A 57,671-nucleotide genomic window follows, 5' to 3' on the forward strand; every position below is an offset into this window, starting at 1 on the left:
GGTTTTAGCCAGTACGGTGGTGATAGCAGCGGTCAGAGTGGTTTTACCATGGTCAACGTGGCCGATAGTACCAACGTTGAGATGGGGTTTTGTACGTTCAAATTTTTCTTTAGACACGGCGATATTCCTTACTCGAATGCCCCCTCCGCACGGAGAGGGCACGGGATCAATATGTTAAACCCGGATTATTTACCACGGGCTTCGATAACGGTCTGAGCAACGTTGTTCGGTGCTTCAGCGTACTTCAGGAACTCCATGGAGTAAGAAGCACGACCCTGAGTCTGCGAACGCAGGTCAGTAGCATAACCAAACATTTCTGACAACGGAACCTGGGCACGAATAGTCTTGCCGGTAGCGGTGTCTTCCATACCTTCGATGATGCCACGACGACGGTTAAGGTCACCGATTACATCACCCATGTAGTCTTCCGGCGTTTCTACTTCAACCTTCATTACCGGCTCAAGCAGAACAGGCTTCGCACGTTTAAACGCTTCTTTAAACGCGATGGAAGCAGCCAGCTTAAACGCCAGTTCAGAGGAGTCGACGTCATGGTAAGAACCGAAGTGCAGACGCACTTTGATATCCACAACAGGGTAACCCGCCATCGGACCAGCTTTCAGCTGTTCCTGGATACCTTTGTCAACGGCCGGGATGTATTCGCCAGGAATCACACCACCTTTGATTTCGTTAACAAATTCGTATCCTTCACCACCTGGCTCCAGCGGCATCATGTCGATAACGACATGACCGTACTGACCACGACCACCAGACTGTTTAGCATGTTTACCTTCAACATCCTTAACGGTGTCACGGATGGTTTCACGGTAAGCAACCTGCGGTTTACCGATGTTGGCTTCCACGTTGAATTCGCGACGCATACGGTCAACGATGATTTCAAGGTGCAGCTCACCCATACCAGCGATGATGGTCTGGTTTGACTCTTCGTCAGTCCATACGCGGAATGACGGGTCTTCTTTCGCCAGACGACCCAGAGCCAGACCCATTTTTTCCTGGTCAGCTTTGGTTTTCGGTTCTACGGCGATAGAGATAACCGGTTCCGGGAACTCCATACGTTCCAGGATGATCGCGTTATCAGGATCACACAGCGTATCACCAGTAGTTACGTCTTTCAGACCGATAGCAGCAGCGATGTCGCCTGCGCGAACTTCTTTGATCTCTTCACGCTTGTTAGCGTGCATCTGTACGATACGACCAAAACGTTCGCGAGCTGATTTCACAGAGTTCAGCACGGTATCACCGGAGTTAACCACACCGGAGTAAACGCGGAAGAACGTCAGGTTACCAACAAACGGGTCGGTAGCGATTTTGAACGCCAAGGCAGCAAACGGTTCTTTGTCATCGGAATGACGCACAGCCGGAGTGTCTTTACCATCGTCCAGAATACCGCTGATCGGCGGAACTTCTGTCGGCGCTGGCAGGTAATCAATAACCGCATCCAGCATTGCCTGAACACCTTTGTTCTTGAACGCAGAACCACAGGTAACCAGAATGATTTCGTTGTTCAGAACGCGCTGACGCAGTGCTTTCTTGATTTCTTCTTCGGTCAGTTCTTCACCGCCGAGGTATTTGTCCATCAGCTCTTCAGAAGCTTCAGCAGCAGACTCAATCAGATTCTGGTGCCATTCCTGGGCCAGTTCTTCCATGTCTGCCGGGATGTCTTCATAAGTGAAGGTGACACCCTGATCTGCTTCGTTCCAGTTGATGGCTTTCATTTTCACCAGGTCAACAACACCAGTGAAGTGCTCTTCAGCACCGATGGCCAGCTGAAGCGGAACCGGATTCGCACCCAGACGGGTTTTGATCTGGTTTACCACTTTCAGGAAGTTCGCGCCCATGCGGTCCATTTTGTTAACGAACGCGATGCGCGGAACATGATATTTGTTAGCCTGACGCCATACGGTTTCAGACTGCGGCTGAACACCACCTACCGCACAGTAAACCATTACCGCGCCATCCAGTACACGCATGGAACGTTCAACTTCGATAGTGAAGTCAACGTGCCCCGGGGTGTCGATGATGTTGATGCGATGTGGTTCATACTGCTTGGCCATACCAGACCAGAAGGCAGTCGTCGCCGCGGAGGTGATGGTAATACCACGCTCCTGCTCCTGCGCCATCCAGTCCATGGTGGCAGCGCCGTCATGAACTTCACCGATTTTATGGTTCACACCTGTGTAGAACAGAATACGTTCAGTGGTGGTGGTCTTACCGGCGTCGATGTGTGCACTGATACCGATATTACGGTAGCGTGCAATGGGTGTTGTACGAGCCATTTGTTTCCTCTATTCCTAGGGCGTTCAAAGTAGTAAAAAACCCAAACGGGTTAGCCTTTGAGGCGCCCGCTGGGTTATTAACATCTACGCCGGTATTACCAGCGGTAGTGAGCGAACGCCTTGTTGGCTTCAGCCATACGGTGAACGTCTTCACGTTTTTTAACAGCAGTGCCTTTGTTTTCTGCTGCATCGGAAAGTTCGTTCGCCAGGCGCAAAGCCATGGATTTATCACCGCGTTTACGAGCAGCTTCTACGATCCAACGCATTGCCAGGGCATTACGACGAACCGGACGTACTTCAACTGGTACCTGATAAGTAGAACCACCAACACGGCGAGACTTAACTTCGACAGTCGGACGCACGTTGTCCAGAGCTACTTCAAAGGCTTCCAGGTGGTCTTTACCAGAACGCTGAGCCAGGGTCTCCAGCGCGGTATAGACGATTGCTTCTGCAGTAGATTTTTTACCATCTACCATCAGGATATTTACAAATTTGGCCAGTAATTCAGATCCGAACTTAGGATCCGGCAGAATTTTACGCTGACCAATGACGCGACGACGTGGCATGGAAATACTCCGTTGTTAATTCAGGATTGTCCAAAACTCTACGAGTTTAGTTTGACATTAAAGTTAAAACGTTTGGCCTTACTTAACGGAGAACCATTAAGCCTTTGGCTTCTTCACGCCGTATTTGGAACGGGATTGCTTACGGTCTTTAACACCTGAGCAGTCCAGCGCGCCACGAACGGTGTGGTAACGCACACCCGGCAAGTCTTTAACACGACCGCCGCGGATCAGGATCACGGAGTGCTCCTGCAGGTTATGACCTTCACCACCAATGTAGGAGGTAACTTCAAAACCGTTAGTCAGACGAACACGGCAAACTTTACGCAGTGCGGAGTTCGGTTTTTTCGGGGTGGTGGTATATACACGAGTACATACGCCACGTTTCTGCGGGCATGCTTCCAGCGCTGGAACGTTGCTTTTAGCAACCTTCAGAGAGCGCGGTTTGCGTACCAGCTGGTTAATTGTTGCCATTCAAAAAGCTCCTGGGTTTTGCTTCGTAAACACGTAATAAATCGTCTCGTACTCGCACAAGGCAAAGTATAAGGACGCAGAATTTTAGGGCTGCCCGGATGAGGAGTCAAGAAATATACAAAAATACCACTACCAGGCCATCTGTCCGGAATGCTGGGCCGTCAGTTTAACAAAGTCATTATAGCCAATTAACACCACTCTGCTCGAAATTTGAGCAACCATTCCTCGCGCCAAGGCATCTTCCTTCAAGGCATAAACGGGAACGCCTACCGCCAACATCGGCCTGAGCATCGCAGCGTTGGCCAACGCCCCTGAGACCCCATCCTGAAACAGAAGAACGGCGTCTTCGCTACCGACATTGCGTAGCATGGCATCCAAATCGATCTGGTAGGGGGAGCGAGACAGCGTATGCAACATAGACAACTCTCTAGAAGGTGAGGACGGTATCGTAGGTTTTCAACATCTGGGCCAATAATTCTGGCGACTGTATTTCCACCGGTAGCACCCACTGAGTGTCTTTTGAAAGACCGCGCTGCTGCAAAGCCTGTTCGCAAACATAGCACTGCTCAACATCGTACAGCGGCAAGACACCGAAGGTCGCGATGTAGTCACGCATGAGAATAACGCTTGGTTGCTGGCTTGGCAGGAGCTGCAAAACACCGTCTGCAACGAAGAACACGCCGATATCTTCCGTCAACGCCGACATCGCCAAAAGCGCATCCAACCCTTCTCTACCTGAAGCGCTGCCGTGGGGGGAATGGGTAAAAACAAAAGCGACACGTTTCATAGCATGAGCCCGCGTTAAAACTGCACGACCCGGTCGCAGGTCAGTACGGATTGAGCCAGTTCACCCAGACCACTCAGGCTGAATCCCGGTTGCAGATTCGCGCCAGCCAGTTTCAGCTGAGCTGCCTGCTCGCTGTCGGTGACGCCACGACGCAACGCAGCCGCGACGCAGACGTTCAATGCGACCTGATGATCCTCGTGTAACTGTTGCCAGGCGCGCACGACGTCAAATTCATCGCTGGCCGGTGAGGTCAATTGGTTTGCGTTGAGCACGCCTTCCCGATAGAAAAAGACGCTTTTAAGCTGATAGCCTTCGGCCAACAGCGCCTGAGCAAACTGCAATGCGCTGCTGGACTGCTGGGTGCCGTATGCCGGTCCGGTAACCAGCAGACAGTAGGTCAACATTAGCGATCGTGCCCGCTGAGGTCGCCGCTCTTGAACTGGCGGATATAGAGATACACGGTGTGCTTGGAGATATTCAACCGATCGGCAACCTGATTGATGGCGTCCTTAATATCGAAAATCCCTTTCTCATAAAGGTTGAGCACAATCTGTCGGTTCTTAGCGTTATTGGAAACGTTGCGATCATTGTTCACTTCTTCAATAGTGAACTCCAGCGTTTGCGTGACCAGGTCTTCCACTGAAGAGGCGAAGTTAACGGACGACGCCACCGCTTTAATCTCAGGCGGCATAAATGTCTGCATGATTTGCGAGAACGGCACATCCAGATTCATGTTCATACACAGCAGACCAATCACACGCTGCTCACGGTTGCGGATAGCGATAATGATTGACTTCATCAGCATGCCGCTTTTGGCGCGGGTGAAATACACTTGCGACACGCTGCTATCTTCACCGGCCATATCATGCACCATCCGTAGCGCCATATCGGTGATAGGCGAACCGATCTTACGTCCGGTATGCTCGCCGTTCGCGATACGCATCGCGGAACATTTTAAATTTTCCAGCGAATGCAGCACGACTTCGCAGTGTTCACCGATTAGCATCGCTAAACCATCGACGACGGCTTCATACGACTTTAGGATTTCGTAATCCGTTTGGGAAAACGGACGTTCATCCAGCAAATCAAGGTCATTCGACTCTGCTGAAAGAAGCGAACTAGACATGGCAAACACCACCTTCAATGTCATTCAATTTATCGTATTGACAGGAGGGATAGTCTAACAAAAGTCCTCTCTCTCGTCCCTGAAATTCGCGGCGTCATATCGAAAGGCTGATGCGATGAGACCTCCATGATGCCTGCATTCATCAGCCTTTTTCGCCCAAAAAAGGCAGACTTAACAAACGGGGGGATCTGCCTGAGATCGGCTACCGCGCTGGAGCAGTATAACGTCTGCGAAGGTTTTTGCCGCCTTTATCACACGAAGGGGAAAGATCGTTGAGTCGCGCCCACACTCCCCCAATCCAATGGCGGTGGATAAAACGCAATTCTACGCATTCTACCGATGCCTGACATCAGCGTGAACATGGGCGATAGTGTGCTTCTGCTTATCGAAATTCGCTATGTGCGACAAACGCTTATCGTTATATCTACGTCACGAACTCATGAGGTGGGATTTAAAGGTATTCAATCATTAGCACCTAGAGGCGCAACATTCACGCATAAAAAAACCGCAGGATGACCTGCGGTTCTTCGTGCCAAAGCTCGGTACTACTTAGCGCTTGGCTGAGCGGCTTTCTCGTCAGCCGGTTTTTCAGCTTTAGCAGCGTCGGCCGCTTTAGCTTCCGCTTCAGATTTGATATCCAGCAGTTCTACGTCGAATACCAGCGTAGAGTTGGCCGGAATTCCCGGTACACCCGTTTCACCGTAAGCCAGTGCCGGCGGGATGACCATTTTAATCTTACCGCCTTTTTTCAGGTGCTTAAGACCTTCGGTCCAACCCGGAATGACACCATCCAGACGGAAAGAAAGCGGTTCACCGCGTTTGTAGGAGTTGTCGAACTCAGTACCGTCGACCAACGTGCCTTTGTAGTTCACCACGACGGTATCGCTATCTTTCGGAGCCGCGCCCGTTCCTTCCTTCTCTACCTGATAAAGCAGGCCGGAGTTGGTTTTCTTCACGCCTTTTTCTTTGGCAAAAGTATCGCGGTATTTAGTACCTTTATCCGCGTTCTCTTTCGCATCTTGCTTCATTTTGGTTTTAGCCGCTTCTTTCACACGGCCTTCAAATGACTGCAGCGTTTTTTCGATTTCTTCGTCAGACAGTTTGCTTTTGTCTGCAAATGCGTCCTGAACGCCTTGGATCAGCTGTTCTTTATCCAGCTTGATGCCCAGTTTTTCTTGCTCTTTCAGGGAATTATCCATGTAGCGGCCCAGAGAGGCACCCAACGCGTAAGCCGCAGCCTGTTCATCATTGTTGAATTTTGCTGTTGTCGTACTCGTCGTACTGCTATCGGACGCTTTTACTGGCTCCGCGGCCATTGCGCCGGTATTCAAAGCCAGTGTCATTGTGGTCGCTAGCAGCGTTACTTTAAACAGTGATTTCATCCATCTCTCCAGCATCCGAGACCCGATAGATCCCGGTAATCATTTAAAAAGTCGAAACTACTATAGCTGCGTGTACGGAGACATTACAACGAACACACCACTATCTTCGATAAAATTCCCTTATGCGCTTATTGCGCCCTACTCCGACCATTTTTACTACCAGAAGTTTCCGCTTTCTGACAAACTCTACCGCTGTCCGTCTGGGAGGAAGTCACATGTCGCAGCAATTACTCGAACAGCGCCTTGAACTGCTGGAAAGCCGCATCGCATTTCAGGAGATAACAATTGAGGAGCTGAACCAAACCGTGGTCCAGCATGAACTGGAAATGGCCAAGGTGCGTGAACAGCTGCACCTGTTGGTCGATAAACTGAAAGCGACGGCGCCGTCTCTGATTGCCTCGCAATCTGAAGAAACACCGCCGCCGCACTACTGAAAAGCCGGGCTAAGCCTTACGCCACTGTCGCGGACTGATGCCGAACCAACGGCGAAATGCCCGTGAAAACGCACTCACCTCCGAGTACCCCAGTAAAAAAGCCATTTCAGAAATTGAGAGCTGTCGCTGCTGCAAATAGTGCGTCGCCATTTCGCAGCGCACCTTTTCCACCAGCTGAGTGAAATTGATCCCCGCATCTTTTAACCTCCGCTGCAGCGACCAGCTCGACAAACCGATATTTTCCGCCACCTCTTCCAAAGAAGGTTCTCCCTGCGAAAGCACCTGGCGCAGCTGGGCGCGCGCCATATCCACCACGCTCTGCTGCTGCACGTCGCTGTTCAACTGCCGCAGGGAGTCTTGCACCACCAGCAACAGCAACGGATCGTGATCCGGCATGGCTTTGAGCAAATCGCGCTTGGGGATCAACAGCGAGTTGAATGGCTGATCGAAGTAGACCGGGGCATCAAACACTTTGCAGTGCTCGTGCCACTGTTCCGGACGAGGATGCTCGAAATGCACCTCTCGCGGCGCCCAATGCTTGCCAGCGGCATGGCGCACAAGGTTCAAAATCATCCCCAGCGTCAGCTCGGCGTCCTGACGGCAGTGCAGGATCGCGCCATGACGCACCTGATAGTCGAAACGCCAGCAATCGCCCTTATCAACCAGACGAATCAGCGTATCGTGCTGATGAAATGGAAAAGCATGGGCTACGTTATGCAATGCCTGCTCGAGGGTGGCACTGCATAACCCAACATAGCCTATCAACCCAAGCGCCTGGGGCTTGAACTGCCTGCCGTAATGCAGACCAAAATTGGTGCAGTCGGAGTAACGCGCGGCCTCTTCCAATACACGACAATAGTTGACTAATCCCACGCTGAGCGTCGGACAGGCCAGCAGCTCGGGATCGATACCGCTGATGCCAAGAATACGATCGGCATCGCCACCATTGTCTCCGATGAATTGCCCTAACCCCGAGGCCGCAGCTGCCAGCACACCGCGGTGACCGAGCGGAATCCCCGCAGGCGAAGGAAGCCGAAATGACGGTGTTCCCATAATTTCTCCCTCAGTGATGCAAGACGCCAAATCGAAGAGAAAAAGCAATTTCCATACCAGCGAAGGACAAAGACTGACGTCATCAGACAGACGTCAGGTAAAACAGCGGGATAACGTTGGGGATAAAAGAGTACGGCGGTGGACACTGGCGCAATGATGGAAGACAAGGCACTGCCGCAGCACAGCAGTGCCTTGAGATGGTGCAAATAGCCTCAGGAAAACGCGGATTAGGCGCCCACCGGCAGCCCACCGTCCAGATAACGCTGGCACAGCCTGACGGTGTCTGGGCACCAGCGTTCCCCCATGCTTTTAGCCTGTTCCGTCTGCTGATGCGAACCGATCCAAGCCGTCATCTGAATCCGGCGTTGTGCGATCAAAGCAGGAATGACCGCCAGGTCGGCCTCGCTGAGGGGGCAAATCTGTTGATAGCCCGTCAACCAGCCTTCAACCCATTCCGACGCGCGCGGGTGATGCTCGACAAAACTGATGGCCGCCGCGAGATCGTGCAAATACCAGCCCATACCGCAGTCGTCAAAATCGATCACCCGGGTTTCCCCGCGAAACAGCAGTAGATTGGTCAAACGCAGATCCGCGTGGATCAATCCATAGCGCTGCGACGATTTACCGTAGTCGGCCAGCGTCGCCCTGACCCGCTCAATTGCGGCTTCGATAACCGGGTGGTCGGACGGAGAAAGGGAGGGCGCATCCTGCCAGCGCCCCCAATGCGCCTCCGGGCCAACCATCGTTTCATGATCCCACACGATGCGGCGAAAACCGGAAGGCGGCTGCCAACTACGGCTGTGCTGATGCAGACGGGCGGTAATCCTGCCCAATTGCTCAAAGGCCGCCCCGTCCACATCGGTCGTCGGCATCTCGCCTTCTATCCAGTGAAAGACCACGACGTTTCGCTCCACGCCGTCATCCAACGACACGGTTTGTACCGTTTCGCCATCGTGTCCTACCAACGGTTCCGGCACGATGATGCCTTCCTGACGCAGTGCCGCCAGCCAGCTGAGTTCGCCGTTAATGTCGTCGCGATGATGATAGCCGGGCCGATGAATGCGCATGGCGTAGCGCTTACCGCCGGCATCCAGTCGATAGGTCGCATTTTCGGAACGGCACAGCAGCGTCAGCGTTCCCTGCAGATCGGCGGGGTAGTGACCCATCGCCCGCTCCGCCAACAGGCTCATCGTGATGTCGTCCAGCGTATCGTATTGTTCTGCCATCGTAAGATCTCATCAAAGGAAGTGGCTTACAGGCTTTCAGCATGTAATGACCGCCATTCCGATGCTTGACGCAAAGGCAGTAAAAGTTGACCGCAGACGACAACATGCCCTCTTTCCTCTCCTTCGTTGACTCCAGAACGCAAAAAACACCTCGTTAGTGTCAAGTATCCCCACCCATAACAGCGTCATCATCGATGCGTATGCAGCCCCATCGCAGAAACGGGCTTCAGGCTTCAGGCTCCATAACCAGCTGTTATGCCTATAAAAACGAGGTTGGTTTTTATCCATATTTTAGAGGGGAAGAACGTCATGACAATGCAGTTGAAGCCCACGCTGGGGACCCTTCATCTTTGGGGGATCGCCGTCGGTCTGGTCATTTCCGGGGAATATTTTGGCTGGAGCTATGGCTGGGGCGTCGCAGGCACGCTCGGCTTTTTGGTCACCACGCTGATGATCGCCGCCATGTACACCTGTTTTATCTTCAGCTTTACCGAGCTGACGACCGCCATACCTCACGCGGGCGGTCCTTTCGCCTACAGTCGCCGTGCCTTCGGCGAAACCGGTGGACTGATCGCCGGTATGGCGACGCTGATTGAATTCGTTTTTGCGCCCCCGGCTATCTCGATGGCGATCGGCGCCTATCTGAACGTACAGTTTCCCAATCTGGACCCGCGCTATGCCGCAACGGGCGCCTATCTGGTGTTTATGGGGCTGAACATTCTGGGGGTGAAACTCGCCGCCATGTTTGAACTCTGCGTCACCCTGCTGGCGGTATTCGAACTGCTGGTCTTTATGGGCGTCGTCGCCCCCGGCTTCAGCATCAGCCACTTTGTCGCCAACGGTTGGGCAGGCAGCGACAGCTTCGGCCTGCCTGCGCTATCCGGCATCTTCGCGGCCATCCCCTTCGCCATCTGGTTCTTCCTGGCGATAGAGGGCGCGGCGATGGCGGCGGAGGAAGCCAAAGATCCCAAACGGACCATCCCTAAAGCCTACATCACCGGCATTATGACGCTGGTGATCCTGGCGCTGGGCGTGATGTTGCTCGCGGGCGGCGTGGGCGACTGGCGGACGCTTTCCAATATTAACGACCCGTTGCCGCAGGCGATGAAAGCCGTGGTGGGCGCCAATTCCGGGTGGATGCACATGCTGGTGTGGATCGGTCTGTTCGGGCTGATTGCCAGCTTCCACGGCATCATTCTCGGCTACTCCCGGCAGTTCTTCGCCCTGGCCAGAGCGGGCTACCTGCCGACCGGATTGGCCAAACTGTCCCGCTTTAGGACGCCCCATCGCGCGATCCTCACCGGCGGCGTTATCGGGATCGCCGCGATTTTTAGCGACAGCTGGATCAACCTGCAGGGAATGAGTCTCACCGCCGCGATGATTACGATGGCCGTCTTCGGAGCTATTGTGATGTACATCATGAGCATGCTGAGCCTGTTCCGGCTGCGTCGCACCGCGCCAGAGCTAGAACGAACCTACCTGGCGCCCGGCTATCCGATCATACCGGGGTTCGCCTTGGTGCTGGCCTGTCTGTGCTTATTGGCGATGCTGTGGTTCAACCCACTGATCGGCGCCCTTTTCATCGCGCTGATGGTCGCAGCCTATCTCTACTTCCTGCTCACTAAAGCCCAGCGCTTCAATGCGCCGCAGGATGAGATGCTGATGGGAAAAGAGTAAGCCCCCAGCCTCACCGCCATCAAAAACATCAGACGTAAAAAAACCCGGCCTGCATGACGCAGCGCCGGGTTTTTTAGGGTGAAGCCGCCCTTAGTGCTGGCAGCCGCATCCACCGTGACCGCCGCAACCACCGTTACCGTGGTCATGGTCGTGATCGTGGCCGTGACCGCCGCAGCAACCGTCGTGGTCATGTTCGTGGTCGTGTTCGCCATGAACGTGACCGTGCTCCAGCTCTTCCGCTGTCGCTTCACGAATCGCGACGACTTCGACGTTGAAGCTCAGGTTCTGGCCCGCCAGCATGTGGTTACCATCAACCACGACGTGTTCGTCCTGCACTTCAGTAATTTCGACAGGAACCGGACCCTGGTCGGTTTCAGCCAGGAAACGCATGCCGACCTGCAGCTCGTCCACACCCATGAAGACATCTTTCGGTACGCGCTGTACCAGATTTTCGTCATAGTTGCCGTAAGCCTCATTCGGGCCTACTTTAATATCGAAATGTTCGCCGACCGCACGTCCGTCCAGCGCTTTTTCCAGGCCGGAAATCAGCGAGCCGCGACCGTGCAGATAGTCCAGCGGTGCACTCACCGGAGACTCATCAACCAATACACCGTCTTCTGTACGTACCTGATAGGCCAGGCTGACCACCAGGTCTTTTGCTACTTTCATGATATCTCCTACCGTTGGAAATCGCTTTGGCGCAAATTGTAGCTGAAAAACATCCCCATGTACTGCACGGAATCAAAAATCGCTACCACGCTTATTAAGGGTGAAACATGCCAATAATGTGCTCATCCTGACGCTCCGCACCCTGCTGCGTTGCCTCAGGACGGCTCTGCCGATAACCGCATTTGACGCAGACAACGACTTCCTCGACATCTTCCATCCCGACCGTCAGGGTATCCTGCGTATGACACTGAGGGCAAACCGCACCGGCAATAAACCGCTTTCGTGGTGTCGACATGATGTTTTTCCGTCCAATCCGTCTGCAATGGCGACATTCGCCAGCAGTTAGGTTTCGTCCCAATCGTCCAGACGCCGACGCTCATGCTGCATCTCACGCTGGAAGATATCTTCCAATTCACGCCGGGCCTCTTTAACACGCGAAATCTGCGCGCCCTCGCCTTCGGCCTGGCGCTCCGGCATCAGCTCGCGCAGCATACGCATATCCAGGCGGCGGAAATGCTGTTGCGAACGGTGAGCCTGATGGGGATGCATTCCCAGAGAGACCAGCGTTTTCCGCCCCAGCTCCAACGCACTGGAAAACGTTTCGCGGGAAAACTGCGTCACGCCTGACTGCAACAGCTCATGCGCTTCCACACGACCGCGGGCGCGCGCCAGTATCTCCAGATGCGGAAAATGCTGCTGGCACAGATGCACAATGGACATCGTATCTTCGGGGTCGTTGCAGGTAATCACTATCGACTGCGCCTGCTCAGCGCCCGCCGAACGGAGTAAATCCACCGACGTGGCGTCGCCGTAATACACCTTATAACCGTAGCTTCTCATCAGGCTGACCGCACTGATGTCTCGTTCAAGTACGGTAATCCGCATTTTGTTCGCCATCAGCAGTCGCCCAATCACCTGACCGAAGCGGCCAAAGCCCACGACGATCACCTGCGGCTCATCATCTTCCACATAGTGCTTCTCCGTCGACTCCTCCGGCGCGTTGTAGCGGCGCGCCAGAATACGGTCGATCAGCTGCATCAGTAGCGGCGTGACCATCATCGACAGGGTGACGGTGACCAGCAGCAGCGGCAGTTGATCGCCCTGCAGCACATGCTGAGTCGCCGCAGCGGAAAACAGCACAAAGGCGAACTCGCCGCCCTGGCTAAGCACGCCGGAGAACTGCAACCGTTCCGACGAACGTAATCCATAGATCCGCGCCAGCACGTAGAGAATCAAGCCTTTGACGGACACCAGAATGACAACGCCCAGCAAAACTTCGACGATGTTGGCGTACAGGACGCCGAGATTAAGCGCCATCCCCACTGAAATGAAAAATAGCCCCAGCAGCAGCCCTTTGAACGGCTCAATAGAGATTTCCAACTCATGACGATATTCGCTTTCCGCCAGCAACACGCCAGCGATAAAGGTACCGAGCGCCATCGACAGTCCCAGCGCTTCCATAAACAGCGCGGAGCCAAGCACCAACAGCAGCGCCGCGGCGGTAAACACTTCGCTTACGCCGGAGGCGGCTATAAACCGGAACAACGGACGCACCAGATAACGCCCGCCGATCAGCATTCCGCCAAACGCCAATACCTTCATGGCGACTTGCTGCCAGTCATCAATCTGTCCTTGAACGCCCGACAGAATAGGGATCAACGCCAACGCGGGAATGACCGCCAAATCCTGAAACAGCAAAACGGAAAAACCAAGTTGGCCGGATTCGTTGCGATTCATCCCTTTTTCGCGCATCAGCTGCAACGCCATCGCCGTGGATGACATCGCCAACCCGATCCCGCCAATCAAGGCCGACTGCCAGGAGAACTGGCTCATGAACAATACGCCGCCCAGTATCGCGGCGCTCAGCAGTACCTGAGCCGCGCCGATGCCGAAAATGGATCGCCGCAGCTTCCACAATTTGGAAGGATTCAGTTCAAGCCCGATGATAAACATCAGGAACACAACGCCCAGCTCAGAGAAATGCAGAATGGCGGAAACGTCGCGAATAAAGCCCAGTCCCCAAGGACCGATAGCGATACCGGCCAGCAAATAGCCCAGCACCGCGCCAATACCCAGACGCGCAGCGATAGGCACCGCCAGTACGGTGACGAATAAAAACAGAACACCCGCGCCCAGGGTGGAAGCGCTATCCATATTCAGAGCCCTCCCTCAGACAAAGGCGACGCCAGCCAATCCCCGTAGTGATGGGCGTGTTCGCGCAACGCGTCGCGCGACATCCGGCGCGCGTTGTAAATCACCAGCGGCTTCATCCAGCGCATATGGCACATGGTCGCCGTCATCTCGAAAGGCTCAGCACATCATCCATAAACGAATGCCGGCGTCCCTCCGAGGTATAACGCGATTCCGGCTCGCCGGTCGTCACCACGCTGCGCCAGTATTTGCCCGACAGGGCATTGCCGCCGGCGCCGTTGGCGAAGCCCCGGCTCAGTACGCGGTCCAGCCACTCTTTCAGCAATGCTGGGCAGCTATAGGTATAAAGCGGATGTTGAAACACGATGATTTGATGCTCTCGCAGTAACTGTTGTTCATGGTGAATATCGATAAAAAAATCAGGATAGTGCGCGTACAAATCATGTACCGTCACATGTTCCAAGCCCCGAGCGGATTGCAATAACAGCTTATTCGCGACCGAGTCCTGTAATTCCGGATGGGCAAACAGCAGCAAAATCTTGGGTGGCTGCGACATCATTCCCCTCCAAAGCGTCGTCATCGTAGATATTTTCCGCTACCATGCAGCGCAGCGGGGATTTCCAGGACGCTGACGCCCTGAAACTTGATCCATAATTTAACATATTCTTATTACTTGGCGCTTTATGATTGTCTTCTCCTCTTTACAAATTCGACGTGGTACGCGGGTACTGCTGGATAACGCCACAGCGACCGTCAATCCGGGTCAGAAAGTCGGTCTGGTCGGTAAAAACGGCTGCGGAAAATCGACGCTGCTGTCCCTGCTGAAAGGAGAAATCAGCGCTGACGGCGGCAATGCCACTTTCCCTCAGCACTGGTCCCTTGCTTGGGTCAATCAGGAAACGCCTGCGCTGGAGCGTCCTGCAATAGAGTATGTGATAGACGGCGACCGCGAATTTCGCCAGCTCGAAAGCGATTTGGCGCAGGCCAACGAACGCAACGACGGCAATGCCATCGCGACCGTACACGGCAAGTTGGATGCGATCCTCGCCTGGTCGATCCAGTCTCGCGCCGCCAGTCTGCTGAACGGACTGGGATTCAGTCAGGAACAGCTGCAACAGCCTGTCAGCGCCTTTTCCGGCGGCTGGCGTATGCGCCTCAACCTGGCGCAGGCCCTGCTTTGTCGCTCCGATCTTCTGCTGCTGGACGAACCGACTAACCATTTGGATCTCGACGCGGTCATCTGGCTGGAAAAATGGCTCAAGAACTATCCCGGCACGCTGGTGCTGATTTCCCATGACCGGGATTTTCTTGATCCTATTGTTAACAAGATTTTGCATATCGAGCAGGAGTCCCTGTTCGAATACACCGGCAACTACACCTCGTTCGAACAGCAGCGCGCAACACGACTTTCTCAGCAGCAGTCGCTGTATGAACATCAGCAGGAACGCGTCGCGCATTTGCAGCATTACATTGACCGTTTCCGCGCCAAGGCGACAAAAGCCAAGCAGGCGCAGAGCCGTATCAAAATGCTGGAAAAAATGGAGCTGATTGCGCCAGCGCATGTCGATAATCCGTTCCGTTTCAGTTTCCGCGCGCCGCAGGCGTTGCCCAATCCATTATTGCGGATGGAGAAAGTGAGCGCAGGTTACGGCGACAAGCTGATTCTGGAATCCATCAAGCTCAATTTGGTGCCCGGTTCCCGCATCGGCCTTCTCGGCCACAACGGTGCCGGTAAATCGACCCTGATCAAACTGCTGGCGGGGGAGCTACACCCGCAGAGCGGCGAAGTCGGGCTAGCGAAAGGCGTTCGACTGGGGTACTTCGCTCAGCATCAGCTGGAGTACCTGCGAGCCGACGAGTCGCCGTTACAGCATCTGACCCGGTTGGCCGAACAGGAAACCGAGCAGCAGCTGCGTGACTATCTGGGCGGCTTCGGGTTCGGTGCCGACAAGGTGGTAGAGCCGACCGAACGCTTCTCGGGCGGTGAGAAAGCGCGACTGGTGCTGGCGTTAATCGTCTGGCAGCGGCCTAACCTGCTGCTGCTCGATGAACCGACTAACCACCTCGATCTGGATATGCGTCAGGCGCTGACCGAAGCCTTGATCGACTTCGAAGGCGCGTTGGTCGTCGTCTCGCACGATCGCCATCTGATTCGTTCCACGACAGACGATCTGTATCTGGTTCACGATCGCCGGGTTGAGCCGTTCGACGGCGATCTGGAGGATTATCAACAGTGGTTGCTGGATGCGCAGAAACAGGACGCCAGCGAATCGACACCGGCGAAAGAGAGCGCTGGCAACAGCGCTCAGGCCAGAAAAGACCAGAAACGACGCGAAGCCGAGTTGCGCACCCAAACCCAGCCGCTGCGTAAGCAGATCACCAAGCTGGAGCAACAAATGGAGAAGCTGAATACCACGCTGGCCGAGCTGGAAAACCGACTGGCGGATACGGCGATTTATGAAGCCAGCCGCAAAGCGGAGCTGACGACCTGTCTGCAAGAGCAAATCGCGGTCAAAGGCGAACTGGAAGAAACGGAAATGAGTTGGCTGGACGCGCAGGAGCAGCTCGAGCAGATGTTGCAATCCTGATGACGCCGGGCGGGCGTGATGTCAGCCCAGGCGTTTCGCTTAATGCCAGATCATGAGTACGCAGGCGGCGGTCAGCAGCCCCATGAACAGGTTGAAGATCCGCCACGCCCGGCGGCTGCGCAGCATTTTACCGATCACCGTGCCAAACCCCAGCCAGACTATCCCAGCGACCAGATTCACGCTGAACATGGCGATGCTGATAGCGATGACGGAACCCACGTATTCCCCCCCGGAGAGGCTGAAACCGGCGACGGCGCCCAGCGCCATCAGCCAGGCCTTTGGGTTCAGAAATTGCAGCAATCCGCCCTGGTAAAGGGGCATCGGTCGCGGCGGCGCCGTTTGCGTGTCGAGCTCTTCGTAGCGAGCGCTGGCGATTTTAAACGCCAACCACAGCAGATAGACGCTACCCAAAATTTTGAGCGCGAGGTGCAGCGAAGGATAGAGTAGAATCAGGCTCCCCAAACCCAGCGCGACCAGCAGCAGTACACTTTGCATCCCGATCATGATGCCGACCATCAGCGACATGGAGCGGAGAAAACCAAAATTAGCAGCGGAAGCGGTGAGTAGCATATTATTGGGGCCTGGGGTAATCGCTGCAACCCACAGGAAGCCAAGCATGGAAAGAAACAGATTGAAGTGCGCCATGTAATTGAAAAGGCCTTCTAACAAACGAAATTTGCAGTTCTTCAACCTAGCAGCGTGATGTCGCCGGTACAAGCTTTTGACTATGAATATTCATCCCACGACTAGCCAGATGTTTCGTCCCCTGGCCGGTATGTACAACCCCCATTTGCAAACTTTGCTTCCCCGTCTGTTACGGCGACGCGCGCTGCTCAAGCCACTCTGGCAGACGCTGGAACTGCCGGACGGCGATTTTCTCGATCTGGCCTGGAGCGAAGATCCCATGCTGGCCCGCCATAAACCGCGGGTGGTGCTGTTCCACGGACTGGAAGGCAGCTTCTATAGTCCGTATGCGCACGGTCTGGTGGCGGCCTGCCACCAACGGGGCTGGCTGGCTGTCGTCATGCATTTTCGCGGCTGCGGCGGCACGCCTAATCGCACGCCCCAGATGTATCACTCCGGAGAGACCGAAGATGCCCGCTATTTCTTGCGCTGGCTGAAGTCGACTTACGGCGATGCGCCGACCGCCGCCATCGGCGTCTCGCTGGGCGGCAACATGCTGGCCTGCCTGCTGGGTCAGCAGACGGACGAGCCGTTGCTTGACGCGGCGACCGTGGTGTCCGCGCCGCTGATGCTGGAGCCTTGCTGTCGTCATATCGAAAAAGGCTTTTCACGCTTCTATCAGCACTATCTGCTGCGGCTGTTGAAACGCAACGCCATCCGCAAACTGGCGGCCTATCCGGATACGCTGCCGGTTCACCTGCATCAGTTAAGAAAGATTCGGGGACTGCGGGAGTTCGATAACATCATCACCGCGCGCATTCATGGCTTTACCGACGCCAATGACTATTATGAGCGTTGCAGCGCCCTCCCCCTGCTGCCGAACGTCCGTACGCCACTGTTGATTATCCACGCCAAGGACGATCCGTTCATGACGCAGGATGTGATCCCTGCGGCCACATCGTTGCCGCCTAGTGTGGAGTATCAACTGACGGATTACGGCGGGCACGTCGGCTTCGTGGGCGGCTCGTTATTAAAACCCAAACTGTGGCTGGAGCAGCGCATTCCCGACTGGCTCACCCCACATCTGGAGCGATAAGGTGATTATTCCCTGGAAAGAACTCGCGGCGGATACGCTGGAGAATCTGATTGAGTCCTTCGTGCTGCGCGAAGGTACTGACTATGGCGAGCACGAGCGCACGCTGGAACAAAAGGTGGCGGATGTCCGCCGCCAGCTGGAAAGCGGCGAAGTGGTGCTGGTCTGGTCCGAACTGCATGAAACGGTCAACCTCATGCCGCGCACTCAGTTCAAGGCCGGACACGATTCATAACGCCGTACCTCGCGCTGCCCATGCAAAAATGGCGTGGCGCATCGGCGCAAACAGGGTAACAATGAAGGTCAAATCCCCGGCGCTTCCTGCAGGGTTTTACCGTCAATTGCGGAGTTGCAGCACGATGTCGCATCCACACCCTATTATTGCCGTGACCGGCTCAAGCGGCGCCGGAACGACCACCACCAGTCTGGCGTTCCGAAAAATTTTTCAGCAGTTGAAAATCCGCGCGGCTGAACTCGAAGGCGACAGCTTTCACCGCTACACCCGTCCGGAAATGGACATGGCTATCCGCAAAGCCCGAGATCTGGGGCGCCACATTAGTTACTTTGGGCCGGAGGCGAACGATTTCACCCTGCTGGAACAGGTATTCGCCGACTATGGCAGCAAGGGGTCCGGGCAAACCCGCAAGTACCTGCATACCTACGACGAAGCCATTCCTTACAATCAGGTTCCCGGCACATTTACGCCCTGGGAAGCCATGCCTGATCCGACGGATGTGTTGTTCTATGAGGGCTTGCACGGCGGCGTCGTCACCGAGCAACACAACGTGCTCGCCATGTTGATTTACTGGTGGGCGTCGTACCTATCGTGAATCTTGAGTGGATACAGAAGCTGTACCGCGACGTCAACGAACGCGGACACTCGCGCGATGCGGTCATGGACTCCGTCGTGCGCTCGATGGAAGATTACATCACCTATATCACGCCGCAGTTTTCCCGCACGCACATCAATTTCCAGCGGGTGCCGACCGTCGATACGTCGAACCCCTTCGCCGCAAAAGCAATCCCATCGCTGGATGAAAGTTTGGTGGTCATTCATTTCCAGCGCCTGGAGAATATCGACTTCCCCTATCTGCTCGCCATGCTACAGGGGTCGTATATCTCTCATATCAATACGCTGGTGGTGCCCGGAGGCAAAATGGGGCTGGCGATGGAATTGATCATGATGCCGCTGGTGCAGCGGCTGCTGGAAGGCAAGACGATCACATGAGATCGCCCCCCTACGGCCTGAACGGCCGCAGGCTGTTTAATCGAGAGTAATGACTTCGTGACTGTGCGTGATCGTCACCGACGCGCCCAGCATCAGCGCCACCGAGCAGTACTTGTCTGCCGACAGGGATACCGCACGCGACACGGCCTGCTCGGTCAGCCCTTTTCCGGTCACGATGAAATGCAGGTTAATGGCAGTAAACAGTCTGGGCGCTTCCTGTCTGCGCTCGGAGGTCAGACGCACTTCGCAATCCGCCACATCGTGACGCCCTTTTTGCAGAATAGACACGACGTCAACCGAGCTGCAACCTCCCGCCGACATCAACAGCACTTCCATCGGACTCGGCGCTTTATCGCCCGCGTTGCCATCCATAATAATCTGGTGGCCCGAAGCGGATTCACCGATAAACGTTAACCCTTCTACCCATTTCATCCGCGCTTGCATAGCCTTTCACTCCCACTCAACTTTTTTTGAAATTTTATCGCGCTTATGTAGAAAATGCCTGCATATCAAGGCGTAATCATGCTGAAGCGAGACAACACAAGACAGTCCTCTCAACCTGTGTTACAAACAGAGGCAGTATCCGGTGCGTTCTGCGCAATGCTGAAAACAGCAGTTTGCAGCGTCACCTGACAGAGAGGTTTCAGTCAATTCCCTGACATATTCCGTCTAACGGAATTTGAATTATAACTAGAGTTATCATGCCTTACAGGGAACTCTGAGCCCTGTGATTTACGTAGTGAATTACAACAGAGGATAACAGCGAATGGTTCTCGGCAAACCGCAAACAGACCCGACTCTTGAATGGTTCCTTTCTCATTGTCATATTCACAAGTACCCCTCAAAGAGTACGCTGATTCACCAAGGTGAAAAAGCAGAAACGCTTTACTACATCGTAAAGGGTTCCGTTGCCGTATTGATCAAAGATGAAGAAGGGAAAGAGATGATTCTTTCCTATCTGAATCAAGGGGATTTCATCGGGGAGCTAGGCTTGTTCGAAGAGGATCAGGAGCGCAGCGCATGGGTACGAGCCAAAAGTGCCTGCGAAGTTGCCGAGATTTCCTATAAAAAATTCCGCCAGCTGATTCAGGTCAATCCCGATATTCTGATGCGTCTGTCGTCTCAGATCGCGCGTCGCCTTCAGGTCACCTCGCAGAAAGTGGGCAACCTGGCGTTTCTCGACGTGACCGGCCGCATTGCACAAACGCTGCTGAACCTCGCCAAACAGCCTGATGCCATGACGCACCCAGACGGGATGCAGATTAAAATCACCCGTCAGGAAATCGGTCAGATCGTAGGATGCTCCCGCGAAACCGTGGGTCGGATTCTGAAGATGCTGGAAGATCAGGAGCTGATTTCAGCGCACGGTAAAACCATCGTGGTCTTCGGTACGCGCTAATCTCAACTCCTCGATTCATGAACAGCGCGCAACGCGCTGTTCACTCTTCGTCTAAAAATACTATTAACCGTTGACCACCTGTGCGACCGCTTTCGCAAACAGCGCCATCCCTTCATCAATATCGTCCAGTTCAATCACCAGCGACGGCACAAAGCGAATAACATCAGGCCTGCGACCAGGATCATCACGCCCAGCTCGGCGGCGGCCGTCAGAAAATCTCGCGCCCGTCCATGCCATTGGGGTTTCAACTGGGCGCCTAACAAGAGGCCCATACCGCGAACGCCGTCGAAGATATCGAACTGCTGATTGATGGCATCAAGGGCGGAAATAAAGCGATCGTGTCTGGCGGAGACGCCTGACAACACTGCGGGGGTATTGATCACATCCAGCGCCGCTTCCGCCACCGCACAGGCCAGAGGGTTTCCGCCGTAGGTGGTGCCATGCGTCCCGACCTTCATGACAGAAGCGACGTCCTCGGTGGTCAGCATCGCGCTGATGGGGAATCCGCCGCCCAACGCTTTGGCGGTGGTCAGAATGTCAGGCGTCACACCATAGTGCATATAGGTGAACAGCTCGCCGGTTCGTCCCATGCCACACTGCACTTCATCAAACACCAACAGCGCCTGATTTTGATCGCACAGTTCACGCACGCCCTCCATAAATTCCTGCGTGGCTGGCAGCACGCCGCCTTCGCCCTGCACCGGCTCCAACACGACGGCACAGGTGTGATCGTCAATCACCGCCTTGACCGCATCCAAATCGTTGAACGGCACATGAATGATATCGGCGGGCTTTGGCCCGAATCCATCGGCGTACTTCGGCTGGCCACCTACCGACACGGTAAACAACGTGCGGCCATGAAAGGCCTGATGAAAGGCGATAATCTTGGTTTTATAGGGGCTGAAACGTTCGATGGCGTAATGACGCGCCAGTTTGAAGGCGGCTTCGTTGGCTTCCGCGCCTGAGTTGGCGAAAAACACGCGTTCGGCGAACGTCGCGGCGATCAGTTTGCTCGCCAGTCGCAACGCTGGTTCGTTGGTGAAAACGTTGCTGGTATGCCACAGCGTTTCGCCCTGAGTTTTAAGGGCATTTACCAGCGCAGGATGGCAATGACCCAACGCTGTAACGGCAATACCTCCGGAAAAATCGATGTATTCCTTACCCTGCTGATCCCATACCCGGCTGCCTTTCCCCTTCACCGGAACAAACTGTGCCGGCGCATAAACAGGAAGGATTACCTTATCGTATGTATCACGCGTCACCGCGGTTTTATCTATTGCCATCTGCTGCCCCGCTTTTACGATTTCATGTCTACAGTGAAAATATAGTCATCGAATATGCATAAAAAATCAAACTCAGGCAATCATTAATCTGTGTGGAAATCAAATAAGCGCCGAATTCATTTTCCGTGCAAAAAATTACTCAACAGCTGATGCCCCTGCTGACTCAGAATACTTTCCGGGTGGAACTGCACGCCTTCCAGAGGGAGGTTAAGATGTCGTATCCCCATGATTTCGTTCATTTTCCCTGCGCCATCTTCTGTCCAGGCGGTGATCTCAAAGCAATCAGGTAACGACGCGCTTTCGACTACCAGAGAGTGATAGCGTGTGACCGTCAGCGGCTGCGCCAAACCGGTGAAAACGCCAATGTCACGATGCCGGATAGGCGAGGTCTTCCCGTGCATGACTTCGCGCGCACGCACAACCTGAGCGCCGAAGGCCTGTCCCAACGCCTGATGCCCCAGACAGACGCCCAGAATCGGCAACTGACCGGCAAAATGTCGAATGGCCTGCAGCGAGATGCCCGCTTCGTTCGGCGTACAGGGGCCCGGCGATATCACCAAATGCTGCGGCGACAGACGCTCAATCGCGTCGAGACTCAGCTCATCATTACGCTTGACCACAACCTCTTCGCCCAGCTCGCAAAAATACTGGTACAGGTTGTAGGTAAAGGAGTCGTAGTTATCAATGATCAGTAACATTCATCACTCTGAAACTGGCTGGCGATCACTTAGAAAACAATCTGTTATCGCGAAGAAAGAGGATTGAGACGGGATAAGACAGTCAGACATTCTCCCGACGAATCCACGCCGGGAGCACGCTGTAAACAGCCAGGCAAACAGCGCCTAAACTGACTACCTGAACTATTTGATGATTTTGGCGGACTGGATGACGATCGGTTTGATGGGCACGTTCTGGTATGGCCCGACGTTCTCCGTCTGCACCTGAGAAATCTTATCCGCTACATCCATGCCCTTCACGACCTTCCCGAAGACGGCATAACCGAAATCGCGCTGGCCGTGATCCAGAAATGCATTATCCGCTACGTTGAGGAAGAACTGGCTGGTCGCACTGTCTTTCTCGCTGGTACGCGCCATCGAGATGGTGCCACGCAGATTACGCAATCCATTGTCAGCTTCGTTTTTAATCGGCGGCTGGGTCGCCTTCTGTTTCAGGTCGCTGGTAAATCCGCCCCCCTGAGCCATAAATCCCGGGATGACGCGATGGAAAATGGTGCCGTTATAGAAACCGCTATCGACATAACTCACAAAATTTTTCACTGACTCTGGCGCTTTTTGATCGTCCAGCGCCAATTCGATGTTGCCGGCCGTCGTGGTAAGCAACACATGCGTTGACGCGGTTGCAGCAAATGCAGGCAAGAACGCAGACAAAGTAAATACGGTCGCTATCGTTGCCAATATACGTTTTGACATGAAGAATTCCTTTTAGGGGCCAACTACAGAAAGCGTATCGATTGTAAATAGCCGCCTGCCTGCGCGCTACCGATTTACCTTTTTTTACGCAGGATTGAGAAACGCGCTCGCCGATGGAGCGCTTTACTCGCGGCGATATCAAGATCGCTGACCTGAAACGAAAAAGACGAGCCACTGGCTCGTCTTCACATATCGCGAATATCCGCCCTACGGGCGTTCTACAGCTTATGGACGAGAAACGAAACCAATGGCGTCATAAACCTTATTCAGCGTCTGACTGGCGCGCGCACGGGCCTTCTCGGCGCCATCGCGCATAACCTGCTGCAAATAAGCTTCATCATTACGGAAGCGATGATAACGCTCTTGCAATTCGCCCAGCATGCCGGATACCGCTTCCGCCACGGCGCCTTTCAGGTGACCATACATCTGGCCTTCAAATTCCTGCTCCAGCTGAGGGATTGTTTTCCCGGTAACACCAGAGAGGATATCGAGCAGGTTCGACACGCCCGGTTTGTTGGCGATGTCATAACGCACCACCGGCGGCTCATCCGAGTCGGTCACCGCACGTTTGATTTTTTTGGTCACAGCTTTCGGATCTTCCAGCAGACCAATCACGTTGTTGCGGTTATCGTCCGACTTGGACATTTTTTTGGTCGGTTCCAGCAGAGACATCACGCGAGCACCCGACTTCGGAATAAACGGTTCTGGCACTTTAAACGTATCGCCATACAGCGTGTTGAAGCGCTGTGCGATATCGCGGCTCAGCTCCAGGTGCTGTTTCTGGTCTTCGCCTACCGGCACCTGATTCGTCTGATACAGCAGGATATCCGCCGCCATCAGTACCGGATAACCGAACAGGCCAGCGTTAATGTTTTCCGCGTAACGAGCGGATTTGTCTTTGAACTGGGTCATACGGCTCAGTTCGCCGAAATAGGTGTAGCAGTTCAGCGCCCACGCCAGCTGGGTATGCTCCGGCACATGCGACTGAACGAAGATGGTGCTTTTCTCAGGGTCGATGCCGCAGGCCAGGTAAAGAGCCAGCGTGTCCAGCGTCGCTTTTCTCAGCTGTTCCGCATCCTGACGAACCGTGATGGCATGCAGATCCACGATGCAATAGATGCAGTCGTAATCATCTTGCATATGAACCCACTGACGTAACGCACCCATGTAGTTGCCAATGGTCAACTCGCCAGACGGCTGCGCGCCGCTAAATACAATGGGCTTACTCATGCTAATGCTTCCTGATTATCTGAAATGGACGGTCCGACAAGGGACAAGAGATCCGCAAAGCGATCCAACACCACACTCGGGTGGCTCAGGGCTATCGCTTCGCCATAGTTATAGCCATAGGTCATGCCAACGCTCGGGCAACCGGCAGCCTGTGCGGCTTGTATATCATTGCGCGAATCGCCGACGAACAGCAACTCGTTTGCACGCAGGCCCAACTTTCCCAACACCAGATAGAGCGGCGCGGGATGGGGCTTCTTGCTCGGGACGTCATCGCCGCCCAGCACTAACGTAAAGTAGGCATCGATCCCAAGTGAACGTAGCAACGGCGCTACGAAAGGGGTCGGTTTATTCGTTACCAGAGCCATAGGTACGTTGCGAGCGGCCAACGCGTGCAGCGTATCTTTAACTCCGGCATACAGCTGGCTGCCAGCATCTACCGTTTCCGCGTAGGCGATGTCGAACTGTTTACGCGCGGACTGCATCCGCTCAGGCGAAGGATCAACGTTGGCCCAGCGCAGCGCTCGTTCGATGACTTTGTCGGCGCCGTTGCCGATCCAGGTCGTCAGTAAAGCTTCGCCCGGCTCAGGTAGCCCTTGAGACTGCATCGCTCTGTCCAACGCCTGAGACAGTCCCGGCGCGCTATTAACCAGCGTGCCATCCAGGTCGAAAGCCAGCCCGCGCACAGTATTGAATTCAGCCATGGGACACCTTCGCCAACTCCTGGCGCATACTCTCGATCACCGCCTGATAGTCAGGCTGATTGAAAATCGCCGACCCCGCCACAAACATATCCGCTCCGGCGGCGGCGATCTCAGCGATATTGTCCACTTTGACGCCGCCGTCGACTTCCAAACGAATATCGTATCCGCTGTCATCGATGAGCTTGCGCACCTGACGCAGTTTGGTGAGCGTGGAGGGAATGAATGATTGGCCGCCGAAGCCAGGGTTGACCGACATCAGCAGAATGATGTCCAGCTTATCCATGACGTAATCCAGACAACTCAATGGCGTCGCCGGGTTCAGCACCAGTCCTGCGCGGCAACCGTGATCTTTAATCAGTTGCAGCGATCGATCCACGTGCTCTGAGGCTTCTGGATGAAAGGTGATGTAGCTGGCGCCGGCGTCGGCAAAGTCCGGGATCAGGCGATCGACCGGCTTAACCATCAGGTGTACGTCAATCGGGGCGGTAATGCCGTAATTTCGCAGCGCCTTGAGCACCATCGGTCCCATCGTCAGGTTGGGAACATAATGATTATCCATGACGTCAAAGTGGACGACGTCGGCGCCCGCCGTCAGCGCGTTAGCGGTGTCCTCTCCCAGCCGGGCAAAATCAGCCGACAATATAGACGGGGCGATTAAAAACGGTTTCATTCGCTTCTCCAAACCATCAAGTCTGCATATTGCTGCCGAAGCCACTTCGGGTTCAAAAGGGCTTGTACAGCCTCTGTTTTCGCGACAGCGCGGGGCTTTATCAGCCTGCCTACCCTAACTCGACGCCGCGGTACAACGCCAGTAGTTCATTCACCTTGCTGCGACCCGCGATGTTGCGGCTAATCGTCCGCCGGGCCTTGACCACGTATAGTGACGAAGCCGACTGATACCACTCACGCGTCAGCTCCGTATCGTGGTTGGAAATCAATACCGGTATTTGGCTTTCCGCCGAGAGCTGCTGTGCCAGCAGCGCCAAATCGCGCTGATCGTCGTGATTAAAATTATTGGTGTGGTACGCCGTGAAATTCGCGGTGGCGGACAGCGGCGCATAAGGCGGATCGCAATACACGACAGAACCCTGTTTCGCCTTCGTCAGCGTATCCCGATAGTGCTCGCAGACGAACGTAGCGTTTTGAGCCTTTTGCGCGAACCAGCGCAGTTCGTCTTCAGGAAAATAGGGTTTCTTGTAACGCCCGAACGGCACATTGAATTCGCCGCTCATGTTATACCGGCATAATCCGTTGTAACAGTGGCGGTTGAGATAGAGAAACAGTAACGCGCGTCGGTAAGCGTTGTCACAAGCATTAAACTCGCTGCGCAACAGATAGAAGATGTCCGAGGTATTCATTTCTTGCGTGAATAACTCGCGGGCATCGCGGATGAAATGTTCAGTGTTGGTTTTAACGATATCGTACAGATTGATGAGATCGCTGTTGATATCGGCCAGGATGTAGTTGTCGTAGTCGGTATTGAGAAACACCGAGCCGGCACCCACAAAGGGTTCGATCAAGCAATCTCCTGCTGGTAGATATCGGCGAATCTCTTCTACCAGCGGATACTTACCACCAGCCCATTTTAAGAAAGCGCGGTTTTTCTTCATGCCGTCGTTAGTTACTCATACTTTTCAGAGCCGCGGATTGTACTCTGTTTCAGACAGCACATCAGGGCTAATTGGTGTTACTTACTCAAGTCCTGCTTCACCTGACGGATCGGCTTAACCCATGGTTTCTTGGCTTGGACGTCGGCTGGCAGTGATGCAACGGCGCGTTTGGCTTCATCTGAGGAGCGTAAACGCCGCTCACAAGCACGTACCAGGGTTTACCATCCCGTTGGGTCTGATAGACCCAATAGTTCGTCAGTCGTTGCGCTTTGGCATAGGCCTGCAGCGAGCTTTCGCGAGACGCGCCGCTCAGCTGAAGCGTAAAGTGGCTGGCCGGTGCATTTTTAATCGAACCATTCGCCTGACCGCCGCCAGCAGGTAAAACTGACTTGCCAGATGGTGCTGGCGTGATGGCGGTAGTCGGCGCCTTGGACACACTGCTGTTTTTCGCGGGAGCCTTGTGCGGCGAGCCAGTGGCGTCTGTATGACGAGGTTTATCCGTGCCGGGACGGAGAGCCGTCGTCGTTTCACGTGAAGGACGCGCTTTACCACTTGGTGATACGGACGCCGGCGAAGTCGGCAACGTCACGTCTGAGCCAACGCCATTCTGTGCCACCGCATTCAACTGCTGCTGTTGCTGCGGTTGAGAGAGCGTATCCATCATGTTGCCTGGCAGTTCAATACGCTGCTGGTTCTTGTCCTGGGCGGGCAACGGCGCCTGAGTCGGTGCTTCAGCCACCGGAGGCGCGCTCAAAGACTGTGGCTCGCCAGCCTGCGTCTGGCCCGGAAGCGACGTCTGAGGTACGGCAGGCGCGGTTACGTCAGTCGGTGAGGCCGAAGGCGATGAAAGCGCAATATTCTTCGAACCGCCGCCAGACGCAGCGGGCGGCGTCGCATCCTTACTCGGCGACTGAAGCGCAGCTCCGACGGCGACAATCAGCAATACCAGCACAATAATGCCGACGCCAATCATGACATGCTGTCTGGATAGCGCCACGCTGGGCAGGGTCAATCCCTGCTTTCTCTTTTGCTGGCGCTGTGGCCGACGATCGCTGGTATCCGGTTTCAGCTCGTCTTCCGGATTGAACTCACCCATCTATACCCCTCCAACTGAACGGCAGCTGCTCGTGGTGATGCAATCGCCGCGAGTAGCTATATCATCAGGTATCATAGTACAAATAAAAACCATCGCCCCCACAGGGAGACTCATCACTAAGTCTATGTCAGGGAAGGCAATCAGCAATGGAAGCCAGAACCATATCATGGGTGACGCCGCTGCGTATCTCGGCCTGACCAATAGCCGTCGGCAATATCAGACGCAGCTCACCACCCAATACTTTTTTGTCGCGCATCATGTGCGGCAGATAAGACTCAGGGGTCATAGAAGTTGGCCCCGTAATCGGCAGCCCGGCTCGCGTTAACAGGGCTTTGATGCGATCAACGTCTGCCGAGCCCAGCAGGCCGAGGCGACGTGCAGCCTGTGCGGCCATGACCGTACCCACCGCCACGCTTCGCCATGCAGCCAGTTGCCGTAACCCATTTCAGCTTCAATCGCATGACCGTAAGTGTGGCCTAAATTTAGCAAGGCGCGCAGACCGTTTTCACGTTCATCGGCCGCGACGACTTCAGCCTTGAGTTCACAGCAGCGGCGAATACAGTAAGCCACCGAGGCGTTATCTAGCGCGCGCACGGCGTCGATATGTGTTTCCAGCCAGGCAAAAAAGTCGCTATCGAATACGATGCCGTATTTGATGACTTCGGCCAGACCAGAAGAAAGTTCGTTGGCGGGCAGCGTTTTCAGACAGTCGATATCTATCACGACGGATGCCGGTTGATAGAAAGCGCCAATCATGTTTTTGCCTAAAGGGTGATTCACCGCGGTTTTACCACCAACGGATGAATCGACCTGAGCCAAGAGAGAGGTAGGTACCTGAATGAAACGAACGCCGCGCTGATAGCAGGCCGCTGCGAAACCGGTTAAATCACCGATAACTCCGCCGCCCAGCGCCACCAACGTGGTGTCCCTGCCATGGGGTTTCTCCAGTAGGGCGGAGAAGACCTGATCAAGCACCGTCAGAGATTTGTACTTCTCTCCGTCGGGAAGAACCACTTGATCAACCCGCACCCCTACGTTTTCCAAGACGGTCCGCACAGCGTCCAGATAGAGCGGCGCCAATGTGTCATTGGTCACCAACATAACCTGTTCGCCCGCTTTTAACGGCAAAAAAGAGTCTGCGTTGCTGAATAATCCAGCGGCTATCGTAATGGGATAACTGCGTTCCCCGAGAGTGACGATAATTCTTTCCATGCGCGTTCCATGACCTGTCGGAAGCCCGTAGAGTGCAGGCGGCTATACAAAATCAGTTGTTTTCCAGCATGCTGATGATCTGGTTGGCAACTACCTTGGCGCTTTGTTCATCGGTGCGAATCGTAATGTCTGCGATTTCTTCGTACAGTGGATTACGTTCTCTCGCTAACGCTTCCAGTACTTCGCGCGGAGGGGCCTCAACCTGCAACAACGGGCGCTTTTTATCGCGCTGCGTGCGGGCTAACTGCTTCTCGATGGTGGTTTCCAGATACACGACAACGCCTCGCGCAGAAAGGCGATTGCGGGTTTCGCGTGTTTTCACCGAACCGCCGCCGGTTGCCAGCACGATCCCTTGTTTCTCCGTCAATTCATTAATGACTTTCTCTTCGCGCTCGCGGAAGCCTTCTTCGCCTTCCACATCAAATACCCAGCCCACATCAGCCCCGGTACGTCGCTCAATTTCTTGATCGGAGTCGAAGAACTCCATGTTGAGTTGCTGAGCTAACTGACGGCCAATAGTGCTTTTGCCGGCACCCATAGGCCCAACCAGAAAGATATTGCGTTTCTCTGCCATTTTTTTGGTATTACTAAGAAATTCGTTAATGATAACCCGCCCCGCCATGTAACCTGCGGCGGAACCTAAACTGAAACCTCATGAGCGATAGTGCGAGAATCAGACAAAAAATTATCTCAATACTCAGGGTAGTTTGGCAACCTAATAAAATTTCACATTATCCAAATAAGGATGATGTAAGTTATCGACATCGCCGATGGAACGACACTTCAGTACTCAATTCGCTAATCCTTGTATGCTAAAACCGCCGCATCGTCAAACGGTGAACGGAATTATTGATAAATTGCATAGTTTTCCTTCGTCACAACCGATAACGCTATAAATCGCTCCGTGGCGCGTCGTGAATAAGCGTTGGCGTGATGAAGATCACCAGCTCGCGCCGCGTATTTTGCTGACTGCGGTTTTTAAATAAGCCGCCCACGACCGGTAAGGTACCCAGACCGGGGACTCGATTTTCAGCCTGATTTTTCTGCTGCTGAAAAATACCACCTAATACAATTGTTTCACCGTCGGTGACCGTTACCTGCGTTTGGATCTCCTGCTTATCAATCGCCAGTATCTCTCCTTCGCCCTGTTTTATGGCTCTTCCCGGCATGTTTTGGCTGATGAGCAGATTCAGGCTGATCCGGTTTTGAGGTAGTACGCGCGGCGTCACTTCCATGCCTAATACCGCTTCTTTAAACTCTATCGACGTCGAACCGCTCGCGCCGCTCGACACCTGATAAGGGATCTCGGTCCCCTGCTTGATGCTGGCCGTCTGGCGATGAGCGGTAAACAGCCGTGGACTGGCGATAATCTCCACCGCGTTTTCCTGTTCCAGCGCCTGCAACTCCAGATCGAGCAGTCGGCCGTCAAGCCGGGCGAGATGAAAGCCCGCCTTGATAGCGGGCGTCGTCACCGGCAGATCGATCGCAAAACGGTTCACGCCAGGGGCTTTACCCGCGTCCACGCGTTCACCCAACCCCCAGTTCACCCCCAACGACTCCAGCTGTTCGCTGCCTATCGTCACGATATGAGCCGTCAGTTGCACCTGTGCCAGCGGTTTGTCCATTTCAAGAATCCAGGACTGAATCTCCGTGACCGCCGCCGCTTCATCCCTTATCAGTAATGTGTTGGTGCGTTTATCCGCCGCGACTCGCCCCCGTTCACTCAACAACGTGCCGCGCTGCCCCTGCAAACTGGCGGCGACGTCGCTCGCCTCCGCATAGTGCAGCATGAAAGACGCACTCTTTAGGGGTTGCGCGCGCTGAGATGCTTGCTCTGCCGGCGGCATGTCCGACAGGTTTCCACGGGGATAGACCATCAGTACATCGCCTTCCCGCTCCACCGTCAGACCGGCCATTTTCAGCGTGATATCCATCGCCTGCTGCCAGGGAACATTATCCAACTGAAGGCTGATATTTCCTTCCACGCCCGGCGCGACGACAAGATTCAATCGCTGATGCTCCGCCAGCGCCTGCAACACGCGCGAGACCGGAACATCGTCAAAAGCCAGCGAGACGGGGAGCGCATCCTGCGCCAGGACAGGTTGATTAACGCAGAGACACGCCAGCAGAACACCGCGAACCATCGCTATTCGCATTCGTAAAACCCGGCAATACATCATGGCACAACTCCTTGTGACCAGTCGGAAAACGGCGAAGACAATTGAATTTCCGAAACAGGGCAATCGCCCTGCAAAGAAGACAGCCGCAGCGTTCCATGCGCATGATCCAGTTGCGCCACGATGCCGTCAGTAGGCGTTACAGCCTCGTCATACTTCACCCTCATCCATCCATTTCCCGCCTGTTTGACCCACCCTACCCAGCGAGAAGTATCACCAACCAGTCCTTGCAGCCGCCATTGCGCCGTGGATGCGGGCATAACGCAGTGCGCTATCTGCGGCTGAAACGGATCCCTCTCATCCTCCGACGTCAGCGCAGCAGGCACTGCGTCCCCCGAAACCAACGTTAGCGACAGGCAAGCGAGCGCGACGTACGTTTTTCCGTTGAAAAAGCCTGGGTCCCTTGCCATTACGGGCCTCGCTTTTCAGGCGCGGGAGGATGCAGTAGCAGTTCAGTGCGAATGCCCTCCTCCGTACGCCTCATCACCAGTCGGTCGATGCTGGGAACAACGTTGGAAGCGTTGAGCCGGGTAATAAACCGTCTTATGCCCACATAGTCAGCATTCAAAACCAGCAGCCATCGGTTTTCCTCGCTGTCACCACCGTCAGGAGAGTGCGGGGACCAGGAGATGAGCTGTCCGCCGGACTCATGCAACGCTTCAGTGGGCAATCCAATGCCAGACTGCCAACGATGATTCTCCAACGGCCGTGCCGCTGAACGGGATGGCAAAGCGACCGGAGCTGGCAACCCCGCCAGCCTTTTCTGCCACTGTGCGACCGACTCCTGCTCTCTTTGCCGCTGTTCCTGCAATAACGCCGTTTGCTGACGTAATCCACTGTTCACCGTGCCCCAAAACACCAGCGAAAGCGCCGCGACCAGCCCGCACTGTGTCGTTAACAGCGTTCGCATTGGAGTACTGAACCACCGACAAACGAAGGGAGAGACATGCCTCATTTTTCCTTTCTCCCAACAGGCGTCACGCCATGAGTACTCTCCGTTTTCCCCAACTGCAGCGTAAACTCCAGCAATGCCGCGTCAGTCGAATGCCGACGGGTTTGTCGAAGTACGGGACCAGCAGCCAGCGGTTGACCGGCCAGACGTCTGGAGAAATCGACAATCGCCTGATAGTGATGGCTGACACCCGACAGCAGTAGACCGTGTTCGCTATCGCTGATCTCCGTTAGCCATAGCGCCTCCGGCATCAGCCGGGGCAGGTGTTTTAAAAGCTCTTGGTAGCGCCGATTGTGGCGTTGCCCCTGTTCACTCAACGTCTGCTGGACCTGTTCCGCCGCCTGTTGCTGAGTGTTCTCAAGAACGCGTTGATACTGCGCCTCATGGGCTTGTCTGGCCGATTGCAATTGGGCAATGCGCTGCGCCAGCATGGCATGCTGCCGTTGAGAGGACAGGAAGTCTCCCGCGATGACAAACGCCGCTATCGCAAGCTGCGCCGTCAACAGCAGGCTCCACAGGCGAACACGCCGAATTAGCCGCCGACGGCGCCAAGGAAGCAGATTGACCATTGGCATCAGTCATCCCCCGGACGCAGCGCCAATCCGGCCGCGATCGCAAACGTCGACGGCTCCGTCGGCAACGGCGGTTGCTGATAGCTGAATGCCGCCAGCGGCGACCACGGGATCAGCCGTTCCGCGTCACCGATATCCGTATTCGGAACCGACGAACTCAGGTAAACCGGATAATGCGCAGAGGCTGGAAAACGCTCGTCTATCTCGCGGATATAGTCGAATAGCGAGGCATGCTCGCCCGAGTCTTGCGATGTGAACGTACCGAAGTCTAGCGGTTGTCCGACTGGCGAGATCCACAGCCAGCTGTCCTCGAAGCGGTGCAACAGCGGCGCATGGGGAGAAATCCCAACCTGTCTGGCCACACAGCGAAGGGCGCAGGGGCTGATATCCACTACGTCGGCATACAGCCCGGCACGGGCGAGACAGGACAACCATGCTGTTAGCGCGGTCTTCCTCGCAGCCGTCACCAGCACCGTATCGGGAGTGTGCGGGTCGTCTCGATAGTCGAGCGCCAACGCATCCCGACTCACCGGAAGCGTGCGAGACGCCATCTTTTCGATATATCCGCTACGTTCCGGCTCACGCAATCGGGGATCGGGCGCCGCCATTCGCTGCTGAAATATCAGCGCAGGCGGCAGAGCGATGCGCAAAGAAATGAAGCGCGGCAATTCCCGCCGCCATTGATGAAGCACCTCACAAAGTGAGTCTGGATCATGTAGACTACCGGCGCGTAACGTATCGCCCGGCAACGGTAATTGCCACCAGTGGCGCAGTTGCCAGCCATCACGGCGACGTTGCACCGCCAGAGCGCGCACGACGCCATTTTGTATATCCAATCCAACCCGCCAGATGTGGTAAGCCATGTTCGATCTCCTTATCGTCAGCTAAAAGAACGTGTTCTCATTGCTGGCTTACCTTTATACTTAGCGCCCGATTGCTTATAAACTATTCAACCGCTACTGAATGGAAAATCTCAGGTGAAGCTCGTAAAGTATTTATTCATCCTTGCAGTAACTTGCATTCTGCTGGGAGCCGCCTCGCTCTATGGCCTTTATCGCTATATTGAGCCCCAGTTACCCGATGTCGCGACGCTTAAAGACGTCCGTCTGCAAACCCCGATGCAAGTCTACAGCGCCGACGGCGAGCTCATCGCTCAGTTCGGCGAAAAACGCCGTATTCCGTTGCAACTGTCCCAGATCCCGCCCGAGCTGGTACATGCTTTTATCGCTACGGAAGACAGCCGCTTCTACGAACATCACGGTATCGATCCCCAAGGCATCCTGCGTGCGGCGTCGATTGCGATGATGTCAGGCCATGCGTCTCAGGGCGCGAGCACCATCACTCAGCAGCTGGCGCGTAACTTCTTCTTGAGCCCGGAGCGCACCCTGCTGCGTAAGGTGAAAGAGGTCTTTCTCGCCATCCGCATTGAGCAGATGATGACGAAGGATGAAATCCTCGAGCTGTATCTCAATAAGATCTATTTGGGGTATCGCGCGTACGGCGTCGGCTCGGCGGCGCAGGTTTACTTTGGCCGTACGGTGGATCAGCTTACGCTGGGTGAAATGGCGATGATCGCCGGTCTGCCCAAAGCGCCATCGACCTTCAACCCGCTCTACTCATATGACCGCGCGCTTGCCCGCCGCAACGTGGTGTTGTCGCGTATGCTGGATGAAAACTACATCACGCAAGCCCAATACGATCAGGCGCGAAGCGAGAAATTGGAGGCCGACTACCATGCGCCTGAAATCGCTTTCTCCGCGCCATATATGGCGGAAATGGTGCGACAGGAAATGGTGAAACGTTATGGCGACGGCGCCTATAACGACGGCTACAAGGTTTACACCACCATCACCCGGAAACTCCAGCAGGCTGCGGATGATGCCGTACGCAACAATGTGATCGACTACGATATGCGCCACGGTTACCGCGGCGCGGACCAGGAGCTGTGGAAAGTCGGTATACCGGCCTGGCCCGAAAAGAAAATCATTGAAACGCTGAAGAAACTGCCGGTCTACGGGCCACTGCAGCCAGCGGTGGTCACGGCCTCTGCCGCCGATCAGGCCACCGCAATGCTCTCCTCTGGCGAAAAAGTCGTTCTGCCGCTGGAAAGCGTACGCTGGGCGCGCCCATTCAAAACTGACTATCTGCAAGGCGCCATACCGCGACGCGTGACCGATGTGCTGCAGGCGGGCCAGCAGATCTGGGTGCGTAAAGTCGACAACGTCTGGTGGCTGGCTCAGGTGCCTGACGTCAATTCCGCGATGGTGTCTTTAGACCCAAATAACGGCGCGGTCCTGGCGTTGGTGGGGGGCTTCGACTTCAACCAGAGCAAGTTCAACCGCGCCACTCAGGCTTTGCGCCAGATCGGGTCGAACATTAAACCGTTCCTCTACACGGCGGCGATGGATAAAGGGCTGACGCTCGCCACCCTGCTGAACGACGCCCCGATTACCCGCTGGGATCCGGGTGCCGGTTCCGACTGGAGTCCGAAAAACTCCCCGCCGCAGTATGATGGCCCTATCCGACTTCGTCAGGGGCTGGGACAGTCCAAAAACGTTGTGATGGTACGCGCGATGCGCGCGATGGGCGTGGACTATGCGGCCGACTATCTGGAACGCTTCGGTTTCCCGCAGCAGAACATCGTGCATACCGAGTCGCTGGCGCTGGGTGCGGCTGCGTTTACGCCGTTGCAGATGGTTCGCGGTTATTCGGTGATGACGAACGGCGGCTATTTGGTCGACCCGTATTTCATCAGCAAGATCGTTGATGATTTTGGTAATACGCTGTTTGCCGCCGCACCGAAAATCGTCTGCGATAGCTGCAATTTGCCGGTCATTTACGGTGAAACCCAACGGTCGGTCCAGCTCTCTCCAGACTCAATGGAAAATGTCGCCACGTCTCAGGAGCAACCGCAGCCGAACGCCGCGCCGCAGCCCGATCCAATTACGCCGCCGGAAGCAGCGCGACAGGCGAATCAGCCGTATGCGCCGCACGTCATCAGCACGCCGCTGGCTTTCCTAATCAAGGACGCCATGAACAGTAATGTCTTCGGCGAACCGGGCTGGATGGGCACCGGATGGCGCGCAGGAAAAGTGCTGCAACGCCATGACATCGGCGGAAAAACGGGGACAACCAACAATTCCAAGGATGCCTGGTTCTCCGGCTATGGACCGAATATTGTGACGTCCATCTGGATTGGCTTCGACGATCATCGTCGCGATCTGGGGCGCTCAACCCTTTCGGGTGCTATCCGCGATCAAGTTTCCGGTTACGAAGGGGGCGCCAAGAGCGCGCAACCGGCTTGGGATAGCTTCATGAAAGTCGCACTGAGCGGCGTACCGGAGCAAAAAATCTCCCCGCCGCCGGGCATTACCACTGTGACGATCGATCGCAGCACGGGCATGCTGTCCGACGGGGGCGGCAACAGCCGTCAGGAATACTTTATCGACGGGACGCAGCCGACAGAGCACGCGACCCATGATTCCGGTACGACGTTGTACGACGCCGGTAGCGGTCAATCCGAGGAATTATTCTAACTACGTAGCAGGCAGGTGCGCTGAACCCAGCGCGCCTGCTGCCTATCGAAAGGGGGCTATTTCTGAGAGGACGGCGAGAAAAGGTGAGCGTGCGCCAGGAACAGCGCGCTGACATTACGAGCCTCGCGGAAATCTGGCTCCTGCAATAGCGACATCATCTGCGCCTGCGGCCAACGTACGGGGATCAACGGTTCCGGCTCATCGCCCTGTAAGCGCTGAGGATAGAGCCCACGGGCAATGACGATGTGCATTTGGCTGGAAAAATAGGACGGGGCCAGCGTCAACGTCGCCAGCCGTTCGAAGTGCTCCGCACCAAACCCGACTTCTTCCTTCAATTCACGGTCAGCCGCTTCAAATACCGTCTCTCCCGCATCGATCAGCCCTTTGGGAAAGCCCAGTTCATACTGTTCAATCCCCACCGCATATTCGCGGATCAGCAGCAAATCATCGCCAATCATCGGCACAATCATTACCGCTTCCCGGCCAGAAGGACGCATCCGCTCATACACGCGGCGCTCGCCATTACTGAACTCCAGATCCACCGATTCAACATTAAACAGACGTGAGCGGGCTACGGTTTCAACCCCGAGAATTTTGGGTTTTTGCAGGTTATTATCCATAGAAGCCCCGGTTACAGAGGAAATTAGCTGTCGCTGACCGCACAGTAGGGAAAATACTGGTACGCTTCACAGCATGTTCGGAACGGGCATTTTGCGGCAATAGCGTTGTTGCCTGCAACTTTACCATACCAAAGAAACAACATTGCAACACCTTGAACACATAAGCTTTACTCATGTAAACCAGAGAGGCGCCTGGATGAAAAAAAAATAGGATTATCCTCATTTTTGTTCATGTCTGGCCTTGTTAGCATCCAAGGATAAAGACAAGAATGTATAAATTCAGTTAGCAAAGGCAGCCAGCAAAGCTAGATGGGATAACATAGCCTATATATCTTTGCTAGTATCCGAAAAAAACAGAGGAAACCTGACGCTGTTGGATGGTAATGATATGAGTACAATACTCATCATATTGTCTGTATTGTTAACCTGTCTGATTGCGGTAGGGGGTTTCATTGGCTATCGCATGTATCGTCGTTTTCTTTTTGCCAAACGCCTGCCCGTCGTCTCTGGACATCGCCAGCTGACCTCAACGGAACGCAAGGCTGTAGAACATTATTTGGTGTCGAAAGATGCTGACAATACGCTGCCGCTTACCGCGTCGGCGTCTTCCCCGCGTCTGACGCGTTCTCTGCTCAGCAACCGCGTTTACCCCATCACGCACAGCATTACCCGCTATGGGCTCAGCACTGACGCGCCAAATAAATGGCGATACTTCATTGATACGCAAGAAGTTCACCTTCCTCCCAGTTGGGAACAGTACATCACGCAAAATAACGAGATCGAGCTGATCACCACCCGTTCTATGCCGCTGGTGATTTCTCTCAACGGACACTCGATCACGGAATACATCAACAACCACGATTCCTCGAACAACCGCGAACTACCGATTGGCAACGCGTCGATCCTCCCGGAAGAAAACGAACATACCGAGCTACTTTCCGTGCGGAAAGAAACGCGGGAAGAGTACGCCACGCACCGTTCTCGCGGCCTGAAAGACGCCGCCGTGCTGTGTTGCGCCTTCTTACTGTTGGTCTTCAGCCTCAATAGCCCGCTGGCGGTACTGCCGTGGCTGGCGGGCACCGCCTGTCTGTTGGCCGCATGGGGCTGCTGGCAGCTATTTCGTTCACCCCGAGAAAAAGAGCTACAGGACGTCCACTGTCTGAACGGTACGCCGCAGTGTCTGGGGCTTTTTGGCGAATCGAACCAGAGCCGTCTGGGCAATATCTCCCTCGGCAATATCGATCTGATTTACCCCCCGCACTGGCAACCCTATATCGGCCACGATTTGGGGAAAAAGACCGATGTGGATATCTATCAAAACCGGCAGGTCGTGCGGCAGGGAAAATATCTGTCGCTGCACAATGAAGTAAAAAACTTTCCCTTGCAGAAACGCGGCAAGAATCTGGTGCTGGCCTGCGGCGCGCTGTGCAGCGTGCTGCTGCTGTTGAGTTACGTGCCGCTCGATCTCCCGCTCAAGCTCAGCCTTGCCTGGATTAAAGGCGCGAACAACATCAAGGTCACACAGGTCGATGAACTGGAACGCATGCCGCTCCATGTCGGCGATACATTGCAGGTGCACGGCACCGGCATGTGTTACGTCCCCCCCGTGATCATGGTCCCAATCCTCCCAGCACGTCGGCTTTCCAGCCCTTCGATTGCTCTGCCATCTACTGGAATAAAGCCGACCCGCTGCCGCTGCCTGAATCCGACATCATCGAAAAAACTATCGCCTTGCGCGCCACGGTTAACGACCAGCTGCATCCTTCAACGAATGGCGACGGGGCCAGCTCACCATTAGCCAGCGCGATCCAGAAGTCCGGCATGATTCTGCTGAACGACTTTTCCGACATCGTACTGAAAACCGAAGACTTGTGCGCAAAGGAAGAGGATTGTACGCGTCTTAAAAACGCGCTGATTAACCTCGGCAACGTGAAAAGCTGGAATGTGCTGGTCAGGCGCGCCAGCTCCGGCGCGCTGAAAGGCACTAGCGTCATCCTGCGCCCCGTGAGTGCCGAAACATTGGATACGCTGGTCAACAACGCCACGGACTATTTTTATTTGCAGGAGCTTCGCAACGCCACCAATACGTTGAATAGCCCACCGCCAGCGGGTTTCCTTATCCGCAGCGATGAAGGCAACCAGTTCGTCACGCATCCAGAACCCATGACGTCGTTGCCGGAGTATCGACCGGCGGAACAGTGGCAGGAACTGCAACGTCTGTCCGCGATGTTGCTGCACACATCATTCGAAGCCAGCGGCGTCATCACCGCCATTTCTTTGGATGCCAACGGCACTCGCCATATTTCGCTTCATAGCGAACCCGATGCGGTCACGCTGTGGCGTTACCTCGGCAGTTGCGTACTGCTTCTGCTGTTTACGAGCGTGTTCATCATTAACGTCGCACAACTGGTCATGAAGCATCGTCGCAGCAAACAGCGCATCGCCGATATCCAACAGTACTACGCCAAATATCTCGCGCCAGAAACCTCAGCGACGCCTGCATTACACGGCAGCGTTTCCCGTCCGTCATGAAATCCTTCGCCTTAAACCGGTATACTGACGGACAAATTCCCTCAGCCTGATGACCGCCTCCGGCGGCAATGGCCTCTTTGCCGGAGTGATAATGATTTCCGAACTTGATTGGAATGAGATAGATACCGTGCTGTTGGACATGGACGGCACTTTGCTTGACCTCGCTTTCGACAGCTATTTCTGGCTGCAACTGGTGCCGCAAGCACTCAGCGAAAGGCGCAGCATCTCGCTGGAAGAAGCAAAATCGCAGATGGCGCACGAATACCAGTCCGTTCAGCATACGCTCAACTGGTACTGCTTCGACTACTGGAGCCAACAGCTGGATCTGGATATACGTCAGATGACGCGGGACATCGCTTCACGCGCCCGGCTTCGGGACGATACCGCGCCTTTTCTCCGCGCATTGAGAGACAGTGGTCGCCATACGGTTTTGCTGACGAACGCCCATCCGCACAGCCTGTCGGTTAAAATTGAACGTACCGGGCTCGATCAGCACCTTGATTTATTGCTTTCCACCCATACTTATGGCTTTCCGAAAGAAGATCAGCGTTTATGGCAGGCGGTACAAGCTCAAATCGGATTCGACCCCGCGCGAACCTTGTTTGTGGATGACAGCGAACCCATTTTGGACGCGGCTAAGACATTCGGGATCGGCTACTGTCTGGGCGTCAGCAACCCGGACTCCAGTCTGTCCGAGGAAAAAACGTTCCATCGTCATCCGGCGATCAACGATTACCGGACGCTGATCCCCGCCTTCACAGGCGCCACCGGTTTTTGAGGAGCATATATGAGCAAAGCCAGCCAGCATGAAGACACCAGCGCTGTCCGGCTGGACAAGTGGCTGTGGGCGGCACGGATTTACAAAACCCGCGCCGTCGCCCGCGATATGGTCGAAGGCGGCAAAGTTCACTATAACGGTCAGCGCAGCAAGCCCAGCAAACTGGTCGAGCTGAATGCAGAACTCAAACTACGTCAGGGCAACGACGAACGCACCATCGTGATTCTGGAGATCTGCGCACAGCGCCGGTCCGCACCTCAGGCGCAGGCGATGTATCAGGAAACCGAGGTCAGTATCGAAAAACGGGAAAACATGGCGCAGGCAAGAAAAATGAACGCGCTGTCCATGCCCCACCCCGACCGTCGCCCAGATAAAAAAGAGCGCCGGGATTTGATTAAATTTAAATACAGCGATGCGGAATAATCCGCCGTCGCCGCGAGAAAATATTATGTCCACACACGATCAATTACACCGTTACCTGTTCGAAAGCCACGCTGTCCGTGGTGAACTGGTTACGGTCAGCGACACGCTCCAGCAGGTCCTGGAGAACCACGACTACCCGGCTCCCGTGCAAACGCTGCTCGGCGAACTACTGGTCGCCACCAGCCTGCTGACCGCGACGCTGAAATTCAACGGCGACATCACGGTTCAGCTACAGGGCGATGGTCCGCTGAAGCTGGCCGTCATCAATGGCAACAACGCTCAACAGATGCGCGGAGTGGCTCGCCTGCAGGGAGATATCGCGCCTGAAAGTTCGCTGCACGATATGATCGGCAACGGCTATCTGGTGATCACCATCACCCCGACCGAAGGCGAGCGCTATCAGGCGTTGTCGGGCTTGAAGGCGATACGCTGGCAGCCTGCCTGGAAAACTACTTCCTGCAGTCAGAACAGCTGCCGACGCGCCTGTTTATCCGCACTGGCGAGCACGACGGTAAACCGTGCGCCGCCGGTATGCTGCTACAGGTGCTGCCGGCTCAGGAAGGCAGCCGCGACGACTTCGACCATCTATCTCAGTTGACGACGACGGTAAAAGGCGAAGAGCTGTTCTCTCTGCCCGCGAATGAGGTGCTGTACCGCCTGTATCATCAGGAAGAGGTGACGGTATACGAGCCGCAGCCGGTCAGCTTCCATTGCCACTGCTCACGCGAGCGCTGTGAGAATGCTTTGCTGACGCTGTCGGAAAGCGAAGTCGACGATATTCTGGCGCAGGACGGCAACATCGACATGCATTGCGATTACTGCGGAAGCCATTACCTCTTCAACGCGGCCGACATCGACGAGATTCGCCAGTCTGCCTCGCGCACTAACCTGCACTAATCCCACCGTTTCAAAGGGCGCCTGACGCGCCCTTTCTTTTCAATCTGTGCTCAGTATCACATTTTCATTACTTTTGCGTCACAGGAATAAGCAAAGTTATTAAAGAATTTATTTAATTTTATGATAGTTCTCGTAGTTAAAATAAGCTCTGGCCCTACACTATTAGGCAGTAGGACAATACCCATTGAGGAGTAGCCACATGGAGATTAACGGCCAGATGTCACAAGCGCTTTCCGCTTACGGCATTCACGATATCCGCGAACACGTCTATAACCCGAGCTACGATTTACTGTTTGAAGAAGAAACATCCCCTACATTAGAAGGTTATGAACGCGGCATCGAAACTGAGCTAGGTGCGGTCGCCGTCAACACCGGTATTTTCACCGGTCGTTCTCCGAAAGATAAATATATCGTCCGTGATGACATGACCCGCGATACCGTCTGGTGGGCCGATCAAGGCACCGGCAAGAATGACAACCATCCGCTCAGTCAGGACGTCTGGCTGCAGTTGAAACAACTGGTCGGCGAACAACTCTCCGGGAAACGCCTTTTTGTCGTCGATGCCTACTGCGGCGCTAACCCCGACAGCCGACTGAAGGTCCGTTTCATTACCGAAGTCGCCTGGCAGGCGCACTTCGTGAAAAACATGTTTATCCGTCCCAGCGAAGAAGAGCTGCGCGACTTCGTCCCCGATTTCACCGTGCTGAACGGCGCCAAGTGCACCAATCCGCACTGGCAGGAACAAGGGCTGAACTCGGAGAACTTCGTCGCCTTTAACCTCACCGAAGGCATCCAGCTGATCGGCGGAACATGGTACGGCGGCGAAATGAAGAAGGGGCTGTTCGCTATCATGAACTACCTGCTGCCGCTGAAAGGCATCGCCTCCATGCACTGCTCCGCCAACGTCGGCGAAGCGGGCGACGTGGCGGTCTTTTTCGGCCTCTCCGGTACGGGTAAAACCACGCTATCCACCGATCCAAACCGCCAGCTGATCGGCGATGACGAACACGGCTGGGACGACGACGGCGTCTTCAACTTCGAAGGCGGCTGCTACGCCAAAACCATCAGGCTCTCGCAGGAAGCCGAACCGGATATCTACGGCGCGATTAAACGCGACGCGCTGCTGGAAAACGTGACCGTGCGCGCAGACGGCAGCATCGACTTCGATGATGGGTCGAAAACCGAAAACACCCGGGTGTCCTACCCGATCGATCACATTGTGAATATCGTTAAACCGGTTTCCAAAGCGGGTCATGCCACCAAGGTGATTTTCCTGACGGCTGACGCGTTCGGCGTGCTGCCGCCGGTGTCTCGCCTGACGTCCGATCAGACGCAATACCACTTCCTGTCCGGCTTCACCGCCAAACTGGCTGGAACAGAGCGCGGCATTACAGAGCCGACGCCGACATTCTCCGCCTGCTTCGGCGCCGCCTTCCTCACGCTGCATCCCACGCAGTATGCCGAAGTGCTGGTGAAACGGATGCAGGCCTCCGGCGCACAGGCTTATCTGGTGAATACCGGTTGGAACGGCACGGGCAAACGCATTTCCATCAAGGATACGCGGGGTATCATCGCCGCCATTCTGAATGGCAGTATCGAAGAGGCGGAAACGAAAACGTTGCCTATCTTCAACCTGTCTATCCCAACCGCGCTCGCCGGTGTGGACCCGTCGATTCTGGATCCGCGCGACACCTATGACAGCGCCACTCAGTGGGAAGCGAATGCCCAGGATCTGGCCCAACGCTTTATCGCCAACTTCGACAAATACACCGATACCCCGGCGGGTGCCGCGTTGGTCGCCGCCGGTCCGAAGATCTGATACGTCATAAGCTAAACCATCACAAATGCCTGCAACCGCAGGCATTTTTTTTACCCAACAGACGGCGGCGGAACGTCGAGTATCCCCCGTACCCGACGTAGGCCAGCTACGCGATGGTGTGGCATCTCCGGAAGGGGGTTTGCAAAAGAAAAGCAGATGCAAGGAGATAACGCCGTTCCCAAGCTCAAGAACGCCCTAACGATAATGAAAGGATAAGCCGGGAAACGAGCCTAACGAAGCGAAATACGCTTGAGGTATCGCCGGTCGGGAAACCGGCGATACAGGGGGAAAAACCTGCACTTTACGCGCTGGGGAGATTATCCGCGGCGGTGGGTTCAAGCGCCGTTCTGGCGTAGGTCAGCGGCAGGTAGACTCTGACCAGCAGTCCTCCCCGTTCGCTACTGCCCACTTCCAGCGAACCATGATGCGCATCGATGATACGCTGCACGATAGCCAGCCCCAGGCCGGTGCCGCTGGTGCTGCGCGCGCTGTCGCCGCGGACAAACGGCTGAAACAGATGTTTGAGATCTTCGGGGGCGATGCCTTCGCCGTCATCCTCCACCTGGAACCAGGCACGTTGAAGTTCGCTGCCGCTGCTGACACGAATCCAGCCATTACCGTAGCGCGTCGCGTTGACCACCAGATTTAGCGCCGCGCGCTTGATAGACAGAGGACTGGCGTTGACCATCAGTTCGCCGTCCCAAAACTCGCTGTCGATCTCACGTTCGTAACCGCTTTCCGAAGCGACCACCTCACCCAGAATAGTGTTGAGGTCGGCGATCTCCATCTGCATTTCCTGACCGGTACGCAGATAGTCGATGAACTGTTCGATGATGGCGTTGCACTCTTCGATATCCTTATTGATCGACTCCGCCAGATACTCATCCTCTTTGTCCATCATCTCCGTCGCCAGACGAATACGGGTGAGCGGCGTTCGCAAATCGTGGCTGACGCCCGCCATCAGTAAGGTGCGGTCGTCCGCAAGAAGCTTGACGCCTGCCGCCATCTGGTTGAACGCACGGGTCACCGATCGCACTTCGGACGCGCCATACTCCCGCAGAGGCGGCGGAATTATGCCTTTCCCGACTTGAAGCGCGGCGTGTTCCAATTCCACCAACGGTCGGTTCTGCACCCGGATAAACAGCCAGGCACCGCCGATCACCAACAGCATAATCGCCAGGGTATACCGGAAGAGCGGCGAGAAATCGCCCTGATGAATTTCGGTCAGCGGCACGCGCACCCAGATGTCGGGAGACAGCCAGGTTTTCAGCCACACGACCGGTGTATTTTTGCTGACTTCGACCCGCACTTCCGTCGGGCCGCCCAGCTGCTGCGCCATCTGCTGGCTCAGAAACTGATAGTGCTGCGCCCAGCGCAACCCACTCTCTTCCGCGGCGGCATTGGTGTACAGCGAAATGCCCAGCTCCCGGTAGATCTCACGCCGAAAGGCAGGTGGCACTTCCAGCGTAGAACCGTCTTCCAGCTGCAACTTGTCGGTCATCAACATCCTGACCTCATAGGCCAGCACCTTGTTGAACTGCTGCAAACTCGGCAGGATCGCGAAGTTCAGCACGACAAGATAGGTGGTCACCAGACTGACGAACAGCAGGGTGACAATCAGCAACAGCGTACGGGCGAAGGAGCTACGCGGAGAGAAGCGCCAGCGTCTCATGCCTTACTGCCGTCCGGGACGAAGACGTAGCCCAGACCCCAAACGGTCTGAATATAACGCGGGTGCGCCGGATCTTCCTCGACCATGCGGCGCAGGCGGGAAATCTGGACGTCAATGGAGCGCTCCATCGCGCTGTATTCGCGACCACGGGCCAGATTCATCAGCTTATCGCGAGACAAAGGCTCACGCGGATGGCTGACCAGCGCTTTCAATACGGCAAACTCGCCGCTGGTCAGCGGCATCGGCTCGTCGTCGCGGAACATTTCCCGCGTCCCCAGGTTCAGCTTGAATTTGCCGAAAGCGACAATCGCTTCTTCCTGAGACGGCGCGCCCGGCAGTTCGTTAGCCTGACGGCGCAGCACCGCACGGATACGGGCCAGCAGTTCACGCGGGTTGAACGGCTTCGGAATATAGTCGTCCGCGCCGATTTCCAGCCCAACGATACGATCCACCTCTTCCCCTTTCGCGGTCACCATGATGATCGGCATCGGGTTGCTTTGGCTACGCAAGCGGCGGCAAATAGACAGGCCGTCTTCGCCCGGCAGCATCAGGTCCAGCACCATCAGGTGGAATGACTCACGCGTTAGCAGACGATCCATCTGTTCCGCGTTGGCGACGCTGCGTACCTGAAACCCTTGTTCAGTCAGATAACGTTCTAATAACGCACGCAGACGCATATCGTCATCAACGACCAGAATTTTGTAATTCTCTTGCATTTTATTCTCCAAAGACGGGATGAACGCCTATGTTGATATTGTTCAAAACTTGTTAAACACTGGACAATCTTTTCTGGTATATATTCTAATCATAATTGTTACAAACCATATAAAAATACGTTGTAATCAAACATTTCCTTTGTCCATATTCGAAGATAATGACATATAGACAATATTAATTCCGTTATCGTTGATAGACGATTCGTCGTAACACCAGATTTAATAACATAGATTTTTAACCGAGACGTATGAAAACCGATCTTATTACCCGAGAAGGATATGAGTCCCTGCATCAGGAGCTCAATTACCTGTGGAAAGAGCGCCGACCGGAAATCACAGAAAAAGTCGCCTGGGCCGCCAGTCTGGGCGACCGTAGCGAAAACGCCGACTACCAGTACAACAAACGTCTACTGCGTGAGATCGACCGACGCGTCCGCTACCTGCGCAAGCGTCTGCAGGTAGTGCGCGTGGTGGATTACTCGCCGCAGCAGGACGGCAAGGTCTTTTTCGGCGCGTGGGTCGAGGTAGAAAACGAAGACGGCGACGTAAAGCTGTTCCGCATCGTCGGTCCGGATGAAATCTACGGCCGCAAGGACTACATCTCCATCGATGCGCCGATGGCGCGGGCGCTGCTGAAAAAAAGCGTCGACGAAGAGGCGGAGGTCCCGACGCCGACCGGGAGAAAAACTTGGTACATCAATAAAATCGCCTATGGTACGACAACCCCGTAGCGCCATTAACACGCATCCGCTTTCCACATATTCTCGCCGGGCGGATGCGTGAAAAGACATCGCTACCGCCAACGATAAAGTACCTGAGCGATGAATTCCCCGACGCCCGTTTCACGTTAGAAAATAATCCTCTCTCCGCGGAAAAACGTTTTTTTCAACGTCGCCGACACCTGTTATTTACGCTGACAGCGAAATAAAACGCGCAATATTGCGCCGCTGAATCACGTTATTTTTTCGGCAATAAAAGAACGCCCAGCACGCCGCAGAAAAAGCAAAATTACCGGTTTAATCTAGTCTGAAATATATGTGTCATTTTTATCACTTACCGTGACGCTTGTTGATCATGGAGATCCGAATATGTTCAGCTTAGACACCTTATTGCAGGATCTGGCTCCGCATAGACACACGCCGACCTGGCAACGCACGGTATTACGAACGCTGTTATTTGAGCAGGAAATGCAGCAGTTCGCCCAACGCAATCCCCACCTACGGGGGCTCGATCTGGTAGAAGAGATACTGGACTATTTCGACCTCAACTGTGAAATGGTCGAAGGCGATTTGGAAAACATCCCCAGCCACGGTCCGGTGGTTCTGGTGGCGAATCATCCCATCGGCTCGCTGGACGGACTCGCCCTGCTGCGCCATGTCGCCAGCGTGAGGCCGGATGTCCGTATCGTCGCCAGCCAGCTGCTTTCCTACGTAGAACCGCTGAAATCGCTGTTCTTCTCCGTCGACAACTTCAGTAACCGCACCAACCGTCAGCAAATCGCCAATATTCAAAATCATCTCAATCAGGATGGCGCCGTCATTCTGTTTCCGGCCGGAGAAGTATCGCGCATCAGTTTGCATGGCATTCGCGACGGCCACTGGCACAGCGGATTTATCCGGATGGCGGCCAAAGCGCGCGCGCCGATTGTTCCGATTCACATCAAGGGCCGCAACAGCGGACTGTTTTACCTTTCCTCCCTGATTTATCGCCCGTTATCCACGCTGCTACTGGTGAGAGAGATGTTTCATCAGCGCGGCAATAAATTAAGCCTGCGCATCGGCCCGCAAATCCCCTACTCGACCTGGAGTCAGGGTGAATGGCAGGCCAACGATATGGCGGCTCGTTTCCGTCGCCATGTCTACCGTTTAGGTCAGGGCAAGCCGGGCTGCTTCGCCGGAGAGAAGCCAATCGCGCTGCCGGAAGATCGGTCGCGGCTGAAACAGGCGCTGACCGAATGCGACGTGCTGGGCACCACCCCGGACGGTAAAACGATTTATCTCTATCAGCGCAAAGACGAAGACTATTCGCCGATCCTGCGCGAACTGGGCCGACTGCGTGAAATCGCCTTCCGCGCCGTCGGCGAAGGCTGTGGGCTGAGACGCGATCTGGACCATTTCGACGACCACTATCTCCATTTGGTGCTTTGGGATGAAGAGAAGCTGGATATCGTGGGGGCCTACCGTTTCACCACCACCGCCCACCGGGATCCGCATCAGCTGTACAGCCATAATCTGTTTCAGTACGGCAGCGAGATGGAGACGATACTGGCCAACGGCATTGAGCTGGGACGCAGCTTCATTCAGCCCAAGTATTGGGGCAAGCGCGGACTGGAATATCTGTGGCTGGGTATCGGCGCTTATGTGGCGCGCTATCCGCAGTACCGTTATCTGTTCGGCCCGGTGTCACTCTCCGGCACGCTGCCCATTGCCGCCCGGGATCTGCTGGTGGCGTTCTATCGGCTGTATTTCCCACCGCGTCAGCCGCTGGCTCGCTCGCGACGCCCTTACCCGGCATCGTTGCCGGATGTGCTGAAGCAGTTCGAGGGGAACGACTACCCGCAAGACCTCACGCGCCTCAAGAGTATGCTCAACAACCTCGGCTGCGCGATCCCCACGCTTTACAAGCAGTATTCCGAGCTCAGTGAAACCGGCGGCGTACAATTCATCGATTTCGGTATCGACCCGGACTTCAACAACTGCATCGACGGACTGGTGCTGGTGGACCTACAGCAGCTTAAGCCCTCTCGTTACCAACGTTATATTGCGCCGTTCGCTGTGGAACCCGTGATCCACGACGCGCCAGCAAGCGACAAAACCGACGCGCTGGGCTAACCGAGACACAAAGCAGGTACAGGGACTCGGTTACCTGCCCAGGCCCGGTGCTTTTCCTTTTTGCTCAGACATATACCGCTCAGACACCTGACGCCAGGCTGACAATCACAACATCAGTTCACAATTTTGACCATCCCAGCGCGCCCGTGCGGCGCGTTATTCATCTACGCTTTTTTGTACAGATACTGCCCATCGAAGAGATGCCCACGTTGTCATAAGGAGCGAAAGCCTATGAAGCAAACCGTTGCCGATTTCGTAGCAAAAACGCTGGAAAGCGCCGGAGTCAAACGTATTTGGGGAGTCACCGGAGATTCACTGAACGGACTCAGCGACAGCCTGAACCGCATGGGCACCCTCGAATGGATGCCCACCCGTCACGAAGAGGTCGCCGCTTTCGCCGCTGGCGCCGAAGCGCAATTGACCGGAGAACTGGCCGTTTGCGCAGGCTCTTGTGGCCCAGGTAACCTTCATCTGATTAACGGACTGTTCGACTGCCACCGAAACCACGTCCCGGTGCTCGCCATCGCCGCGCACATCCCTTCCAGTGAGATCGGCAGCAACTATTTTCAGGAAACTCACCCGCAGGAGCTGTTCCGTGAATGCAGCCACTATTGCGAACTGATTTCCAATCCTGAACAGCTTCCGCAAGTGCTGGCTATCGCCCTCCGCAAAGCGATCCTCAATCGTGGGGTGTCGGTGATTGTGCTGCCCGGCGACGTCGCGCTGAAACCTGCGCCCGAAGGCGCATCGACGGATTGGTATCCTATTCCGGCGCCGCGCGTGCTGCCGGAGGACAGCGAGCTGCACAAGCTGGCCGAACTGTTGAACGAATCCAAAAATATCACTCTGATGTGCGGCAACGGCTGCGCGGATGCGCACGATGACGTCGTACAGTTGGCCGCCACGCTACAAGCGCCGGTCGTCCACGCGCTGCGGGGCAAAGAGTACATCGAATACGACAATCCCTACAGCGTTGGCATGACCGGGCTCATCGGCTTTTCATCCGGCTACCACGCAATGATGAACGCCGACACGGTGTTGCTGCTGGGAACCCAATTCCCCTACCGCGCGTTCTATCCGACGGATGCCAAAATTATCCAGATCGACATCAATCCCGGCAGCATCGGCTCCCACTGCCGCGTCGATATGGCGCTGCTGGGCGACATCAAATCGACCCTGACGGCGCTGCTGCCGCTGCTGGATCAGAAGGACGACCGCCACTTCCTTGATAAAGCGCTGAAACACTATGTCGAGGCGCGTAAAGGACTGGACGATCTGGCGACGCCGAACGACAAACAGGAGATCCACCCTCAATATCTCGCCCAGCAAATCAGCCACTATGCCAGCGAAGACGCCATCTTCACCTGCGACGTGGGCACACCCACCGTTTGGGCCGCGCGTTACCTGAAAATGAACGGCAAACGCCGCCTGATCGGTTCCTTCAGCCACGGTTCGATGGCTAACGCGATGCCTCAGGCGCTGGGCGCACAGTCGGTCGATCCTAACCGACAGGTGGTGTCATTCAGCGGCGACGGCGGCTTTACCATGCTGATGGGCGATTTCCTGTCCGTCGCGCAGCTCAAACTGCCGGTGAAAATCGTGGTGTTTAATAACAGCGTACTGGGATTCGTCGCGATGGAGATGAAGGCGGGCGGCTATCTGACGGATGGCACCGAACTGCACAATCCCAACTTCGCGGACATCGCCAACGCCTGCGGCATCAAGGGCATCCGTGTGGAGAAAGCGTCCGAGCTGAACGCCGCGCTGGAAGAGACTTTCGCCCACGACGGCCCGGTGCTGCTGGATGTCGTGACCGCCACGGACGAACTGGTGATGCCGCCGGAAATCAAGCTGGAACAGGCCAAGGGCTTTAGCCTGTACATGCTGCGCGCCATCATCAACGGGCGCGGCGACGAGGTGATCGATCTGGCGAAAACCAACTGGCTGCGCTAGCGGGCCGCTAGCGCAAGACGGTCAGTCGTTTAAGGCGGAACGGAAGTCCCGCAGCGGCTGGCCGTTATACACCTGCCGGGGGCGATAGAGGGTCAGCCCCTGCTCATGCATCTCCTTCCAATGGGCGATCCAACCGCTAGTGCGCCCTACGGCGGCAATGACCGGGAACATCGCTGGCGGAAGCTTCATCGCCTTGAGGATCACCGCTGTATAGAAATCGGCGCTGGGTAGAGTCGATGCTCAAGGAAATAGGCATCGGTCAATGCCACATGCTCCAGTTCCATCGCCACCTGCAGCAAGTCGTCGGCCATCCCCAGTTCATTCAGCACTTCATAGCAGGTTTTACGCAGGATCGCCGCGCGGGGATCAAAATGGTGATACACGGAGTTGCCGAATCCCATCAGTTGCATCGCGCTACCGCCCTCCTTCGCCCGACGCACAAATTCAGGAACGCGATCCACCGTTTTAATCTCGCCCAGCATTCGCATACAGCTTCGTTCGCGCCGCCGTGTCGCGGCCCCCACATGGACGCCAGCCCTGCCGCGATACAGGCGAACGGGTTGGCGCCGGACGACCCGGACGCCCGGACCGCCATCGTCGACGGACACTGCCCGTGGTCGGCATGCAGGATCAGAATACGGTTCATCGCCCGTTCGAGGACGGGGTTCACCTCATAGGTTTCCGCCTGAATGGAGAACAGCATGTGCATGAAATTCGCGGTATAAGAGAGCGAATTCCGTGGATAAACCGCAGGCTGCTCAATGGAATATTTGTAGCTCATGGCGGCCAATGTCGGCATCTTCGAGAGCAGCCGCACGGCCGCCAGTTCCCGGTGTTCGGGTTCTTCCACGTTCAGCACATCGTGATAGAACGCCGCCAGCGCCCCGACGACGGCGCACATCAGCGCCATCGGATGAGAGTCCCGGCGGAAGCCGCTGCACATTCGGCTAATCTGCTCGTGGATCAGCGTGTGACGGGTGATCGTCTCCGAAAAGGCATCGTACTCCTTCCGTGAAGGCGCTTCGCCGTGCAGCAGGATAAAGCAGACCTCAAGGAAATCGCACTGTTCCGCCAGCTGTTCGACGGGGAATCCACGATGCAGCAGCACGCTGTCGACAGGATCGATATAGGTGATCGCGGACTCGCAGCCTGCCGTGTTGGCGAAGCCGGGATCGAAGCTGCATAGATCTTTATCGCCCAACGGGCGGACATCCACCGCCTCTCTTCCCATCACGCCGCGGCGAATCTCCAGCGTGATCTCCTCCTGCCCGCTCATCGTCAGCGTGGATGTTTTTACTGTCATGCCTCAATCTCCCGACCGAATGAACGCACTTACCCCGTCATACTGGCGTAGGCGGTCTAAAATCATTATGGCATCGCTGCCCCTTGTTCAATTAATACGCTAATTCAGCGTTAAGTCACAACAATCTGGCGGAATTTTGATGCAGGTAAACGTTCGCCGCAGCCCGCTGGCGCGCCGCGTCTGCGTCGGCTGGCATTTTTCGCCGTCAATCCGTATAACTATCGCAAGCTTTTACACCCCTTAATTGAAGACGAGTGATATCAACCTCATGAATGCCTCATTAAGCCATATCATCGCCCAGGAGCTGAGCGCCCGCACCGAGCAGGTCAGCGCTGCGGTTCAACTGTTGGACGAGGGAAATACCGTCCCTTTCATCGCCCGTTATCGTAAAGAAGTGACCGGCGGACTGGATGATACGCAGCTGCGTCAGCTGGAAGCCCGGCTGGGTTATCTGCGCGAGTTGGAAGATCGTCGCCAGACTATTCTGAAATCCATCGACGATCAGGGAAAACTCACCGACGATTTGGCGCAGTCCATTCGCACCACGCTCAGCAAAACCGAGCTGGAAGATCTCTACCTGCCGTATAAACCCAAGCGCCGCACGCGCGGTCAGATTGCTATCGAGGCGGGCCTTGAGCCGCTGGCGGACAGCCTATGGAACGACCCGTCCCAGACGCCGGAAAACGCCGCTGAAGCCTATATTGACGCCGACAAAGGCGTGGCCGACGTCAAAGCCGCGCTGGACGGCGCGCGCTACATCCTGATGGAGCGTTTCTCCGAAGACGCCGCCCTGCTGGCGAAGGTACGTGACTACCTGTGGAAAAACGCGCATCTGGTCTCCCGGATGGCGGAAGGCAAAGAGGAAGAAGGCGCGAAGTTCCGCGACTATTTCGACCATCACGAGCCTATCGCGCAGGTGCCGTCCCACCGCGCGCTGGCGATGTTTCGCGGTCGCAACGAAGGCATTCTGCAACTGGCGCTCAACGCCGATCCACAGTTCGATGAACCGCCGCGCGAAAGCTACTGCGAGCAGATCATCATCGACCATCTGGGCCTGCGGCTGAACAACGCCCCTGCCGACGGCTGGCGTCGCGCGGTCGTCAACTGGACCTGGCGTATCAAGGTGTTGATGCATCTGGAAACCGAGCTGATGAGCAGCGTGCGCGAAAAAGCCGAAGACGAAGCCATCAACGTGTTTGCCCGCAACCTGAACGATCTATTGATGGCCGCGCCTGCCGGAATGCGCGCCACGATGGGGCTGGACCCCGGCCTGCGCACCGGCGTTAAAGTCGCGGTCGTGGACGCCACCGGCAAACTGGTCGCGACCGACACCATCTATCCGCATACCGGTCAGGCCGCGAAGGCCGCCGCCAGCGTCGCTGCGCTTTGCATAAAGCATCAGGTGGAGTTGGTCGCCATCGGTAACGGCACCGCCTCACGCGAAACCGAGCGTTTCTTCCTCGATACCCAGAAACAGTTCCCGGCCATCAACGCTCAGAAGGTGATCGTCAGCGAAGCGGGCGCTTCGGTGTACTCCGCCTCCGAGCTGGCCGCGCTGGAATTCCCGAATCTCGATGTCTCGCTGCGCGGAGCGGTTTCCATTGCCCGCCGACTGCAAGACCCGCTGTCCGAGCTGGTGAAGATTGAACCGAAATCCATCGGCGTCGGCCAATACCAGCACGATGTCAGCCAGACGCTGCTGGCTAAAAAGCTGGATGCCGTGGTGGAAGACTGCGTGAACGCCGTCGGGGTGGATCTGAATACCGCCTCCGTGCCGCTGTTGACCCGCGTCGCGGGCCTGACCCGCATGATGGCGCAGAACATCGTCAACTGGCGCGACGAGAACGGCCGCTTCCTTAACCGTGCGCAACTGTTGAAAGTCAGCCGTCTCGGCCCTAAAGCTTTTGAACAATGCGCCGGATTCCTGCGCATCAACCACGGCGACAATCCGCTGGATGCCTCCACGGTTCACCCGGAAGCTATCCGGTGGTGGAACGCATTCTGGCCGCCACCGAGCAGAAACTGCAGGAGCTGATGGGCGACTCCACGGCGCTGCGCTCGCTAAAAGCCAGCGAATTCACCGACGAACGCTTTGGTATTCCTACTGTGACCGACATCATCAAAGAGCTGGAAAAACCGGGGCGCGACCCGCGTCCTGAGTTCAAAACCGCCAGCTTCGCCGAAGGCGTAGAGACGATGAACGATCTGCTGCCGGGCATGATCTTGGAAGGCGCCGTCACCAACGTCACCAACTTCGGCGCCTTCGTGGATATCGGCGTTCATCAGGATGGGCTGGTGCATATCTCCTCGCTGGCGAACCGCTATGTGGAAGATCCGCATACGGTGGTCAAAGCTGGCGATATCGTCAAGGTGAAGGTGTTGGAAGTGGATTTGCAGCGTAAACGCATTGCGCTGACGATGCGTCTGGATGAGCAGCCGGGAGAAACCGGCGCGCGTCGCGGCGGTCAAGACTCAGCGCAGCCGCGCAAACCGTCCGCCAACAAACCGCGTCCGCGTGCGGCCAGCACATCGGCTGGCAACAGTGCGATGAGCGACGCGCTGGCGGCGGCGTTCAAAAAACGCTAACGCGACTAAGAGGGAGCACGCGACAGGCGTTCTCCCTCTGCGTTCAGGGTCGTCAATAATCCCCTATAATCTCCTAGTCCCATCACGCAAGGCAGCTTCAGCTTGCCGGCGACAATGCCAAACGCCCCGTCGTGGCTCATATCCAAACCCGCACAGTAGCAACACGCTGCATCGGTTCATTGCCGCTCGCACCACACTGCTCGTCAGGCCGCCTTTCAAAGACTTGATGATCGTGCCGTTGTCGAAAATGATATCCCGGAGATGGCGGCGAGTACGTCAGCATGTGAAGGTTTTCCTGAACGTGCTCGTTGAACGAATCGGTTTCGGTGAGGGAGAGGAGAACGTCAGATGAGAAAATATCGCCCGGCGAGCGCTCGCATCCTCCTGAAAACCGATGCGGCCCACACGGGCGATCGTGAAAGACGAATTACGCTTCCCGCAGCGCCTGCGCCGGAGAGTGTCGCCAGGACAGCATCGCAGGAACGGTCAATACCACCGCCGCGATGACCAGCAGTAGCAGCGCGAACTGAATGTCCTCCTCGCCGAGCGTGACCGGCAGCACAAAGCCGCTTTTCTCACTCATCACGACGGCGATCGCTTTCGCCGCCAGATAGCCCAGCCCGACGCCCGCTAGAATGCCTGCGCCGACCAGCAGCATCAGTCCGGACCAGACCAGTAAAAAGATTCCGGAACGCGGTGCGCCAAAGGCGCGCAGCGCGCCAATCTGTCTGCGGCGCTGATGCAGATGCAACACGGCGACCATCGCGACGGCAATGCCCACCAGCCCCTGGGTGCCCATCGCCACGTAATCCAGCAGCAGACGGATATCCCCCAGAATGCCGTAGAGTTTCACCAAAACCTCGCCGGGAAAGACCGCCAGCGTGCTGTCCGTACGGAACTGGGCGCGCAGTTGATAAGCCCCGGCAATGCTTTTCGGTTTAACCACGATGGCGGGTACGCCCGCGGGCATCCCGGCGTGATGCTCCTCCGCTTCGTCGCCATCGTGATGATGTTCGCCCTCTTCGTCGTGTTCATGTCCCGGCACGGCGATGCCATGCACCCGCCAGACCGCCGTGACCGGCACCAGTATGGCGCGATCCCAGGCGCTGCCGTCTTCCGGCAGCACGCCAACAACGGTGTAATGGACATGCTCGTGCGCGTGCGCGCCGCTTTCACCGACGCGGCCGTGGATCGGGCTAAAGGTATCGCCGGGTTTCAAGCCTGTATGCGCACCGACAACGGCGTCGAAATCCTGTTCAAACACCCGCCCGCTCTGGAGCGCTCGCTTGCCGTTATCGGTAACCAGCGGGGCCGTCGTTCCCACAACCGGCATCCCCTGATAGAAATCGCCGAACGCCACCGGCGCAGCCCACTCGACCAGCGGATGATGCTCCAGCGTGTCCAGCACCGCCGCCGGGATCAGCGTCAACGCCGACGGCTGGAGAAACACCGACGACAGCACCAGCTGCGTTTCGCTGCCCGGCGCGCCGATCACCAGATCGAAACGATCCGCCGCACGCGCGCTCCCTTGCTGTAACGCTCGCTCCTGCAGGTTTACCGCAATGCTCAGCGCCGTCGCCAGCGCGATCAGCAGCATGACGACCAACATACCGGGCCACAGCCTGCGCATATCAGCGCCTAATAACGTCCAGGGGATCATGCCGTTTGCTCCTTCTTTTTCTCATCCGACACGATGCGCCCCTGTTCCAGCCGGATGCAGCGCGCCATCCCCTCGGAGAGCTGACGATCGTGCGTGACCGTGATCAGCGTCGTGTGAGTGTCCCGCGCCAGCGCGATCAACAGCTCGGCGATCTGTTGGCCGTTATGACGATCCAGACTGGCGGTCGGCTCATCGGCGACGATCATGTCCGGCTCGCCCAGCAGCGCTCGCGCCACCGCGACCCGCTGTTTTTCACCGCGAGACAGTCGTTCCACCACCCGCTTTCCGGTATCCAGTCCCACGCGGTCCAGCAGCTCCGCCGCCCGCATTTTCAGCGCGTGGGGAATCCGCCAATGGTGAAAGCGCGCAGGCAGTAAGACGTTTTCCAGCGCCGACAGACCGGGAAATAAATGAAAGTCCTGCATGACCAAACCGATATGGCGGGCGCGCCAGCGGTCGCGGCCCGCTTCGCTCAGGGTTAGCAACTCCTGTTGGTCCCACCGCACCGATCCGCTGGCCCGTCCGTCCAGCCCCGTCATGACGTTGATCAGGGTCGTTTTGCCCGATCCCGACGGCCCAACGATAGCGACCCGCTCGCCTTCCGCAATATGAAGATGCGGAATGTCCAGGACCGGCTCCGGCAGATCGGGGAACCTCACCTGCAATTGCGTCATCTGTATCATCGCCATCGGCTCCTAAGGCGTTTTGAAGTGCGCATCGCGCAGACGTAACAAGCTGACGAACCCGCTGTCCGGATCGGTCCACGACCCATATTCCAGTACGCCGTCCACCTCGATAATGGTGTTGTTCTGCACGAAGGTCTGCCGCTTGCCGAGATAAACCACCACGATGTCTTCCGGCCAGTCGGCATCCGACGAACAAAACGGACACAGCGCCATCGGCATTTTGGTCAGGACGAAAAACTGCGCTTCTGCCTTTAACGGCGGCGCCATGAATCCCCGCATTTTCACCCGTTGGCCCGCCAGCGTTTTCACATCGTTGGAAAACTCGGCCCCCAGCACGCCGAACGACGCATACAGTTTGTCGAACGAGAGTTCAGGCACCGAAGCCGCCCGCACAGGCTGCATCACGCTTAGGGAAAAAATAAGCAGGAACAGCGGGGCCATCAGCCCCGCCGCAAAACGTGTTAACCGTGACATAACACGCTATTTCTTCGTAGTGTTGCGGGCATCGATAGCGAGCGCATCGACGATGACCCGGAACAGCTGGGTGTTATCCATATAACCGCGGATGGCTTCGCCGCCGGGACCGCTGGCCTGAATCACCATGTCGTCCACGGCGTGCACGCCGGTA

At 55.8% G+C, this 57,671-nt stretch carries 48 protein-coding genes and 9 pseudogenes (1 of these 57 running past the window's edge); 17 read left to right on the top strand and 40 right to left on the bottom strand.

From position 1 onward, the window contains the following. The 9 genes from AU509_RS13710 to fkpA form a co-directional block, all read right to left on the bottom strand. Window positions 1–117 (bottom strand): GTP-binding protein (locus AU509_RS13710; RefSeq protein ID WP_085652619.1); only part of this gene is annotated, 117 nt, incomplete at its 3' end. Window positions 118–185: 68 nt separating this feature from the next. Then, entirely contained in the window at window positions 186–2,294 is a 2,109-nt protein-coding gene (gene fusA / locus AU509_RS13715; protein ID WP_085652581.1) for an elongation factor G, read from the bottom strand. Between the two features lie 95 nt (window positions 2,295–2,389). After that, window positions 2,390–2,860 carry a 30S ribosomal protein S7 gene (gene rpsG / locus AU509_RS13720; protein ID WP_009111198.1) on the bottom strand — a complete coding sequence of 157 codons (471 nt, stop codon included), beginning with the start codon at window positions 2,858–2,860 and terminating at the stop codon, window positions 2,390–2,392. A 96-nt stretch (window positions 2,861–2,956) separates the two neighbouring features. Further along, a complete protein-coding gene (gene rpsL / locus AU509_RS13725) occupies window positions 2,957–3,331 on the bottom strand; it encodes a 30S ribosomal protein S12 (RefSeq protein ID WP_012768095.1) in 375 nt (124 codons plus the stop codon). Between the two features lie 129 nt (window positions 3,332–3,460). Next, window positions 3,461–3,748, bottom strand: coding sequence for a sulfurtransferase complex subunit TusB (tusB, locus tag AU509_RS13730; protein WP_085652582.1), 288 nt, complete (start codon window positions 3,746–3,748; stop codon window positions 3,461–3,463). 10 nt (window positions 3,749–3,758) lie between these two features. Continuing rightward, complete coding sequence (gene tusC, locus AU509_RS13735) at window positions 3,759–4,118, bottom strand: sulfurtransferase complex subunit TusC (protein WP_094118612.1); 360 nt, start codon at window positions 4,116–4,118, stop codon at window positions 3,759–3,761. Between the two features lie 14 nt (window positions 4,119–4,132). Continuing rightward, complete coding sequence (tusD, locus tag AU509_RS13740) at window positions 4,133–4,522, bottom strand: sulfurtransferase complex subunit TusD (protein ID WP_085652584.1); 390 nt, start codon at window positions 4,520–4,522, stop codon at window positions 4,133–4,135. Further along, window positions 4,522–5,244 (bottom strand): helix-turn-helix transcriptional regulator, encoded by a 723-nt coding sequence (locus tag AU509_RS13745; protein ID WP_085652585.1) that lies wholly within the window; start codon window positions 5,242–5,244, stop codon window positions 4,522–4,524. The genes tusD and AU509_RS13745 overlap by 1 nt, the downstream gene beginning before the upstream one ends. 545 nt (window positions 5,245–5,789) lie before the next feature. After that, window positions 5,790–6,626: an FKBP-type peptidyl-prolyl cis-trans isomerase gene (fkpA, locus tag AU509_RS13750; protein ID WP_085652586.1), complete on the bottom strand. Its 837-nt coding sequence runs from the start codon at window positions 6,624–6,626 to the stop codon at window positions 5,790–5,792. A 215-nt stretch (window positions 6,627–6,841) separates the two neighbouring features. Between fkpA and AU509_RS13755 the strand changes: the two genes are divergently transcribed. Next, window positions 6,842–7,060 carry a SlyX family protein gene (locus AU509_RS13755; RefSeq protein ID WP_085652587.1) on the top strand — a complete coding sequence of 73 codons (219 nt, stop codon included), beginning with the start codon at window positions 6,842–6,844 and terminating at the stop codon, window positions 7,058–7,060. A 9-nt stretch (window positions 7,061–7,069) separates the two neighbouring features. Here the strand turns inward: AU509_RS13755 and qhpR are convergent, their stop codons facing one another. Both qhpR and AU509_RS13765 read right to left on the bottom strand, forming a co-directional pair. Then, complete coding sequence (qhpR, locus tag AU509_RS13760; RefSeq protein WP_085652588.1) at window positions 7,070–8,113, bottom strand: AraC-like transcriptional regulator QhpR; 1,044 nt, start codon at window positions 8,111–8,113, stop codon at window positions 7,070–7,072. A 227-nt stretch (window positions 8,114–8,340) separates the two neighbouring features. Beyond that, entirely contained in the window at window positions 8,341–9,339 is a 999-nt protein-coding gene (locus AU509_RS13765; RefSeq protein ID WP_085652589.1) for a phosphotransferase enzyme family protein, read from the bottom strand. Window positions 9,340–9,648: 309 nt separating this feature from the next. Between AU509_RS13765 and eat the strand changes: the two genes are divergently transcribed. Beyond that, window positions 9,649–11,016: an ethanolamine permease gene (gene eat, locus AU509_RS13770; protein WP_094118613.1), complete on the top strand. Its 1,368-nt coding sequence runs from the start codon at window positions 9,649–9,651 to the stop codon at window positions 11,014–11,016. A gap of 90 nt (window positions 11,017–11,106) precedes the next feature. Here the strand turns inward: eat and slyD are convergent, their stop codons facing one another. The 4 genes and pseudogenes from slyD to kefG all read right to left on the bottom strand — a co-directional run bounded on the left by slyD (window position 11,107) and on the right by kefG (window position 14,392). Next, window positions 11,107–11,685 (bottom strand): peptidylprolyl isomerase, encoded by a 579-nt coding sequence (slyD, locus tag AU509_RS13775; protein ID WP_094118614.1) that lies wholly within the window; start codon window positions 11,683–11,685, stop codon window positions 11,107–11,109. 94 nt (window positions 11,686–11,779) lie between these two features. After that, complete coding sequence (locus AU509_RS13780; protein ID WP_085652592.1) at window positions 11,780–11,980, bottom strand: YheV family putative zinc ribbon protein; 201 nt, start codon at window positions 11,978–11,980, stop codon at window positions 11,780–11,782. Between the two features lie 47 nt (window positions 11,981–12,027). After that, window positions 12,028–13,839, bottom strand: coding sequence for a glutathione-regulated potassium-efflux system protein KefB (gene kefB / locus AU509_RS13785; protein WP_085652593.1), 1,812 nt, complete (start codon window positions 13,837–13,839; stop codon window positions 12,028–12,030). Between the two features lie 2 nt (window positions 13,840–13,841). Beyond that, window positions 13,842–14,392 (bottom strand): annotated as a pseudogene (gene kefG, locus AU509_RS13790) (glutathione-regulated potassium-efflux system ancillary protein KefG). 127 nt (window positions 14,393–14,519) lie between these two features. Between kefG and AU509_RS13795 the strand changes: the two are divergent. Further along, on the top strand, window positions 14,520–16,424 hold the full coding sequence (locus tag AU509_RS13795) for an ABC transporter ATP-binding protein (protein WP_094118615.1): 1,905 nt from the start codon (window positions 14,520–14,522) through the stop codon (window positions 16,422–16,424). A 39-nt stretch (window positions 16,425–16,463) separates the two neighbouring features. Here the strand turns inward: AU509_RS13795 and AU509_RS13800 are convergent, their stop codons facing one another. Continuing rightward, complete coding sequence (locus tag AU509_RS13800; RefSeq protein WP_085652596.1) at window positions 16,464–17,069, bottom strand: LysE family translocator; 606 nt, start codon at window positions 17,067–17,069, stop codon at window positions 16,464–16,466. A gap of 109 nt (window positions 17,070–17,178) precedes the next feature. Between AU509_RS13800 and AU509_RS13805 the strand changes: the two genes are divergently transcribed. The 3 genes and pseudogenes from AU509_RS13805 (at window position 17,179) to AU509_RS13815 (ending at window position 19,369) form a co-directional block, all read left to right on the top strand. After that, window positions 17,179–18,144 (top strand): hydrolase, encoded by a 966-nt coding sequence (locus tag AU509_RS13805; RefSeq protein ID WP_085652597.1) that lies wholly within the window; start codon window positions 17,179–17,181, stop codon window positions 18,142–18,144. Between the two features lies 1 nt (window position 18,145). Continuing rightward, on the top strand, window positions 18,146–18,376 hold the full coding sequence (locus AU509_RS13810; protein ID WP_094118616.1) for a YheU family protein: 231 nt from the start codon (window positions 18,146–18,148) through the stop codon (window positions 18,374–18,376). Between the two features lie 124 nt (window positions 18,377–18,500). Continuing rightward, window positions 18,501–19,369 (top strand): annotated as a pseudogene (locus AU509_RS13815) (phosphoribulokinase). A gap of 36 nt (window positions 19,370–19,405) precedes the next feature. Here the strand turns inward: AU509_RS13815 and AU509_RS13820 are convergent. Beyond that, window positions 19,406–19,813 carry an OsmC family protein gene (locus AU509_RS13820; protein WP_094118617.1) on the bottom strand — a complete coding sequence of 136 codons (408 nt, stop codon included), beginning with the start codon at window positions 19,811–19,813 and terminating at the stop codon, window positions 19,406–19,408. Window positions 19,814–20,135: 322 nt separating this feature from the next. On the opposite strand from AU509_RS13820, the gene crp reads away from it, so the two are divergent. After that, complete coding sequence (gene crp, locus AU509_RS13825) at window positions 20,136–20,768, top strand: cAMP-activated global transcriptional regulator CRP (protein WP_026741314.1); 633 nt, start codon at window positions 20,136–20,138, stop codon at window positions 20,766–20,768. A 63-nt stretch (window positions 20,769–20,831) separates the two neighbouring features. Here the strand turns inward: crp and argD are convergent. The 15 genes and pseudogenes from argD to pilM all read right to left on the bottom strand — a co-directional run bounded on the left by argD (window position 20,832) and on the right by pilM (window position 33,894). Continuing rightward, a pseudogene (gene argD / locus AU509_RS13830) lies at window positions 20,832–22,051 on the bottom strand (bifunctional acetylornithine/succinyldiaminopimelate transaminase). A 116-nt stretch (window positions 22,052–22,167) separates the two neighbouring features. Next, entirely contained in the window at window positions 22,168–22,749 is a 582-nt protein-coding gene (locus AU509_RS13835) for an aminodeoxychorismate synthase component II (RefSeq protein WP_094118618.1), read from the bottom strand. A gap of 162 nt (window positions 22,750–22,911) precedes the next feature. After that, window positions 22,912–23,481, bottom strand: a complete 570-nt coding sequence (gene ppiA, locus AU509_RS13840) for a peptidylprolyl isomerase A (protein ID WP_094118619.1) — start codon at window positions 23,479–23,481, stop codon at window positions 22,912–22,914. Window positions 23,482–23,706: 225 nt separating this feature from the next. Then, window positions 23,707–24,711, bottom strand: coding sequence for a tryptophan--tRNA ligase (trpS, locus tag AU509_RS13845; RefSeq protein ID WP_094118620.1), 1,005 nt, complete (start codon window positions 24,709–24,711; stop codon window positions 23,707–23,709). Next, window positions 24,708–25,412, bottom strand: a complete 705-nt coding sequence (locus AU509_RS13850; protein WP_094118621.1) for a phosphoglycolate phosphatase — start codon at window positions 25,410–25,412, stop codon at window positions 24,708–24,710. Before AU509_RS13850 ends, trpS begins: the two co-directional genes overlap by 4 nt. After that, a complete protein-coding gene (rpe, locus tag AU509_RS13855) occupies window positions 25,405–26,082 on the bottom strand; it encodes a ribulose-phosphate 3-epimerase (RefSeq protein ID WP_094118622.1) in 678 nt (225 codons plus the stop codon). Before rpe ends, AU509_RS13850 begins: the two co-directional genes overlap by 8 nt. A gap of 109 nt (window positions 26,083–26,191) precedes the next feature. Beyond that, window positions 26,192–27,022 carry an adenine-specific DNA-methyltransferase gene (gene dam, locus AU509_RS13860; protein ID WP_085652607.1) on the bottom strand — a complete coding sequence of 277 codons (831 nt, stop codon included), beginning with the start codon at window positions 27,020–27,022 and terminating at the stop codon, window positions 26,192–26,194. Window positions 27,023–27,099: 77 nt separating this feature from the next. Beyond that, window positions 27,100–28,118, bottom strand: a pseudogene (locus tag AU509_RS13865) (SPOR domain-containing protein). Between the two features lie 127 nt (window positions 28,119–28,245). Continuing rightward, window positions 28,246–29,330: pseudogene (gene aroB, locus AU509_RS13870) on the bottom strand (3-dehydroquinate synthase). Between the two features lie 52 nt (window positions 29,331–29,382). Beyond that, window positions 29,383–29,904: a shikimate kinase AroK gene (gene aroK / locus AU509_RS13875; RefSeq protein WP_026741304.1), complete on the bottom strand. Its 522-nt coding sequence runs from the start codon at window positions 29,902–29,904 to the stop codon at window positions 29,383–29,385. A 316-nt stretch (window positions 29,905–30,220) separates the two neighbouring features. Then, window positions 30,221–31,507, bottom strand: coding sequence for a DNA uptake porin HofQ (gene hofQ / locus AU509_RS13880; protein WP_094118648.1), 1,287 nt, complete (start codon window positions 31,505–31,507; stop codon window positions 30,221–30,223). Beyond that, window positions 31,507–31,917 (bottom strand): HofP DNA utilization family protein, encoded by a 411-nt coding sequence (locus tag AU509_RS13885; protein WP_094118623.1) that lies wholly within the window; start codon window positions 31,915–31,917, stop codon window positions 31,507–31,509. The genes hofQ and AU509_RS13885 overlap by 1 nt, the downstream gene beginning before the upstream one ends. Beyond that, window positions 31,917–32,417: a hypothetical protein gene (locus tag AU509_RS13890; RefSeq protein WP_094118624.1), complete on the bottom strand. Its 501-nt coding sequence runs from the start codon at window positions 32,415–32,417 to the stop codon at window positions 31,917–31,919. The genes AU509_RS13885 and AU509_RS13890 overlap by 1 nt, the downstream gene beginning before the upstream one ends. Before the next feature lie 41 nt (window positions 32,418–32,458). After that, entirely contained in the window at window positions 32,459–33,034 is a 576-nt protein-coding gene (locus tag AU509_RS13895) for a PilN domain-containing protein (RefSeq protein ID WP_094118625.1), read from the bottom strand. Further along, window positions 33,034–33,894 (bottom strand): type IV pilus biogenesis protein PilM, encoded by an 861-nt coding sequence (gene pilM, locus AU509_RS13900; protein WP_085652613.1) that lies wholly within the window; start codon window positions 33,892–33,894, stop codon window positions 33,034–33,036. The genes AU509_RS13895 and pilM overlap by 1 nt, the downstream gene beginning before the upstream one ends. A 114-nt stretch (window positions 33,895–34,008) precedes the next feature. On the opposite strand from pilM, the gene mrcA reads away from it, so the two are divergent. Then, window positions 34,009–36,567, top strand: a complete 2,559-nt coding sequence (mrcA, locus tag AU509_RS13905) for a peptidoglycan glycosyltransferase/peptidoglycan DD-transpeptidase MrcA (protein ID WP_094118626.1) — start codon at window positions 34,009–34,011, stop codon at window positions 36,565–36,567. Between the two features lie 56 nt (window positions 36,568–36,623). Here mrcA and nudE read toward each other — a convergent pair whose 3' ends face one another. Next, complete coding sequence (gene nudE, locus AU509_RS13910; RefSeq protein WP_094118627.1) at window positions 36,624–37,187, bottom strand: ADP compounds hydrolase NudE; 564 nt, start codon at window positions 37,185–37,187, stop codon at window positions 36,624–36,626. Between the two features lie 388 nt (window positions 37,188–37,575). On the opposite strand from nudE, the pseudogene AU509_RS13915 reads away from it, so the two are divergent. The 5 genes and pseudogenes from AU509_RS13915 (at window position 37,576) to pckA (ending at window position 43,636) form a co-directional block, all read left to right on the top strand. Further along, window positions 37,576–39,719: pseudogene (locus AU509_RS13915) on the top strand (intracellular growth attenuator family protein). A gap of 91 nt (window positions 39,720–39,810) precedes the next feature. Beyond that, complete coding sequence (yrfG, locus tag AU509_RS13920) at window positions 39,811–40,497, top strand: GMP/IMP nucleotidase (RefSeq protein WP_094118628.1); 687 nt, start codon at window positions 39,811–39,813, stop codon at window positions 40,495–40,497. Window positions 40,498–40,506: 9 nt separating this feature from the next. Beyond that, window positions 40,507–40,920, top strand: coding sequence for a ribosome-associated heat shock protein Hsp15 (gene hslR / locus AU509_RS13925; RefSeq protein ID WP_085652618.1), 414 nt, complete (start codon window positions 40,507–40,509; stop codon window positions 40,918–40,920). Window positions 40,921–40,945: 25 nt separating this feature from the next. Next, window positions 40,946–41,817: pseudogene (hslO, locus tag AU509_RS13930) on the top strand (Hsp33 family molecular chaperone HslO). Between the two features lie 199 nt (window positions 41,818–42,016). Next, window positions 42,017–43,636: a phosphoenolpyruvate carboxykinase (ATP) gene (gene pckA, locus AU509_RS13935; RefSeq protein ID WP_094118629.1), complete on the top strand. Its 1,620-nt coding sequence runs from the start codon at window positions 42,017–42,019 to the stop codon at window positions 43,634–43,636. 301 nt (window positions 43,637–43,937) lie between these two features. Here pckA and envZ read toward each other — a convergent pair whose 3' ends face one another. Together envZ and ompR are read right to left on the bottom strand one after the other, a co-directional pair. Further along, entirely contained in the window at window positions 43,938–45,308 is a 1,371-nt protein-coding gene (gene envZ, locus AU509_RS13940; RefSeq protein WP_085653846.1) for a two-component system sensor histidine kinase EnvZ, read from the bottom strand. Next, window positions 45,305–46,024, bottom strand: a complete 720-nt coding sequence (gene ompR, locus AU509_RS13945) for an osmolarity response regulator transcription factor OmpR (protein WP_026744242.1) — start codon at window positions 46,022–46,024, stop codon at window positions 45,305–45,307. Before ompR ends, envZ begins: the two co-directional genes overlap by 4 nt. Window positions 46,025–46,272: 248 nt before the next feature. Here ompR and greB point away from each other — a divergent pair, with 248 nt between their 5' ends. From greB to poxB, 3 genes are all read left to right on the top strand, one after another. Continuing rightward, on the top strand, window positions 46,273–46,755 hold the full coding sequence (greB, locus tag AU509_RS13950) for a transcription elongation factor GreB (RefSeq protein WP_085652863.1): 483 nt from the start codon (window positions 46,273–46,275) through the stop codon (window positions 46,753–46,755). Window positions 46,756–47,112: 357 nt separating this feature from the next. Continuing rightward, window positions 47,113–48,855 carry a lysophospholipid acyltransferase family protein gene (locus tag AU509_RS13955; protein WP_085652862.1) on the top strand — a complete coding sequence of 581 codons (1,743 nt, stop codon included), beginning with the start codon at window positions 47,113–47,115 and terminating at the stop codon, window positions 48,853–48,855. A gap of 231 nt (window positions 48,856–49,086) precedes the next feature. Continuing rightward, window positions 49,087–50,808 (top strand): ubiquinone-dependent pyruvate dehydrogenase, encoded by a 1,722-nt coding sequence (gene poxB / locus AU509_RS13960; protein ID WP_085652861.1) that lies wholly within the window; start codon window positions 49,087–49,089, stop codon window positions 50,806–50,808. A 21-nt stretch (window positions 50,809–50,829) separates the two neighbouring features. On the opposite strand, the pseudogene AU509_RS13965 reads toward poxB, so the two are convergent. Then, a pseudogene (locus AU509_RS13965) lies at window positions 50,830–52,111 on the bottom strand (citrate synthase). 268 nt (window positions 52,112–52,379) lie between these two features. On the opposite strand from AU509_RS13965, the pseudogene AU509_RS13970 reads away from it, so the two are divergent. Then, window positions 52,380–54,697, top strand: a pseudogene (locus AU509_RS13970) (Tex family protein). Between the two features lie 427 nt (window positions 54,698–55,124). Here AU509_RS13970 and AU509_RS13975 read toward each other — a convergent pair. The 4 genes in view from AU509_RS13975 to AU509_RS13990 are tightly spaced (at most 12 nt apart) and all read right to left on the bottom strand, a layout consistent with a single transcriptional unit that may run on beyond the window. After that, window positions 55,125–56,357: an ABC transporter permease gene (locus tag AU509_RS13975; RefSeq protein ID WP_094118630.1), complete on the bottom strand. Its 1,233-nt coding sequence runs from the start codon at window positions 56,355–56,357 to the stop codon at window positions 55,125–55,127. Then, window positions 56,354–57,040, bottom strand: a complete 687-nt coding sequence (locus AU509_RS13980; protein WP_254901588.1) for an ABC transporter ATP-binding protein — start codon at window positions 57,038–57,040, stop codon at window positions 56,354–56,356. Before AU509_RS13980 ends, AU509_RS13975 begins: the two co-directional genes overlap by 4 nt. Before the next feature lie 12 nt (window positions 57,041–57,052). Then, window positions 57,053–57,517: a hypothetical protein gene (locus tag AU509_RS13985; protein ID WP_085652856.1), complete on the bottom strand. Its 465-nt coding sequence runs from the start codon at window positions 57,515–57,517 to the stop codon at window positions 57,053–57,055. Between the two features lie 6 nt (window positions 57,518–57,523). Next, window positions 57,524–57,671, bottom strand: the final stretch of a protein-coding gene (locus AU509_RS13990) for an alkaline phosphatase (RefSeq protein WP_094118632.1). Its footprint extends 1,604 nt past the window's final position; the window shows 148 of its 1,752 coding nt (coding positions 1,605–1,752); the start codon falls outside the window, past its right edge; its stop codon occupies window positions 57,524–57,526.

Source organism: Lonsdalea britannica, from assembly GCF_002111595.1.
Classification (GTDB): Bacteria; Pseudomonadota; Gammaproteobacteria; order Enterobacterales; family Enterobacteriaceae; genus Lonsdalea; species Lonsdalea britannica.

What these genes read in the sequence shown, in the direction of transcription:
- AU509_RS13895 (WP_094118625.1), bottom strand. Translation starts at nt 33,034, where the DNA reads ATGCCAATGGTCAATCTGCTTCCTTGGCGCCGTCGGCGGCTAATTCGG.
- rpsG (WP_009111198.1), bottom strand. Translation starts at nt 2,860, where the DNA reads ATGCCACGTCGTCGCGTCATTGGTCAGCGTAAAATTCTGCCGGATCCT.
- AU509_RS13800 (WP_085652596.1), bottom strand. Translation starts at nt 17,069, where the DNA reads ATGGCGCACTTCAATCTGTTTCTTTCCATGCTTGGCTTCCTGTGGGTT.
- aroK (WP_026741304.1), bottom strand. Translation starts at nt 29,904, where the DNA reads ATGGCAGAGAAACGCAATATCTTTCTGGTTGGGCCTATGGGTGCCGGC.
- poxB (WP_085652861.1), top strand. Translation starts at nt 49,087, where the DNA reads ATGAAGCAAACCGTTGCCGATTTCGTAGCAAAAACGCTGGAAAGCGCC.
- slyD (WP_094118614.1), bottom strand. Translation starts at nt 11,685, where the DNA reads ATGAAAGTAGCAAAAGACCTGGTGGTCAGCCTGGCCTATCAGGTACGT.
- AU509_RS13805 (WP_085652597.1), top strand. Translation starts at nt 17,179, where the DNA reads ATGTTTCGTCCCCTGGCCGGTATGTACAACCCCCATTTGCAAACTTTG.
- pckA (WP_094118629.1), top strand. Translation starts at nt 42,017, where the DNA reads ATGGAGATTAACGGCCAGATGTCACAAGCGCTTTCCGCTTACGGCATT.
- fkpA (WP_085652586.1), bottom strand. Translation starts at nt 6,626, where the DNA reads ATGAAATCACTGTTTAAAGTAACGCTGCTAGCGACCACAATGACACTG.
- pilM (WP_085652613.1), bottom strand. Translation starts at nt 33,894, where the DNA reads ATGGCTTACCACATCTGGCGGGTTGGATTGGATATACAAAATGGCGTC.
- ppiA (WP_094118619.1), bottom strand. Translation starts at nt 23,481, where the DNA reads ATGTCAAAACGTATATTGGCAACGATAGCGACCGTATTTACTTTGTCT.
- tusC (WP_094118612.1), bottom strand. Translation starts at nt 4,118, where the DNA reads ATGAAACGTGTCGCTTTTGTTTTTACCCATTCCCCCCACGGCAGCGCT.
- AU509_RS13850 (WP_094118621.1), bottom strand. Translation starts at nt 25,412, where the DNA reads ATGGCTGAATTCAATACTGTGCGCGGGCTGGCTTTCGACCTGGATGGC.
- eat (WP_094118613.1), top strand. Translation starts at nt 9,649, where the DNA reads ATGACAATGCAGTTGAAGCCCACGCTGGGGACCCTTCATCTTTGGGGG.
- yrfG (WP_094118628.1), top strand. Translation starts at nt 39,811, where the DNA reads ATGATTTCCGAACTTGATTGGAATGAGATAGATACCGTGCTGTTGGAC.
- greB (WP_085652863.1), top strand. Translation starts at nt 46,273, where the DNA reads ATGAAAACCGATCTTATTACCCGAGAAGGATATGAGTCCCTGCATCAG.
- dam (WP_085652607.1), bottom strand. Translation starts at nt 27,022, where the DNA reads ATGAAGAAAAACCGCGCTTTCTTAAAATGGGCTGGTGGTAAGTATCCG.
- AU509_RS13780 (WP_085652592.1), bottom strand. Translation starts at nt 11,980, where the DNA reads ATGTCGACACCACGAAAGCGGTTTATTGCCGGTGCGGTTTGCCCTCAG.
- hslR (WP_085652618.1), top strand. Translation starts at nt 40,507, where the DNA reads ATGAGCAAAGCCAGCCAGCATGAAGACACCAGCGCTGTCCGGCTGGAC.
- AU509_RS13885 (WP_094118623.1), bottom strand. Translation starts at nt 31,917, where the DNA reads ATGGCAAGGGACCCAGGCTTTTTCAACGGAAAAACGTACGTCGCGCTC.
- crp (WP_026741314.1), top strand. Translation starts at nt 20,136, where the DNA reads ATGGTTCTCGGCAAACCGCAAACAGACCCGACTCTTGAATGGTTCCTT.
- AU509_RS13755 (WP_085652587.1), top strand. Translation starts at nt 6,842, where the DNA reads ATGTCGCAGCAATTACTCGAACAGCGCCTTGAACTGCTGGAAAGCCGC.
- AU509_RS13765 (WP_085652589.1), bottom strand. Translation starts at nt 9,339, where the DNA reads ATGGCAGAACAATACGATACGCTGGACGACATCACGATGAGCCTGTTG.
- AU509_RS13985 (WP_085652856.1), bottom strand. Translation starts at nt 57,517, where the DNA reads ATGTCACGGTTAACACGTTTTGCGGCGGGGCTGATGGCCCCGCTGTTC.
- tusD (WP_085652584.1), bottom strand. Translation starts at nt 4,522, where the DNA reads ATGTTGACCTACTGTCTGCTGGTTACCGGACCGGCATACGGCACCCAG.
- kefB (WP_085652593.1), bottom strand. Translation starts at nt 13,839, where the DNA reads ATGGATAGCGCTTCCACCCTGGGCGCGGGTGTTCTGTTTTTATTCGTC.
- fusA (WP_085652581.1), bottom strand. Translation starts at nt 2,294, where the DNA reads ATGGCTCGTACAACACCCATTGCACGCTACCGTAATATCGGTATCAGT.
- envZ (WP_085653846.1), bottom strand. Translation starts at nt 45,308, where the DNA reads ATGAGACGCTGGCGCTTCTCTCCGCGTAGCTCCTTCGCCCGTACGCTG.
- AU509_RS13745 (WP_085652585.1), bottom strand. Translation starts at nt 5,244, where the DNA reads ATGTCTAGTTCGCTTCTTTCAGCAGAGTCGAATGACCTTGATTTGCTG.
- AU509_RS13835 (WP_094118618.1), bottom strand. Translation starts at nt 22,749, where the DNA reads ATGTTACTGATCATTGATAACTACGACTCCTTTACCTACAACCTGTAC.
- ompR (WP_026744242.1), bottom strand. Translation starts at nt 46,024, where the DNA reads ATGCAAGAGAATTACAAAATTCTGGTCGTTGATGACGATATGCGTCTG.
- AU509_RS13820 (WP_094118617.1), bottom strand. Translation starts at nt 19,813, where the DNA reads ATGCAAGCGCGGATGAAATGGGTAGAAGGGTTAACGTTTATCGGTGAA.
- AU509_RS13975 (WP_094118630.1), bottom strand. Translation starts at nt 56,357, where the DNA reads ATGATCCCCTGGACGTTATTAGGCGCTGATATGCGCAGGCTGTGGCCC.
- AU509_RS13890 (WP_094118624.1), bottom strand. Translation starts at nt 32,417, where the DNA reads ATGCGAACGCTGTTAACGACACAGTGCGGGCTGGTCGCGGCGCTTTCG.
- nudE (WP_094118627.1), bottom strand. Translation starts at nt 37,187, where the DNA reads ATGGATAATAACCTGCAAAAACCCAAAATTCTCGGGGTTGAAACCGTA.
- tusB (WP_085652582.1), bottom strand. Translation starts at nt 3,748, where the DNA reads ATGTTGCATACGCTGTCTCGCTCCCCCTACCAGATCGATTTGGATGCC.
- AU509_RS13795 (WP_094118615.1), top strand. Translation starts at nt 14,520, where the DNA reads ATGATTGTCTTCTCCTCTTTACAAATTCGACGTGGTACGCGGGTACTG.
- rpsL (WP_012768095.1), bottom strand. Translation starts at nt 3,331, where the DNA reads ATGGCAACAATTAACCAGCTGGTACGCAAACCGCGCTCTCTGAAGGTT.
- trpS (WP_094118620.1), bottom strand. Translation starts at nt 24,711, where the DNA reads ATGAGTAAGCCCATTGTATTTAGCGGCGCGCAGCCGTCTGGCGAGTTG.
- hofQ (WP_094118648.1), bottom strand. Translation starts at nt 31,507, where the DNA reads ATGTATTGCCGGGTTTTACGAATGCGAATAGCGATGGTTCGCGGTGTT.
- qhpR (WP_085652588.1), bottom strand. Translation starts at nt 8,113, where the DNA reads ATGGGAACACCGTCATTTCGGCTTCCTTCGCCTGCGGGGATTCCGCTC.
- AU509_RS13980 (WP_254901588.1), bottom strand. Translation starts at nt 57,040, where the DNA reads ATGATACAGATGACGCAATTGCAGGTGAGGTTCCCCGATCTGCCGGAG.
- rpe (WP_094118622.1), bottom strand. Translation starts at nt 26,082, where the DNA reads ATGAAACCGTTTTTAATCGCCCCGTCTATATTGTCGGCTGATTTTGCC.
- AU509_RS13955 (WP_085652862.1), top strand. Translation starts at nt 47,113, where the DNA reads ATGTTCAGCTTAGACACCTTATTGCAGGATCTGGCTCCGCATAGACAC.